This window comes from Paraburkholderia ribeironis, from assembly GCF_900019265.1.
Classification (GTDB): Bacteria; Pseudomonadota; Gammaproteobacteria; order Burkholderiales; family Burkholderiaceae; genus Paraburkholderia; species Paraburkholderia ribeironis.
The window spans coordinates 1-56,628 of record NZ_CYGX02000069.1 but is presented as its reverse complement, the minus strand read 5'-3'; the positions used below and the strand labels follow the sequence as shown (position 1 = coordinate 56,628).

Annotated in this window: 50 protein-coding genes, 1 tRNA gene and 2 pseudogenes (1 of these 53 only partly in view); 25 read left to right on the top strand and 28 right to left on the bottom strand. The window is 62.9% G+C overall.

Annotated elements, in window-relative coordinates; genetic code table 11:
• Positions 1-250, bottom strand: the beginning of a protein-coding gene (xylA, locus tag BN2475_RS26850; protein WP_094782503.1) for a xylose isomerase. Its footprint begins 1,073 nt before the window's first position; the window shows 250 of its 1,323 coding nt (coding positions 1-250); the start codon lies at positions 248-250; its stop codon lies off the left edge, out of view.
• A 269-nt stretch (positions 251-519) separates the two neighbouring features.
• Between xylA and BN2475_RS26845 the strand changes: the two genes are divergently transcribed.
• The 5 genes from BN2475_RS26845 (at position 520) to BN2475_RS26825 (ending at position 5,475) form a co-directional block, all read left to right on the top strand.
• Positions 520-1,737 (top strand): XylR family transcriptional regulator, encoded by a 1,218-nt coding sequence (locus BN2475_RS26845; RefSeq protein WP_094782488.1) that lies wholly within the window; start codon positions 520-522, stop codon positions 1,735-1,737.
• 33 nt (positions 1,738-1,770) lie between these two features.
• Positions 1,771-2,868: an aldose epimerase family protein gene (locus BN2475_RS26840; protein WP_094782487.1), complete on the top strand. Its 1,098-nt coding sequence runs from the start codon at positions 1,771-1,773 to the stop codon at positions 2,866-2,868.
• A gap of 171 nt (positions 2,869-3,039) precedes the next feature.
• Positions 3,040-3,342, top strand: a complete 303-nt coding sequence (locus BN2475_RS26835; protein ID WP_094782486.1) for a DUF4148 domain-containing protein — start codon at positions 3,040-3,042, stop codon at positions 3,340-3,342.
• 366 nt (positions 3,343-3,708) lie between these two features.
• Positions 3,709-4,533, top strand: coding sequence for an isocitrate lyase/PEP mutase family protein (locus tag BN2475_RS26830; protein WP_094782485.1), 825 nt, complete (start codon positions 3,709-3,711; stop codon positions 4,531-4,533).
• 309 nt (positions 4,534-4,842) lie between these two features.
• Positions 4,843-5,475 carry a helix-turn-helix domain-containing protein gene (locus BN2475_RS26825; RefSeq protein WP_094782484.1) on the top strand — a complete coding sequence of 211 codons (633 nt, stop codon included), beginning with the start codon at positions 4,843-4,845 and terminating at the stop codon, positions 5,473-5,475.
• 42 nt (positions 5,476-5,517) lie between these two features.
• Here BN2475_RS26825 and BN2475_RS26820 read toward each other — a convergent pair.
• The 3 genes and pseudogenes from BN2475_RS26820 to pcaQ all read right to left on the bottom strand — a co-directional run.
• A pseudogene (locus BN2475_RS26820) lies at positions 5,518-5,715 on the bottom strand (DUF1338 domain-containing protein); the annotation flags it as partial.
• Positions 5,716-5,764: 49 nt separating this feature from the next.
• A complete protein-coding gene (locus BN2475_RS26815) occupies positions 5,765-6,895 on the bottom strand; it encodes a 4-hydroxyphenylpyruvate dioxygenase family protein (RefSeq protein ID WP_094782483.1) in 1,131 nt (376 codons plus the stop codon).
• 262 nt (positions 6,896-7,157) lie between these two features.
• Entirely contained in the window at positions 7,158-8,168 is a 1,011-nt protein-coding gene (gene pcaQ / locus BN2475_RS26810; protein WP_094782482.1) for a pca operon transcription factor PcaQ, read from the bottom strand.
• 107 nt (positions 8,169-8,275) lie between these two features.
• Here pcaQ and pcaH point away from each other — a divergent pair, with 107 nt between their 5' ends.
• From pcaH to BN2475_RS26785, 5 genes are all read left to right on the top strand, one after another.
• Entirely contained in the window at positions 8,276-8,980 is a 705-nt protein-coding gene (gene pcaH / locus BN2475_RS26805; protein WP_094782481.1) for a protocatechuate 3,4-dioxygenase subunit beta, read from the top strand.
• Between the two features lie 3 nt (positions 8,981-8,983).
• Positions 8,984-9,571 carry a protocatechuate 3,4-dioxygenase subunit alpha gene (gene pcaG, locus BN2475_RS26800; RefSeq protein WP_094782480.1) on the top strand — a complete coding sequence of 196 codons (588 nt, stop codon included), beginning with the start codon at positions 8,984-8,986 and terminating at the stop codon, positions 9,569-9,571.
• A gap of 408 nt (positions 9,572-9,979) precedes the next feature.
• Positions 9,980-10,615 carry a LysE family translocator gene (locus BN2475_RS26795; protein WP_094782479.1) on the top strand — a complete coding sequence of 212 codons (636 nt, stop codon included), beginning with the start codon at positions 9,980-9,982 and terminating at the stop codon, positions 10,613-10,615.
• A 325-nt stretch (positions 10,616-10,940) separates the two neighbouring features.
• Positions 10,941-11,144 carry a cold-shock protein gene (locus BN2475_RS26790; protein WP_094782478.1) on the top strand — a complete coding sequence of 68 codons (204 nt, stop codon included), beginning with the start codon at positions 10,941-10,943 and terminating at the stop codon, positions 11,142-11,144.
• Between the two features lie 289 nt (positions 11,145-11,433).
• Positions 11,434-11,658 (top strand): hypothetical protein, encoded by a 225-nt coding sequence (locus BN2475_RS26785; protein WP_094782477.1) that lies wholly within the window; start codon positions 11,434-11,436, stop codon positions 11,656-11,658.
• Between the two features lie 27 nt (positions 11,659-11,685).
• Here the strand turns inward: BN2475_RS26785 and BN2475_RS26780 are convergent, their stop codons facing one another.
• Entirely contained in the window at positions 11,686-13,317 is a 1,632-nt protein-coding gene (locus BN2475_RS26780) for an acyl-CoA synthetase (protein ID WP_094782476.1), read from the bottom strand.
• Positions 13,318-13,474: 157 nt separating this feature from the next.
• Here BN2475_RS26780 and BN2475_RS26775 point away from each other — a divergent pair, with 157 nt between their 5' ends.
• Positions 13,475-14,221: a Crp/Fnr family transcriptional regulator gene (locus tag BN2475_RS26775; RefSeq protein ID WP_094782475.1), complete on the top strand. Its 747-nt coding sequence runs from the start codon at positions 13,475-13,477 to the stop codon at positions 14,219-14,221.
• Between the two features lie 113 nt (positions 14,222-14,334).
• Here BN2475_RS26775 and BN2475_RS26770 read toward each other — a convergent pair whose 3' ends face one another.
• A complete protein-coding gene (locus BN2475_RS26770; RefSeq protein ID WP_094782474.1) occupies positions 14,335-14,688 on the bottom strand; it encodes a transposase in 354 nt (117 codons plus the stop codon).
• Between the two features lie 415 nt (positions 14,689-15,103).
• Here BN2475_RS26770 and BN2475_RS26765 point away from each other — a divergent pair.
• Positions 15,104-15,391 (top strand): annotated as a pseudogene (locus BN2475_RS26765) (porin); the annotation flags it as partial.
• A 160-nt stretch (positions 15,392-15,551) separates the two neighbouring features.
• Here BN2475_RS26765 and BN2475_RS26760 read toward each other — a convergent pair.
• The 10 genes from BN2475_RS26760 to BN2475_RS26715 form a co-directional block, all read right to left on the bottom strand.
• Positions 15,552-16,694 carry a porin gene (locus BN2475_RS26760; RefSeq protein ID WP_094782473.1) on the bottom strand — a complete coding sequence of 381 codons (1,143 nt, stop codon included), beginning with the start codon at positions 16,692-16,694 and terminating at the stop codon, positions 15,552-15,554.
• 1,234 nt (positions 16,695-17,928) lie between these two features.
• Entirely contained in the window at positions 17,929-18,543 is a 615-nt protein-coding gene (locus BN2475_RS26755; protein WP_094782502.1) for an HD domain-containing protein, read from the bottom strand.
• 59 nt (positions 18,544-18,602) lie between these two features.
• A complete protein-coding gene (locus tag BN2475_RS26750; RefSeq protein WP_094782472.1) occupies positions 18,603-19,652 on the bottom strand; it encodes a patatin-like phospholipase family protein in 1,050 nt (349 codons plus the stop codon).
• Between the two features lie 87 nt (positions 19,653-19,739).
• Positions 19,740-23,195: an adenylate/guanylate cyclase domain-containing protein gene (locus tag BN2475_RS26745; RefSeq protein ID WP_094782471.1), complete on the bottom strand. Its 3,456-nt coding sequence runs from the start codon at positions 23,193-23,195 to the stop codon at positions 19,740-19,742.
• 313 nt (positions 23,196-23,508) lie between these two features.
• Positions 23,509-23,596, bottom strand: a tRNA-Ile gene (locus tag BN2475_RS26740).
• A 153-nt stretch (positions 23,597-23,749) separates the two neighbouring features.
• The gene (gene rpoD / locus BN2475_RS26735) at positions 23,750-26,140 is read right to left on the bottom strand and encodes an RNA polymerase sigma factor RpoD (protein ID WP_094782470.1); all 2,391 of its coding nucleotides are present in this window, start codon (positions 26,138-26,140) and stop codon (positions 23,750-23,752) included.
• Between the two features lie 91 nt (positions 26,141-26,231).
• Positions 26,232-28,100: a DNA primase gene (gene dnaG, locus BN2475_RS26730; RefSeq protein ID WP_094782469.1), complete on the bottom strand. Its 1,869-nt coding sequence runs from the start codon at positions 28,098-28,100 to the stop codon at positions 26,232-26,234.
• Positions 28,101-28,178: 78 nt separating this feature from the next.
• Positions 28,179-28,625 (bottom strand): GatB/YqeY domain-containing protein, encoded by a 447-nt coding sequence (locus BN2475_RS26725; protein ID WP_094782468.1) that lies wholly within the window; start codon positions 28,623-28,625, stop codon positions 28,179-28,181.
• 224 nt (positions 28,626-28,849) lie between these two features.
• Positions 28,850-29,062 (bottom strand): 30S ribosomal protein S21, encoded by a 213-nt coding sequence (gene rpsU / locus BN2475_RS26720; protein WP_028196180.1) that lies wholly within the window; start codon positions 29,060-29,062, stop codon positions 28,850-28,852.
• A gap of 69 nt (positions 29,063-29,131) precedes the next feature.
• Positions 29,132-30,349, bottom strand: a complete 1,218-nt coding sequence (locus BN2475_RS26715; RefSeq protein WP_094782467.1) for a BaiN/RdsA family NAD(P)/FAD-dependent oxidoreductase — start codon at positions 30,347-30,349, stop codon at positions 29,132-29,134.
• A 122-nt stretch (positions 30,350-30,471) separates the two neighbouring features.
• Between BN2475_RS26715 and tsaD the strand changes: the two genes are divergently transcribed.
• The gene (gene tsaD / locus BN2475_RS26710; protein WP_094782466.1) at positions 30,472-31,500 is read left to right on the top strand and encodes a tRNA (adenosine(37)-N6)-threonylcarbamoyltransferase complex transferase subunit TsaD; all 1,029 of its coding nucleotides are present in this window, start codon (positions 30,472-30,474) and stop codon (positions 31,498-31,500) included.
• A gap of 89 nt (positions 31,501-31,589) precedes the next feature.
• Here the strand turns inward: tsaD and folE2 are convergent, their stop codons facing one another.
• The 4 genes from folE2 to BN2475_RS26690 form a co-directional block, all read right to left on the bottom strand.
• On the bottom strand, positions 31,590-32,396 hold the full coding sequence (gene folE2 / locus BN2475_RS26705) for a GTP cyclohydrolase FolE2 (protein WP_094782465.1): 807 nt from the start codon (positions 32,394-32,396) through the stop codon (positions 31,590-31,592).
• A 323-nt stretch (positions 32,397-32,719) separates the two neighbouring features.
• On the bottom strand, positions 32,720-34,627 hold the full coding sequence (gene dxs / locus BN2475_RS26700; protein WP_094782464.1) for a 1-deoxy-D-xylulose-5-phosphate synthase: 1,908 nt from the start codon (positions 34,625-34,627) through the stop codon (positions 32,720-32,722).
• Positions 34,628-34,713: 86 nt separating this feature from the next.
• Complete coding sequence (locus tag BN2475_RS26695) at positions 34,714-35,595, bottom strand: polyprenyl synthetase family protein (RefSeq protein WP_094782463.1); 882 nt, start codon at positions 35,593-35,595, stop codon at positions 34,714-34,716.
• Complete coding sequence (locus tag BN2475_RS26690; RefSeq protein ID WP_094782462.1) at positions 35,592-35,888, bottom strand: exodeoxyribonuclease VII small subunit; 297 nt, start codon at positions 35,886-35,888, stop codon at positions 35,592-35,594. The genes BN2475_RS26695 and BN2475_RS26690 overlap by 4 nt, the downstream gene beginning before the upstream one ends.
• Before the next feature lie 287 nt (positions 35,889-36,175).
• Here BN2475_RS26690 and BN2475_RS26685 point away from each other — a divergent pair, with 287 nt between their 5' ends.
• Positions 36,176-37,282: an aromatic ring-hydroxylating oxygenase subunit alpha gene (locus tag BN2475_RS26685; protein ID WP_094782461.1), complete on the top strand. Its 1,107-nt coding sequence runs from the start codon at positions 36,176-36,178 to the stop codon at positions 37,280-37,282.
• A gap of 172 nt (positions 37,283-37,454) precedes the next feature.
• Positions 37,455-38,324 (top strand): sulfurtransferase, encoded by an 870-nt coding sequence (locus BN2475_RS26680; RefSeq protein WP_094782460.1) that lies wholly within the window; start codon positions 37,455-37,457, stop codon positions 38,322-38,324.
• Positions 38,325-38,448: 124 nt separating this feature from the next.
• Here the strand turns inward: BN2475_RS26680 and BN2475_RS26675 are convergent, their stop codons facing one another.
• The 3 genes from BN2475_RS26675 to polA all read right to left on the bottom strand — a co-directional run bounded on the left by BN2475_RS26675 (position 38,449) and on the right by polA (position 43,649).
• Positions 38,449-39,321, bottom strand: coding sequence for a dienelactone hydrolase family protein (locus tag BN2475_RS26675; RefSeq protein WP_094782459.1), 873 nt, complete (start codon positions 39,319-39,321; stop codon positions 38,449-38,451).
• Between the two features lie 82 nt (positions 39,322-39,403).
• Positions 39,404-40,753, bottom strand: a complete 1,350-nt coding sequence (locus tag BN2475_RS26670) for an NAD(P)/FAD-dependent oxidoreductase (protein WP_094782458.1) — start codon at positions 40,751-40,753, stop codon at positions 39,404-39,406.
• 154 nt (positions 40,754-40,907) lie between these two features.
• Positions 40,908-43,649 carry a DNA polymerase I gene (polA, locus tag BN2475_RS26665; RefSeq protein ID WP_094782457.1) on the bottom strand — a complete coding sequence of 914 codons (2,742 nt, stop codon included), beginning with the start codon at positions 43,647-43,649 and terminating at the stop codon, positions 40,908-40,910.
• A 1-nt stretch (position 43,650) separates the two neighbouring features.
• Here polA and BN2475_RS26660 point away from each other — a divergent pair, with 1 nt between their 5' ends.
• Entirely contained in the window at positions 43,651-44,394 is a 744-nt protein-coding gene (locus tag BN2475_RS26660; protein ID WP_094782456.1) for an LOG family protein, read from the top strand.
• 155 nt (positions 44,395-44,549) lie between these two features.
• On the opposite strand, the gene BN2475_RS26655 is transcribed toward BN2475_RS26660, so the two are convergent.
• Complete coding sequence (locus BN2475_RS26655; protein ID WP_094782501.1) at positions 44,550-46,076, bottom strand: AMP nucleosidase; 1,527 nt, start codon at positions 46,074-46,076, stop codon at positions 44,550-44,552.
• 199 nt (positions 46,077-46,275) lie between these two features.
• Here BN2475_RS26655 and BN2475_RS26650 point away from each other — a divergent pair, with 199 nt between their 5' ends.
• The 7 genes from BN2475_RS26650 (at position 46,276) to BN2475_RS35810 (ending at position 50,676) form a co-directional block, all read left to right on the top strand.
• A complete protein-coding gene (locus BN2475_RS26650) occupies positions 46,276-46,671 on the top strand; it encodes a hypothetical protein (protein ID WP_094782455.1) in 396 nt (131 codons plus the stop codon).
• A gap of 238 nt (positions 46,672-46,909) precedes the next feature.
• On the top strand, positions 46,910-47,905 hold the full coding sequence (locus tag BN2475_RS26645) for a homoserine kinase (protein ID WP_094782454.1): 996 nt from the start codon (positions 46,910-46,912) through the stop codon (positions 47,903-47,905).
• Complete coding sequence (locus BN2475_RS26640; protein WP_094782453.1) at positions 47,896-48,702, top strand: BPSS1780 family membrane protein; 807 nt, start codon at positions 47,896-47,898, stop codon at positions 48,700-48,702. The genes BN2475_RS26645 and BN2475_RS26640 overlap by 10 nt, the downstream gene beginning before the upstream one ends.
• Positions 48,703-48,877: 175 nt before the next feature.
• Positions 48,878-49,330 (top strand): MarR family winged helix-turn-helix transcriptional regulator, encoded by a 453-nt coding sequence (locus BN2475_RS26635; protein WP_094782452.1) that lies wholly within the window; start codon positions 48,878-48,880, stop codon positions 49,328-49,330.
• Between the two features lie 172 nt (positions 49,331-49,502).
• Entirely contained in the window at positions 49,503-49,922 is a 420-nt protein-coding gene (locus BN2475_RS26630) for an organic hydroperoxide resistance protein (protein ID WP_094782451.1), read from the top strand.
• A 210-nt stretch (positions 49,923-50,132) separates the two neighbouring features.
• Positions 50,133-50,471, top strand: coding sequence for a hypothetical protein (locus BN2475_RS35815; protein ID WP_245841612.1), 339 nt, complete (start codon positions 50,133-50,135; stop codon positions 50,469-50,471).
• Position 50,472: 1 nt separating this feature from the next.
• Positions 50,473-50,676 (top strand): tryptophan-rich sensory protein, encoded by a 204-nt coding sequence (locus BN2475_RS35810; protein ID WP_342744656.1) that lies wholly within the window; start codon positions 50,473-50,475, stop codon positions 50,674-50,676.
• A gap of 130 nt (positions 50,677-50,806) precedes the next feature.
• On the opposite strand, the gene BN2475_RS26620 is transcribed toward BN2475_RS35810, so the two are convergent.
• Both BN2475_RS26620 and BN2475_RS26615 read right to left on the bottom strand, forming a co-directional pair.
• Entirely contained in the window at positions 50,807-50,983 is a 177-nt protein-coding gene (locus BN2475_RS26620; protein ID WP_094782450.1) for a DUF3563 family protein, read from the bottom strand.
• Positions 50,984-51,092: 109 nt separating this feature from the next.
• Positions 51,093-52,277, bottom strand: a complete 1,185-nt coding sequence (locus BN2475_RS26615) for an extracellular catalytic domain type 1 short-chain-length polyhydroxyalkanoate depolymerase (protein ID WP_094782449.1) — start codon at positions 52,275-52,277, stop codon at positions 51,093-51,095.
• Positions 52,278-52,638: 361 nt separating this feature from the next.
• On the opposite strand from BN2475_RS26615, the gene BN2475_RS26610 reads away from it, so the two are divergent.
• Positions 52,639-53,340, top strand: coding sequence for a phosphatase PAP2 family protein (locus tag BN2475_RS26610; RefSeq protein WP_094782448.1), 702 nt, complete (start codon positions 52,639-52,641; stop codon positions 53,338-53,340).
• Positions 53,341-53,425: 85 nt separating this feature from the next.
• Here the strand turns inward: BN2475_RS26610 and BN2475_RS26605 are convergent, their stop codons facing one another.
• Positions 53,426-54,271, bottom strand: a complete 846-nt coding sequence (locus BN2475_RS26605) for a TOBE domain-containing protein (RefSeq protein WP_094782447.1) — start codon at positions 54,269-54,271, stop codon at positions 53,426-53,428.
• Between the two features lie 650 nt (positions 54,272-54,921).
• Here BN2475_RS26605 and BN2475_RS26600 point away from each other — a divergent pair.
• Entirely contained in the window at positions 54,922-55,785 is an 864-nt protein-coding gene (locus BN2475_RS26600) for an alpha/beta fold hydrolase (protein ID WP_162844500.1), read from the top strand.
• A gap of 55 nt (positions 55,786-55,840) precedes the next feature.
• Here the strand turns inward: BN2475_RS26600 and BN2475_RS26595 are convergent, their stop codons facing one another.
• A complete protein-coding gene (locus BN2475_RS26595; RefSeq protein ID WP_094782445.1) occupies positions 55,841-56,128 on the bottom strand; it encodes a hypothetical protein in 288 nt (95 codons plus the stop codon).
• Between the last annotated feature and the right edge of the window lie 500 nt (positions 56,129-56,628).

Below are 56,628 nucleotides of genomic sequence, written 5' to 3'. Positions count from 1 at the left end.
CGTCGGCTTTCTGATGCGCCCGCTCCATCGCATCGCCGGCTTGCTGCCAGGGACGCTTGAATGTGCCTTGCCCGAAAATATCGACGCCCGGCCACACGAACGTATGCCAGTAGCACACGGCGATGCGCAGATGTTCTTCGAGCGTCTTGCCGAGGACCCGTTTGCTTTTGTCGTAGTGACGGTACGCAAGCGGGTTGTCCGATTGTGGGCCTTCATAACGGATCTTGGGAATGTGTTCGAAGTAAGACATCGGCGTCTCCAGTGTATGTTGCACCGCAACCCGTGCGGCGTCGCCGCGCCGGTCCACAGGGTGACGCCATGCTGCCGCGTGCGCGGTACATCGGCAATTGCGAAATTGCGCAGCGTGCTTGATGTTTCTTACCGCCCGCGCGTTTGTTTGGCACCGGCGCACGATTCGCGGCCTAGAATAACGGACGCTTAAAAACCGGCGCCGCGTCAGGCGCCCACCGACCTGGAGACAAGGGCGCGTGGTTCCCGCAACGCGCGCCGCTCACCGCCATGACCCGTCCGCAAACACCACAGACGACCCATCGGATCGCGCTGCTGTTCAACGCGAACAAGGTTTATGACCGCGAGATCATCACCGGCATCGGCAACTATCTGCTGTCGACGCGCGTCGCATGGGATCTCTTTCTGGAAGAAGATTTTCGCTGCCGGCTAACGGGCATCGAGCGCTTCGACGGCGACGGCATCATCGCGGACTTCGACGACCCCGCCGTCGATGAAGCGCTGCGCGGTTGCCGGTTGCCGGTGGTGGCGGTCGGCTCGTCGTTCGAAGATCCGGCGCACTACCCTCCGGATTTACCCTATATCGCGACCGACAACAGCAAGCTCGTGTCGCTCGCCTATACGCATCTGATCGGCTCGGGCCTCGAACACTTCGCGTTGTACAGCCTGCCGCAAGCGCAGGAAAACCGCTGGGCGCAACAGCGCGAACTCGCGTTCACCCATCTGCGCAGCGCGGACGGACGCAGCGCCGCGCAGATCGACAGCGAGATCTATCGCGGCCTGTCGACGAGCGCGCCGTCGTGGAACCAGGCGATCGAACAGCTCACTACTTGGCTGCGGCAGTTGCCCAAGCCGGTCGGCATCATCGCGGTGACCGACGCGCGGGCACGGCATCTGCTGCAAGCATGTTTGATCGCGGGTATTCCGGTGCCCGAGGAGGTCGCGATCATCGGCATCGACAACGATCCGCTCACGCGTACGTTGACGCGCATTCCGCTGTCGTCGGTAATCCAAGGCACCGAGGAAATGGGCCGCACCGCCGCGCACGTTCTGCATCAGATGCTGCACGGCGCGCGTTTTCCAGGGCGACGCATTCTCGTGCCGCCGGTCGGCATCAACGTGCTCGAATCGACCCGGCATCAGCCGCTCGCCAGTCCGTACGTGATGCGAGCGCGGCACTTCATCCGGCAGTACGCATGCCAGGGGATTCGCACCGAACAGGTGGCCGATTACGTAGGCGTGTCGCGCTCGTCGCTCGAAGAGTATTTTCGGCGCGAGCGGCAGTGCACCGTGCACCAGGAAATCCTGCGGCACAAGCTCGACGTCGCGAAGGCGCTGCTGGCCAAGCGCGACGCGTCGAGCGCGGAAGTGGCGATCCGTTGCGGCTTCACGTCGCTGCAATACATGTACGCAGTGTTTCGCCGCGAACTGGGCTGCACGCCGCGCGAATACCAGGAGCGCGCCAATTCGACGACCGCGGCCGGCTGAGCATGCCTTCTCCCTTTTATTTCCACCGATCACATGAACAGCATCGCACAACTTTCTTCTGAGCCGTGGGGCACGTTGCACGGCGGCGATCGCGTCCGGCTCTACACGCTTCGCAATGCGCACGGTATGAAAGTCGCCATTAGCGACCTCGGCGCGACACTGGTGTCGTGGCACGCGCCGGATCGCGCCGGACGTCTCGGCGACATCCTGCTCGGCTACGACACACCCGCCGAGTATGTGGCGGCCACGACCTACATGGGCGGTTTGATTGGCCGCTGGGCGAATCGCATTGCCGAAGCGCGCTTCACGCTCGACGGCATCGAATACACGCTCGATCGCAACGAAGGCGCAAACCTGCTGCATGGCGGCACGGTGGGTTTTCATCGCGCGCTATGGGACGTCAGCGAAGACAATGGCGCGTTGCTGATGCGCCTGGAATCGCCCGAAGGCGACGCGGGTTTTCCGGGCAACGTGACCACCCAGGTGCGCTACTCGCTCGACGACGACGGCACGTTGACCATCGCCTACGAGGCGATCACCGATGCGGCGACGCCGCTCAATCTGACGAATCATGCGTACTTCAATCTGGCGGGCCGGCCGGGCACCGACATACACGGCCACGTGTTGTCGATCGATGCGGAGCAATTCTTCGAAGTCGACACCGCATTGATTCCGTGCAGGCTTGCCGACGTGGCGGGCAATGCGTTCGATTTCAGGCAGAGCGCGCCGATCGGCGCGCGGCTGGACTGGCCGCATACGCAACTGGCGAGGGCCGGCGGCTTCGATCATTGCTACGTGCTGCGCGATGCATCCGACGCCGGCACGACGACAGGTGCGACCAAAGGCACGCGGCCGATGCGCGAGGTGGCCTGTGCGTACGACCCCGGCAGCGGACGCGAATTGACCGTGTCGACCGATCAACGCGGCTTACAGTTCTATAGCGGCAACTTCCTGAAAGGCGACCTGGGACGCGCCGGCGCCAGATATCAGCGGCATGCCGGATTGTGTCTGGAAGCCGCAGCCTTTCCGAACCAGGTGAACATGGCCACGCAGGAAGAGGTGATCCTGCGGCCCGGCGCGACATACCGGCAGGTGACGGCTTATCGGGTCGATGTGCGCAACGGCGTGTAATGCGTTTGCTGGAGTCTTACGCCCGACATTACATCGTGCCGACTTACTGTTTGCTGCAATACTGAATTAACGTCTTGGTAGTTTCCCCTGGATCAGTCGCTTCATAGACTGCGTTCATGGGTGTCGCGGAGTGCCGCGGCGCTCTATAGAACAATTCCGGAGGGAACCACCATGAAATCGCTAGCCAAAGCAGTGGCGCTGGTCGTCGTTCTTGCTGCGCCGGTTGCGTCGTTCGCGCAATCCGAGCAACCGCTCACGCGTGCAGAGGTCAAGGATCAGTTGAAGCAGCTCGAGCAGGCCGGATACAACCCGGCCATGTCCGCCGATTCGAACTATCCCGCCGACATACAGGCGGCCGAAGCGCGCGTTGCCGCGCACAACGCAATGGCTCAGGGCAATACGACCGGCTATGGTCCGGCGCCGACCGGAGCGACGCAGACGGGTGGCAATGCTGGCGAGACCCCGGCGAAGTAACAGACCACTGTTGCGCAGGATGAGGCGAGCCATGCTTCTTGAAGCATGTGCTCGCCTTTGCGTATTGCGCGGTCTGAAATGTGTGATGCCTCTCATGCGAGTGGCCAATTCAATGCCGGAACGTGTTCTGATGTCGTGAAACCAATGGCCTGGTTGTCCGCGCTCTACTCACGCGCTAGTCCCTTCCTCTTTTCACCCTCCTTCAACAGGTTTCCCTATTCATGCTTCGCAAGTACTCTTGCCGATGCGGGGCGCCACGTGCGGTCGACATGCGTCCGAATCCGGGAATAGACTGCCCTGTGGTCAATCCTGAAGTTGCCTGATCAACACGGTAGTTTCGACTCCCTCATTTCAAGGAAACACGCCATGTCCCGCACCATCGCTGAGAAACGCGCCGCCTTTCGTGAATTGCATACGTCCGGTTGTTTCGTGCTGCCCAATCCCTGGGATGCGGGCAGCGCCCGTTATCTGCAAACGCTGGGCTTCAAGGCCGTCGCCACCACCAGCTCCGGGTTTGCGTGGTCCACCGGACACGCCGACAACACGGTGCCTCGTGAGGCGGTCCTCGCGCACCTGCGCGAGATCGTCGAAGCGACCGACCTGCCGGTCAACGCCGACTTCGAGAACGGCTTCGGCCGCGATCCGGCAGGCGTCGCCGAAAGTGTCAGGCTGGCCGTCGAAACCGGTGTTGCCGGCCTGTCGATCGAAGATTCCACCGGCGATCCCGCCTCCGCGCTGTTCCCAATCGACGTCGCCGTCCAAAGGCTCAGCGCGGCACGCCGTGCGATCGACGAAACGGGTGGCGAGACGTTGCTGATCGGCCGCGCGGAAAATTTCTTCGCGGGCAAACCTGATCTGGACGACGCGATCGCGCGTTTGAAAGCCTATGCCGCGGCGGGCGCCGATTGCCTCTACGCACCAGGCATTCAGACGCGCGAGCAGATCGAAGCCGTAGTCGCCGCCGTGGCGCCGAAGCCTGTCAACCTGTTGATCGGCTCGACGTCGAATCTCACGCTGCAAGACGTGGCCGCGCTCGGCGTGCGGCGCATCAGTGTCGGCGGCGCGCTGGCCCGCGTGGCATGGGGCGGCTTCATGCACGCGGCGCAAGCGTTGGTCGATGGGCGCTTCGACGGCTTTGAAGGCGCAGCATCCGGCGCGCAACTGAACGACATTTTCCAGCACCGTGCGTGACGCTCGACGATTGCCTTGATCGTCGCACCGCGCCGGGCATCGCGGGATCGTGCCGCCTTCAATCGGCACGGCTTACGTCCCGGCAAAGACCGTCAAGGTTTCCGATGAGAAAAGCGCGCGGACGTCCAAAGCGCTGCGCGCCTTTCTCCACACGTGCCCTTCCAGGCCCAGCGCAAGGCCTCGAAGGGCCGCGGACAACCCCGCCGCCTGAATCACCCGCCCTTGCCCATCTGGCAGCGACGTCAAATGTTATGATCGGAAACACAATCCGCCATCGTAAAACGCGTACGCGAAAAAGCAGCACAGCCCATGGACACCCATCTCACCAAACCCGCCGATACGTCGACCACCGACCTCGGCCGCCGCGTGCGCGCCGCCCGCCAGGCGCAGGACCTGACGCTGGAAACCGCGAGCCGTCTGTGCGGCGTTTCCCGTTCGACGCTATCCAAAGTCGAAAACGGGCTGATGTCCCCCACTTTCGATGTCCTGCAGAAAATCGTCCTTGGTCTGAAGATCGAAATCGGCGAACTGTTCGGCTCCACGCCGAAAGTGAGCGCCAGCGGCCGCCGCGCGTTGACCCGCAAGAATGAAGGCCAGCGGCACGCGTATCGCGGCTATCAAATGGAGTTGCTCGCCACCGACCTCGCGCACAAAGCGATGCTGCCGTTTCGCATCCGCATCTCCGCGCATACGCTCGACGCGTTCGACGACTGGGGCCGCCACGAAGGCGAAGAATTCCTGTATGTGATCAGCGGCAGCGTGTGCCTCTACTCGGAGTTGTATGCGCCGACGCATCTGAACGCGGGCGACAGTCTGTACTTCGATAGCCGCACCGGTCATGCCGCGGTTTCCACCAGCGAAGAGGATGCCGAAGTGTTGTGGATGGCGACCAGCGCGGACATCACGCAAGCGCCGGCCGCCATCGACGCGACGAAGAAATGATGCGCGCGTATGTGTATGAGTACGCTCACCGCAGCTTGGTACTCAGGCGGCCTCGCTCGCAGTCATGTTGAAGATGCCCTGTGCGTTGCCCGCGTCGAAACGCAGGTCCGTTTCCCGGCGACGCGCGTCCCGATCGAAACTCCGCTCGCGCGTGATAAACCCGTAGAACGAGCCTGACACCTCGCGCGTCACCATGCTGCCGTCGGACGCCCAGTATTCCCGCCGCACGATGTCCACGCGATGCCCGCCACCGATCAACCGCGCGCTTGAGCGCGCCGACGGCCGGCTATCAGGCGCCGGTCTCACGCGCCTGCGCGAGCGCGCTCAGATTACCTTCGCCGAAGCCGTGATGCCCCTGGCGCTGCACGATTTCGAAGAAGATCTCGCCGGCGCGGCGACGCAGGAAGGTCTGGAAAAACAGCTGCGGCACGCCATCGGCGCCAATTTCGCCATCCACCAGAACGTGCGTGCGCTTGAGCCGCTCGACGTCGAGCCCATGGCCCGGTAGCCGAGCGTCGATCTGCTCGTAGTAGCGCGACGGCGGTTCGACGAATTCGACGCCATTCGCGAGCAACTTTTCGACGCACGCGAAGATGTCGTCGGTGGCGAGCGCGATGTGCTGCACGCCTTCGCCCGGATGGTCCGGCAGATACTCGTGCATCAGGTTGGTCCGGCGCGTGCCCTCTTCATACAGCGGCACACGGATCGCGCCGCAGGGTGACACCATCACCCGCGATTCCGCGGACACATGCCAGTTCGCGTGCAATTCGTGAATCTCGCGAAAGTTCAGCAGGTCGCGATAGAAGTCGAGCCATTCCTGCATGCGGCCTTCGCCGACCGTTTGCGTCAGATGATCGACCGCAATGAGGCCGATGCCCGCATGGCTCAGGTCGGCGTGCGCCGTGTCGATCTCGATGGGGCGGAAGTCGATGTCGAAGATCGAGATGTCGCCGAGGCCGCCGCGCTGCCCGCCGCGCCCACGCCAACGATCGACGAAATAGATGTGCGAATCGCCGATGCCCTGGATCGCTGGAATCAGCAATTCACCCGCGCCGGTCCGCTCGCCTTCGAACGCCCACGCGCCGAGCTCGATCGCGCGGTCGAAGGCGCGCTGCGCGTCGGCCACACGAATGCCGATCGCGCAGATGCCCACGCCGTACTCCTCGGCGTAGCGCGCAGCGAACGAATCGGGCTCGGCATTGAGCAGGAACTGCATCTCGCCCTGCCGGTACAGCGTGACGTCCTTGCTGATATGGCGCGCGATCGCCTTGAAACCGAGTCTGGTGAAGGTCTCGCCGAGCACCTGCGGCTCACGCGCGGCGAACTCCACGAATTCGAGCCCGGCGGTGCCGAGCGGATTGTGCTCGGGCGCCGACACGGTGCGCAGCGCGGCGTCTGGAGTGGGCAGGTCGCTGGGCATGGCAATCTCCTGGTGCAGTCTTTCGACGCTGTATCCGGTGTTTCTGATGTTCAGTGCAGCCGCCGACCACCCGCAGTGTGACACCGGCGGCGCGGTGTGCCGCGGCAAATGTGGCTCGCGACGGCTTTTGCACCGTGTTTGTACACCGGGTCGCGGGGCGATCGCAACCTTCATTTTGTACTGGATGGTTCATTCGCGGCGGATCGGCGCGCTGCGTGTTTCATGCATGGCTTCGATCAGCCGGATGACAAGCCAGCTAGCGTCACTTCTCCAGCGCTTTGCTTCGGCTGCGTTTTTTTCGCACGCCTTTGCCGACGCCTTGATCGGCTTTATCCGCGCTCGCCGCCATGCGTCGTTGCGCGACTGCGCGCACCGCCTCGATAAACGCCCGTCCCGCCGGCGACGGCTGCGTGTCCGAGCGCCGGATCAAACCGACCGGCTCGCTGGTGCCGGCGAAAGGCAGCGGCAAACGTACCAGCATGCCGTGCGCCAGCTCATATTCCACGGCGCTCAGCGGTACGAACCACACCGCGCCGTTCTCGAGCGCCAACGCACGGCCGGTCGACACCGACAACACTTCGACAAACGCCGATAGCGGCGGCACGCCCCAGGCGCTCAACAGACTCTCCGCCGACTGCCGGATCAGCGTGCCGAAAGGCGGCAGCACGACCGGAAAATCTTCCAGCGACGCGGCCGGCAATCCCGGACCCAGCGTCAATGGATGTCCAGCCCGCACCACCGCGATCAACGACTCGGTGAACAGCTGCTCGAAACTGAGGCCGACCATCCGCTCCGGGTCCGCCAATCGCCCGATCGCGAATTCGATCGCGCCGGCTTTCAGACGCTCGAGCAATTCCGGGTTCGCGCCGGTCGCGAGCCGCACGATCACGCGCGGCCATAGCACCGCGAACTGTTTGAGCACCGGTGGGATCAACGCCGCCGCGACGGTCGGCAAAATGCCGATTTCCAGCGTCGCCGCGGCCGCGCCTTCCGCGCTCGCCAGCAAGTCGACGCCCTGGCGCAGCGCGTTGACACAGGCGCTCGCGTGCGGCATGAAAAGTTGCCCCTCGCGGGTCGGCACGGCGCCGTGACGGCCGCGCTCGAACAGCTTCACGCCGAGCAGCGCTTCGAGTTCGGCGACCGTCTTGGAGACCGCGGGCTGGGTGATCGACAGGTTGTCCGCGGCCCGCTGGACGCTGCCGAACTGCGCGACGGCCAGAAAGCACTGCAGATGACGGAATTTGACGCGGCTGTCCGCGAGGCTGCGTTGCATAACGAAATGTTATACGAAAAGGGCGAAAACATCATTTTGCATAACCGCTCCGGTTGGATAAAGTCGCTCCATAAGTCGTATCCCACAATTCCTTCAAGGAGACACTGATGGAAGATTCCTTCCTTATCCCGCGTGACTTCGCATCCCACCCCGACTACATCTACCCCGGCTACGGTTCATCGGTCAAACGCGGCCCGACGCGCCCGCTGATTCCGCTGAAGGAAAAACTGCGCGACCAGCGCGTGCCGGTCTACGGCACGGACGACCTCGGCGCGCTCGATCACGATCTGACGCGCAATGCGGTGCGTAACGGCGAGCCGCTCGGCGAACGCATCATCGTGACGGGCCGGATACTCGACGAAGGCGGCCGTCCGGCTCGCAATACGCTGGTCGAAATCTGGCAAGCGAATGCGGCCGGCCGCTACGTGCATAAGGCCGACCAGCACGACGCGCCACTCGACCCGAACTTCCTCGGCGCGGGCCGCTGCATCACCGACAACGAAGGCCGCTATCGCTTCCTGACGACCAAGCCGGGTGCGTATCCGTGGGGCAATCACCCGAATGCATGGCGCCCCAACCACATTCACTTCTCGCTGTTCGGCGACTACTTCGGCTCGCGTCTGGTTACGCAGATGTACTTCCCCGGCGACCCGCTGCTGGCGTTCGACCCGATTTTCCAGGGCACGCCCGAGCACGCCCGTGACCGCCTGATCGCGAACTTCTCGCTCGACACCACGCAAGAGGCCTATGCGCTCGGCTACGATTTCGACATCGTGCTGCGCGGCCCCAACGAAACTCCGATGGAGCGCTAAGCCATGACCACTCTGAAGCAAACGCCTTCGCAAACGGTTGGACCTTACTTCGCGTACGGCCTGGTCCCGCAGCAGTACGACTTCGACTACAAGAGCCTGTTCACGTCCGTTCTGGCGGACCGCGAAGCGGCTGGCGAGCACATCACGATCATCGGCCAGGTGTTCGACGGCGACGGCAAGGTGGTCGGCGATGCGATGATCGAAATGTCGCAAGTCGATTCGAACGGCCACTACCCGGAGTCGCGTGAAGAGATCGCGAAAACCGGCTTTCGCGGCTTTGCACGCGTCGGCACCGGGACGGACCTGCACAAGCGCTTCATCGTGGAAACGGTGAAGCCGGGCCGTGTCAGCCCGGATGAAGCGCCGCATGTGAATGTGATCGTGACGATGCGGGGCATGCTGCTGCACACGTTCACGCGCATCTACTTCGAGGACGAAGCGCAAGCGAACGAGAAGGATGCCGTGCTGGCAGCGGTTCCGGCGGATCGGCGCGGTACGCTGATCGCGCGGCGCGATGCGAATGCCGCCAATGTGTACCGCTTCGACATCCATATGCAGGGCGACAAGGAAACCGTGTTTTTCGACGTGTGAAGCGTTTTTTCTATACCTTCATATAGCTTCACGTACACTCGGCCCGTTCCGTCCAGCGTCTGGATCGCGAAAGTCCGAGCCGATGAGCCCGCCTTGTGCGGGCTTTTTTTCAGCCTTTTCGGCCCTTTCGGCTTTTGCGTCTGCTGAAAAGTTGTTCACTGCAGCGAGCGGCCCAACCGACGGCGAGTCCTCACCACGTCGGCATTGTGATCATGCGCGATCGACCGCCGCCCGGCAATACGATCGTGGTCATTAGTTTGGATACCGAAGCAACTTGCGTACCTCGATCGGCTTGCTTTTCGGTGAGCACGCTATGTGTTTGTTCGTGCCTTCTGTCCGGCGTGGTACGCCTCGCCCCGTTATGTTATGTTCCTCTGACCAACACCCCAACACCAAGGAGACGCCGCGATGCCTGCTTCGACTGCCATCCTCACCATCCTCGTTGCGCTGCTGCTAGGCGCGATGAGTCCGGGACCGAGCTTCGTCATCGTCGCGCGCAATGCGATCGGGCTGTCGCGCAGCGACGGTCTCGCCACGGCGCTCGGCATGGGCATCGGCGGGGTGTTCTTCAGCGCTATCGCGTTGCTCGGCCTCTACACGTTGCTGGCGACGGTCGAATGGCTTTATATCGGCCTGAAGGTGGCCGGTGGCATCTACCTGATCTACCTCGCGTCGAAAATCTGGCGCGGCGCCGCCAGGCCTCTCGCGTTCGACGCCACGCAAGCCGCCTCCACCAATCCGCGCAAATCTTTCTGGATCGGCTTGAGCACGCAACTCAGCAATCCAAAAACGGCCGTCTACTACGGCAGTATTTTCGCCGCGCTGCTTCCGCAGCATCCGCCGCTGTGGTGCTACTTCGCGCTGCCGCCTGCGATCTTCGCGATTGAAGCCGGCTGGTACACGATCGTCGCCATGTGCTTTTCGAGCAGGCGGCCTCGCGAAATCTATTTGCAGTGGAAAGCCTGGATCGATCGCGTCGCCGCGAGTGCCGTGGCCGCGCTCGGTTTGCGGCTGATCGTGACCGCACACAAAGTGGGCATCTGACACGCTCTGCGCCGCTTGCACGAATCGTACGAATCGCTCGGCCTGAATGGCTTGCCGCATTTTTTGCTGACACGGCAAGCCAGCAACCGGGACTCTCTCGCCGCGTAACCACCGTGGGCAATTTGCGGCGTCCTGCAAAACAGTTACAAGTTATGTGTTGACGCCGACCGCTCACGCGGTTACTGTGGCGCCCGAAGTTCAAGAAGTTCGATTGCTGTTCATCAATGTCTCGCTCCCTCAGCGGTATTCGTTGTCCTCTCCCTCCTTGATGCTTCACGCGCTCTCAAGCAGAGCAAACTTTTCTATTTTTTCTCAAGGATTCTTCATGGATACCGGTACCGTAAAGTGGTTCAACGACAGCAAAGGCTTTGGTTTCATCACCCCGGACAACGGCGGCAGCGACCTGTTCGCGCACTTCTCCGAAATCAGCGGCAACGGCTTCAAGACGCTGGCTGAAAATCAGAAGGTGAGCTTCGAAACGAAGCAAGGCCCGAAGGGTCTGCAAGCGGCGAACATCAAGCCGCTGTAAGTTTGAAGGGCTCGATGTCCGGCAACGGACATCGGGCTGCAGCGACATCCTCGCGGAGCTTCGTCTCCCACAGTTGGCGCGATCGCTTTTGAGCTGCAATTCAGGCAGCTTATCCAGGCGCCAACACCTCGTCTCGTTGCACCTCATTCTCCCCTCCGGCTTTAACGCCCGTTTTTTCTTTCCGATTGCGTCTGGATTCGGCTCGCAATGGCTTTGAATCAGCTCGTCCGCGTCACTCGTATCACGGGTACGTACGGCCGGCACGCGGTCGAACATCACTAAAATTAAAATGCACGACAAACATCTTCACTATTACAACGGCTATGCCGTCAAACCTTCCGCGCATCGTTTGCCGGACGGTAGCTTTTCATCCAACCTGCTGCTCGAACGCGCCGGCTGCACACGCACGGAAGGACGCTACCAGTTCTATTCGCTCGACTATTTCTCGAACGAAGAACAAGCTCTGCGGCATTCGACACGCTGGGCCCATCACTGGGTCGACACACGCGGTTGAGCGCACGACCCGATGCAATGACGCGCGCTATTTATTGCCTTCCGCCTTGACCCGTGCGCGCAGTTCGAACTTCTGAATTTTTCCCGTCGACGTCTTGGGCAATTCGCCAAAGCGCACCGCTTTCGGCAACTTGTAGCCGGCCAGAAAGAGCCGGCAGTGCGCGATGATCTCGGCCTCGGTCACCTGAGCCCCCTCCTTGAGCTCGACGAAAGCGCACGGCACTTCGCCCCACTTCGGATCGGCCATCGCCACCACGGCGGCAACCGCTACTGCGGGATGACGGTACAGCGTATCCTCGACTTCGATGCTCGAGATGTTCTCGCCGCCTGAAATGATGATGTCCTTGCTGCGATCACGGATGCGAATATAGCCGTCGGGCATGCGCACGCCCAGATCGCCGGTATGGAACCAGCCGCCGCGGAAGGTTGCTTCGGTCGCGCGCTCGTTCTTCAGATAACCCTTCATACAGATGTTGCCGCGAAACATGATCTCGCCGAGCGTTTCGCCGTCGTCGGGCACCGGTGCGAGCGTATCCGGATCGAGCACGGCCACTGCGGCCTGCAGGTGATAGCGCACGCCCTGCCGCGCGTTCAGTTCAGCACACGCGCTGTCGTCGAGCGCTTCCCATGCCTGCTGTTTTGCACAGACCGCGGCGGGCCCGTAGGTTTCGGTCAGCCCGTACACGTGCGTCAGTTCGAACCCGATCTCTTTCATCTTCGCGATCACCGCGGGCGCAGGCGCTGCGCCGGCCACCATCGTCGATACGCGCTGTGTGATGCCCGCACGCCATTCCGCCGGCGCGTTGGCGAGCGCACTCTGCACGATCGGCGCGCCGCAATAATGCGTGACGCCCTCGCGGCGAATCAGTTCGAACACTGTCTTTGCGTCGAATTTGCGCAGGCACACGTTGACGCCCGCACGCGCGGCGACCGTCCACGGAAAGCACCAACCGTTGCAGTGAAAGAGCGGCAGGGTCCAGAGGTAGACCGCGTGTTTGGGCATGTCCCATTCGAGGATATTGCTGAGCGCATTCAGATATGCGCCCCGGTGATGGTAGACCACTCCCTTCGGATCGCCAGTCGTGCCCGACGTGTAATTCAGCGCAATCGCATCCCACTCGTCGGCCGGCGCGAGCCACGCGAATGCGGGGTCGCCGGATTGCAGGAACGCTTCGTAGTCCGTTGTACGGATGAACTGCGCGGCGTCGGCGGGCATCACGTCAGCCACGCTGATCACTCGCAAGTTGGGAAATTCCAGCGCGGCGCGATGCGCGAATTCGCCATACTCGGTATCGACGATCAGCGCCTTCGCCGCGCCGTGGCGCAGCATGAACAACAGCGACGGCACATCGAGCCGCGTATTGAGCGTATTGAGCACGGCGCCGGCCATCGGCACACCGAAGTGCGCTTCTATCATCGGGGGAATGTTGGGCAGCAACGCGGCGACGGTATCGCCGCGTTCGATCCCTGCCCGTTGCAGCGCGCTGGCCAGACGCCGCGCCCGCTCGTAGGTCTCGCGCCAGCTGCGGCGAATCTCCCCATGGACGACCGCGAGCCGCTCGCCGTAGACTTCCGCTGCGCGCACGATGAAATCGATTGGCGTCAGCGGGACATAGTTGGCCTCGCGCCGCTCGAGGCCCTCTTCGAACATGTGCTTCATTGCATCGTCTCCTGAGGCGCGGGCCGCGCCGTCAACTATTCTGATTGATGAAATAGACTAGCAATTGGCATCATGAACTGTCTGTCATCCAAATGACAGAGTGCTACGCTCGCGGCGCTGCCGAACCGACCTCAGCCTGAGACTCCCCAAGCCGCCTATGAACGACACTCCGCTCACCACCCTGGCAGATGCCCGCCCATACCGCCCAGAGCGGGTGGCGCGCGCCGATCTGGCGCGGCTGTTCGCCCGCTGCGCGTGGTTTCGGGCGCTGGCCGCCGAGCATCAGGCGATGGTCCTCGTCACCGCGCATGCGGAGCATCTGGACGGCGGAGCGTGGGTCGCGCGCCGCCAGGAGCCGTCGGACTACTGGATCGGCGTGCATTCCGGGCTCATCAAACTCGCGATCTACAACGCGTCTGGGCGCAGCTGCACGTTGTCCGGCGTGCCGCCCGGGGGCTGGTTCGGTGAAGGCAGTGTGATCAAACGGGAATTGCGCAAATACGACGTCGCCACGATTCAACCTTCGCTCGTGATGTTCGTGCCATCCGCGACGTTCCATGCGCTACTGGAGTCTAGCCTGCCGTTCACCGGCTTCGTGATCCGGCAACTGAACAACCGCATGGGTGAATTCATCGCGTCGATCCAGAATAGCCGTCTGCTGGATGTCGATGCGCGAGTTGCGCAGTCGCTCGCACAATTGTTCAATCCTGATCTCTATCCCGACACTGGCCGCACGCTCGCCATTTCGCAGGAAGAAGTCGGCCTGCTAGCGGGCGTTTCGCGCCAGCGGATCAACCAGGCGCTGCAAAACCTCGAAAGGCTGCGCATTTTGCGCCTCTCCTACAACCAGATCGACGTGCTCGATCTCGAACGTCTGTGCGCGTTCGGCCAGGAACAGATCTAACTGCGCAGCAACGCAATGCTGCAACTACCCTCCAAGAAAAAGGCCGTCACCGGAATTGCCCAGTGACGGCCTTTGTGTGATCGTCGCAAAGAGAAGATACGGTCCTGAACGGCCTACTCGGCACGCGCTTCGCTTTTGCGTGTGGCGCGCCGCTCCAGGATCGTCTCGGTCTTGAACAGCGCGAGCGCGATCGCGCTGAGCACGCCTGATTTCTTCCAGCGCAGATAGTAGCGATGCGCGGTCTGATAAGGCACGTAGCGCTCGGGCATCGCGCTCCACGGTGCGCGCGTATGAAGCACCCACATCACGCTGTTGAGGACCCAGCGGGTGTCGATGTTGGGACGGCCGCGACGTGGGCCGTGATCCAGCATCTCAGGTAACAGTGGCGCGATGCACTGCCATTGTTCATCGGTCAGATCGTGGATCGTCGGCCCTTGAGCCCTCAGGTTTGCACGAGAAGTATTCATGTAGTAAGAACGCGCACGTGCAACACACGTGCTGGCGTCGCCGCGAAAGGGGGTCCATGAATCAATCAGTTTTGAGGTTAGCCCATGCGCGCGACCACGAAAGTTAACTCTTGTCAGACGCCAGGTGGAATCGTCAAAAATCGCAACACCTTATTGCACCAAAGGACTAATGGCGCGGTGCAGGTGGTGGTCTATCATCGGCGCGCCCGGCGCGTGACCCTCGGGCGCGCGCCGGGCGTTTGAACGAAAAATCCATAACCGTATCCGCAGGAATTCCAGTGAGACAAATAAGACTCCTCAAGACCGCCGCACTCGTGGGCGGGGCTGCCCTCGCCGTGACAACGAAGCCCGTGTCGTCCCGATAACGCACTCGCGCAGCAGACGCTCGTGCCAGGCGTCGATATCGTGAAGGGCTCGGGTCGACAACGGTCCATTCGCCGGTGTCTCGTGGCAGGCCACGCCCGCGCTCGCGCTGACCGGCGCGGCGTACTACGACCATATGTCGAATGCGGCGATCGGCAACGGCCAGCTGGGTAGCGGCTATCGCTACACGTTCGTGGCGCTTGCCGAGTATGCGTTGTCGAAGCGCACCGAGGTATACGGCACGGTCGATTTCAACAAGGTATCGGGTGCCGCCTCGGTCGAATTGCCGGGCCGCAACAATCAGACCGGCGTTGCACTCGGTCTGCGTACGATTTTCTAAAGCGGGTGGCGGGGTCCGCGAAGGCCCCGCAACCCAGATGGCGTGCGTGATCCGGTGCGCCATTTCCAGGAGTATCGGGAGTCGCAGATCGACTGCCGCGCCCATAAAAAAAGGTGCCGCGAACGGCACCTTTTGTACTACGACCAGCTTCTGCCGAAGCTTAGAAGCGGTGACGCAGACCGACCGTAGCAGCCGTCTGGTTCTTCGACGACGACGGCAGTTGCGTGTTGTCGCCGCTGTAGATCGAAGCGACACCGCCGTCGCCCATTGCGTGCTGGTACACGGCTTGAGCGTAGACGTCCGTACGACGCGACAGCGAGTAGTCAGCCTGCAGGCCGATCTGGTGGTAACGGGTCTTCATGTCGTTGCCGTCGGCGTTCACACCATACCCATGCGCGTCGGTGAACGTGTAAGCAACGCCCAGGCCCAGAGCCGGCGTCACGTTGTACTTGCCGTTGACTTCGTAGTTGTTGGAATGACCTTGACGTTGGCCCGCAGCAGCACCGACGAGGTTGTCGACACGCGACTGCGTCCATGCCACACCGACGGTAGCCGGGCCGAATGCGTACGAAGCAGCTGCGCCGAACTGACGTTGACGGAAGTCGCCGGTCATCGTGCCTGCCGTGTTCGCCAGCACGCCGTCCGAAGCGCCGCTGGTGTTTGCAGCCGGGTTGTTCTGCTGTGCGTAAGCGGCGCCCAGGTGCAGACCTTGCCACTGGTATGCAGCACCCACGCTGTACTGGCGGTTGTTCGCGAATGCGCCAGCCTGGTTCGAGAAGCCGTACGTGCCGCCGAACGTGAAGCCTGCATAGTTGGCGCTCGAGTACTTGATCGAGTTGTTGACCGACAGGCCGCCGTTCGTGTTCAGGTTGTCGTTGTTGAACGGGTGCGCGAAGTACGTACCGCCCCAGCTGCCCGTTGCGGTCAGCGGTGCGAGGTAGTCTTGAGCTGCGTCGTATTGACGACCCAGCGTGACCGTACCGAATTGCGCGCTCGACAGACCGACGAACGCTTGACGGTTGAACATGCCGTTGTTGTTAGCGAACTTGCCGTTGTTGATGTTGAAGCCGCTTTCCAACGTGAAGATTGCCTTCAGGCCGTTGCCCAGATCTTCCGAACCGCGCAGACCGAACATGCTCTGGCTGATGCCGCCGCTGCCTGCTGCCCACTTCGAGCTGTGGTCAACGTTGCTGGTGTACGTCAGGCCCGCGTCCAACAGACCATACAGGGTCACGCTGCTTTGTGCGTGAGCGACGGAAGCGAACGATGCGGCAACCGCAACGACGATGAGACTCTTTTTCATGTGGTACTCCAGTTCGATAAATTTTCGCGGGGAGCGGGACCTGCCTCAGCAGCGCACACATTGCATGCACCGCCGCCCTGTTAGCCGAACCGTTTCCGGATCGGCCGGGCACCCTTTAAACGAGCCGTGAGTGTAGGGGGACACCCTGGTAGCGACGCCGGCAAATTGCGCAACAGGATTTTTCGAAATTCGCAACAATGCACGCGCGGGTGGCGTTAAGCTTTTGATTTACCGTCACTTATTGCAATATCCACCGCTTGGCGCGACTGCGCCTTTCACAGGTAATTTGCAACATCTCAATATTGAGAGTTGCTGATACGCAACAGTGCTTTAATACGCGTGACGTAATCGGGTCGGAACGATTAAACGTCGACCGCTATTTATTGCTCGAAAATGAGGCAATGGCGGTCGACTATGTGGTCGCGTTATAAATTTATTTTCGAAAGCCGGGAACTTAATGGAATTGATACAGTCTACGTTTGGCGCCGAGTGCCTATAAGCCCGTCGCAATTGGGCCGATTAAATCGTTTCATGGTGCATTGAACTATTTCGCGCGTATTTGCGCCATTAAGCCTTGCGCATTGATGGCACCTTATCTGGCGTGGCTTGCCAGCTCGACGCCCCACACTTCCCAGACGTCGTAATCGCGACCGCCAATAAAAAAGAACCGCCCTCGGGCGGTCTCGTGAATTTCTCCTGTGGCTTCAATTTCAATTAGCGCCTTTGTCTTTGCACTGCGTGTGACAAATAAGGAAGCCTTCAGCGCAGACGTTGCCCGGAGGTGAACTGCGGCGCCGTCCGCCGCGTGACAAAACCCGAGCTGAAAGCGGAGGCAAACATCGAACAGCCTTCCTTAGTTAATTAACGGTGCAGCCGTCCCTCGTTTTACACGGAGTTTCCCTAGTTCCAGGCGGGCCGCCCTTTATGGCCTAACTTGAAAGCGTTTGAACGCTTCTTCGTCCTTCGGCGCAACGTCGAGCGCAAGCGAATCGGGCGGTGTGCGGGGCATCGGGCACGGCTACTCGCCCGGCGACGGCACGTGTTGTCTGACGGCACACCAGCGGACATCTAAATCCGGCCTCGACATGGGGCGAGCTCGATCGGTTTTGAGGCAGGATGCAGACCCGCCTCAAATGTTCGAGGGTGTGCAGCCCGTACGCGTGATCTGGTCAGTGTCTGTTCATGAGCTGGCGGACAACCGCCCCGTTGAAGTGGAATATCCACCGCTCCATGATCATTCCGGCATCGGCAGGCCAAGCCGCCATGTGAGATTACGGCGCGCACGCGTCTCGCATCGCGCGTGGAAAAAATCGGTGTGATAGATGCGTGGACGCGCGAGCAGGCCGCCCAGAATCGTCCGTTCGTGCAGGTCGTACGCGCGGTCATCGAGGTCGGGGCGCTCCGCTCTGAGGCGCACCCCGTCCTCGCGAAACCGGCTGCGCGCAGCGCCGAGCACCGCGAGGTCGATGTCGCACGCGAAACGGCCGTCCAGTCCGGCCGGCACACGCGTGTGCCGCGTCGCGAGAATCATGGCGCAGATGCACTCGGACGCGGTGACACGGCCGTCGGTCCGATGCCGGAACCAGTCCGCGCTGCGCTGCTCGTTGTCCCCCGCGCCAGGAACGTAGATCACGTCGTGGCACCACAGCGCAAGCTCGACGGCATCGGGATCGGGAACCGCTGCGCGCGCCAGATCGAGATCGCGCAGGCAGCGGCGCACATGACGCAGCGTATGGTAGTGACGCGCCGGTTCCGCATAGCATCGCGCCAGATCGGCATAGACGGCCTCGGCATGTCCGCCGCCGCTGCGCGACCACAACGAGATGAAGCGCGCTTGCGTCTGGTTCATCCCCTCTCCTTTGCGCGGCGCTAGCATACGGCTGCCCTGCGCCGCCGTCATCACGATGCTCAGAGAAACTCCTTGCGGATATCGATACTCGACCGTTGGCCGATGTTCCTGTGGTGACGCGCGAGCCACGCATCGGCTTCGCGCCGCCCGTTGTCGCGCAGATCGCACAGGAAACTCCAATCGGCGTTGTACTTGCTGGACACGCTGAGCGCGCACATCGCGTCGTCGGCACGAATCGAATGGATCAGCATTTCCTTCAACTCGCCGCGCTCGATCTTGCCTTGCTGGATCAGATCGGTGACAAACGCGATCGCGCGCATCTCGCGCATCAGCGACGAGTTGAAGCTGATCTCGTTGATGCGGTTGAGGATCTCGGCCGCCGTGATCGGCACGCCGCGGCGCACAAGCGGATTGACGTGGACGATCACGACATCGCGCGTCTTGCAGTTGTAGATCAGCGGATAGATAGCCGGGTTGCCCATGTAGCCGCCGTCCCAGTAGTGCTCGCCGTCGATCGTGACCGCCTGGAACAGCGTCGGCACGCATGCCGATGCAAGCACCGCGTCCGCGCAGACATCCTCGTCCGTGAAGATGCGTATCTTCCCCGTCTCCACGTTGGTCGCGCACAGGTATAGCCGGATCGGACACTGCTTGCGCAGCGAGGCAAAGTCGACCTGGCTCTCGAGCACCTCGCGCAACGGATTCAGGTTGTGCGGATTGAACTGGTATGGCGAGAAGATGCGCAACGCCATGTCGGCGAAAGCATAGAGCGGCGAATGATCGAGCCCGAAGCTGTGCGTCCCTTTCAGCCACGGCATCCAGCGCAACGGGTTGTAGCGCTCGGCGGACTGCGCGACCGCCTGCCAGAAGTCGTGCAGCGCCTGCCGCGCACCGCTTTCGCCGCCGTTCATTATCCCGTATGCGAGCACCGCGGCGTTCATCGCGCCGGCGCTGGTCGCGCTGACACCTTCGATTGCGAGCCTGCCGTCCTCGAGCAGCCGGTCGAGCACACCCCACGTGAACGCGCCGTGCATCCCGCCGCCCTGCAAAGCCAGCGCGATCTGCCTGGGCGCTTCATCGTCGCGACGTCTTGTGTGCGCGGTCGTCATACCCCGTCTCCTCGGTCGCTGCAGATCGGCGTCAAGCACCGGGCCGCACGCCGGCGCGCCGTTCGCCGCCCGTGCATCATAGGCCGTTCATCCATCGCTCAAGGCCAGCGCATCCAGCAACGCTTTCGCGTCCTGCAGGTCGGCCGTGTCGAAGCCTTCCGTGAAGCGCCCGTACACCTCGGACAGCGCCTGCCGTGCGTCGGCCGTCTTCCCTTGCCGTTGCCACAGCCGCGCGAGGCCCGACACCGCGCGCAATTCCAGCGATCTGGCGCCCTGCCGCCGAGCCAGCGCGATCGCCTTGTGAAAACAGTCAGCGGCTTCGTCGCCGCGAGCAGGTACGCCATCCACGTCATTCGACCCGCCGGCCAACATGCTTCCCTCGAGCCGGTACAGCTCGGCCTCGTAACAATGCTCGCCGGATTTATCCACGATCGCCATGGCCTCTTCGAGCGTTTCGAGACCGGCCTCCCTGTCGCCCGCGCGCCAACAGCTCCCGGCAAGCAGAGCCAGAAAATACGGGCGCTGGTCTTCGCCACCGGCGGCCCGGTGGGCGGCCAGGCCTCGGCGCATCTGGTCGATCCCCTCCTCGGTACTGCCCTGCTCGCTCATCGCCCAGCCTCGCAGAAGGGTTCCCCACGCGAGCCAGTACGGCAAGCCGTGCTCGGTCGAGAGGGTGATGACCGCTTCGGCATGCTCGCGTGCCAGCGACGACTCGCGCCGAAGCTGATGTAACTGCGCCGCGTAAGCCAGGCTGAACGCCATACTCGGACCATAGGCAAGCTTTTGCGCGAGAGCCAGCGCCTCCAGGCTTCGCTTGCGCGCCTGATCGGGGTATCCCTGGAACCACAAGGTCAGAACCAGGTAGTTCAGCGCCCGGATGCCGGGGTCCACGCCGTGCGCGAAGACGTGGGCCTGATGCTGCTCCGGGTCGTAGATCGCAAGCGCCTGTTCCTGGTGGCTGCGAGCGGCGCCGAAGTCCCCCTGCAGGAAAAAGCACGAGCCCAGCGCGCCATGCGCCTCCATAAGCAAGCCCGGATCCTTTGCGCGCCGCGCCGTGCCGAGCATCTGCTTGCACAGTTCGTACGCGGTGGCGTGCTCCGCGCGCACCACATGGTAGATCCGCAGTCCCAGTTGTGCGGCAAAGCGCTGCGATGTATCGCCGGTCTGCTCGCACAACGCCAGCGCTCGCGTATAGGTCGCGGCGACCTCGGGCGCGCCATAGCCGCGCACGGCCATCAACGCCGGGCCCAGGGAAAGCAGCAGCGTCAGTTCCCGTTGCGCGCGTGCGGGCGTGTCGGGCAAACGCTTGAGCAGCGCCAACGCCGCGCCGAGGTGATGCATCGCATCCGGATGGGCGGCATGGCGCAGCGCTTGCTGGGCGGCACGATGCAGATACTCGACAGCCTTCGGAATGTTGCCGCTCAGGCTGTAGTGATGCGCGAGCTCGCTGCAGTAGTCCGCGATGCGCGTCGGGAACAGCGCCTCGATCGCCTGCGCGGTGCGCTCGTGCAGCGCGCTGCGACGCTCCGTGAGCAGCGAGTATCCGGCCACTTCCTGGGTCAGCGCGTGCTTGAACGAATAGTCCACTTCCGGAAAAGCGGGCCGCTCGTAGATGAACCCGGCGGCTTCCAGGTGCGCCAGCAGGCGGCGCAGATCGTCGTCCTGCGCCGCCTGATCGCCGCAAATACGCTGGATCAGGCTGAACGGAAACTCCTGACCGATCACCGCGAGGGTCTGCAGCAGTTCCTTCTCCACGATCGGGAGCCGGTCGATACGGGCGGCAAGCACGCCTTGCACGGTGGTCGGGATATGCAGCGTCGCCGGGGTCTGCTCGATCCGGTAACGGCCGGCATCACCTAGCAGCGATTTCTCCTCGGCCAGAGTCTGGACCACTTCCTCCATGAAGAACGGGTTGCCCTCCGTCTTCTCCAGGATGAGCTGCTTGAGCGGCACCAGGGTGGGATCGTCGCCGAGCAGCGCGGTCAGCAGTCCCTGCGCTTCGGCCGGGCCAAGCGGTTCGAGCCGGAGTTGGCTACAGTGGTCCGAGCGCTCCCAGGCAGGCTGGTACTCCGGCCGATAGTTCAGCAGCAGTAGAATCCGGGTTCCCGGCACATGGCCGATCAGGTACACGAGGAAGGCTTCCGTCTCGCGGTCGAGCCATTGCAGGTCCTCGAACAACAGATCGATCGGCTGATTGCGGCTCTCGCGCGCCAGAAGCTGCATGATCGCATCGAAGGTCCGGTCCCGCCGGATCTGCGGGTCCATCTGCGCCAGCGCCGAACCGGACTCGCAGATGCCAAGCAGATAGAGCACGTAAGGCACGAGATCCTCGAAACTGCGCTCGAGGGTCAGCGCCTTGCCGATGACCTTTTCCCGGCAGCGCCGCTCGTCGTCCTGCGCGGCGATCTGGAAATAGTTCTTCAGGAGCTCGATCAGCGGCAAATTGGCAAAAGCCTTGCCGTGCGATACCGAGAAAGTCTCCAGCACCAGACAGCCGCGTCGCGAACGCTCCTTGAACTCGTGGAAGAGCCGCGACTTCCCGACGCCGGCTTCACCGACCACGTCGACTACCTGTCCATGCCCTGCCCTGATCGCTTCAAGTGCCTGATTCAGGTGCTCCAATTCGCTCTCGCGGCCGACGAACCGGGCGAGACCGCGATGCGCCGCCAATTGCAGGCGCGTGCGCAGCGCGCCGGAACCCAGCACCTCGTACACCGACAGCGGCTCGGGAATGCCTTTGAGTTGGGTAGCCCCAAGAGCCTTGAACTCGAAATAGCCTTCGGCCAGCTTGTGGGTGGACTCGCTGGCGAGAATCGACGTGGGCGTGGCGATTCCCTCGATCCGCGACGCGATGTGGATCGTGTGTCCGACCGGATCGTAATCGGTGTGCAGGTCGTCCGTGCGGATCGAACGCACGACGACTTCGCCGGTGTGAACGCCCACGCGGATCTGCAGAGGAATGCCTTCCTCCAGACGGACCCGGTCGCCGTGCCGGCGCATCGCCTGCTGCATCCGCAACGCCGCGAAGAGCGCGCGCTGCGGATGGTCCTCATGGGCGATCGGCGCGCCAAACAGCGCGAGAATACCGTCGCCGAGCGACTTCGCCACGTAGCCTTCGTAGTAGTGGACGGCCTCCATCATCAGCGCGACGACGGGTTTGATCAGGCGATGCGCCACTTCCGGGTCGAGATCGTGGATCAAAGCCGTGGAACCGGCCATGTCCGCGAATAGCGCCGTGACGGTCTTGCGCTCGCCAGCGGTCTCGCCGCGCGCTTCCATCGCCGCATGTTCGGCGCGGATGCGCTCGGCAAGGTGGTGCGGCGTGTAATGGACAGGCGCGGGCGCCTCTGAAACGGATTGGGGATGAGCGGGGAATGGGGTTGCCGGCGCCTCGGTCAGCGGGGTTCCGCACTCGCTGCAGAATCGGGCGGCTGGGCCGACCTCATGTCCACAACGCGGACACATGCGTGCCAGCGTGGCCCAGCATGCTTCGCAGAATCTGGCCCCGGTGAGATTCTCAAACCCGCAGTTTGTGCAGCGCATACACCCTCTTCTGTGCCAAGGGCTAGCACTCCGACATTATGCGCCGCGTATGCGCGGATATTCATGTTCTAACGGAACTGGCGACGCCGTAGATGAACGTTGCGCGGCGGCTTCACTCCAACCGCGCGATACGGGTCCGTGGATGTCGTCGATGTCGAGGCAGGCGATGGAGGTGACCGGCGAGTTGAAGTCGGTTACCGACCGGATCAAGGCACGCAACGCGGCCACACAGTCGGACCTGCTCGATAACAGAATTGCGGAACAACAGTGTTTTTGCGGAGCGAATTTCCACACGAGAAATCGCTAAGACTGTTGGTGGGCCGGGTCGGATTCGAACCGACGGTGTCCTTTCGGAGGCGGATTATGAGTCCGCTGCCTGCAACCAGCACGGCGTCCGGCCCAAGAAAAAAAGACCCGGTCTACAAAGCCGGGCCTATTCGTTGATTGGCCGACATACTACACGAAAAAGAGGCCTCCGCAACCGCTTCGCTTGAGCGAAACAACCGGGAGGCCTCTTCAACCGCAACATCGTCGGCAATCAACACCCGCGCCGATCAATTCCCTTCGAGGAACGACTTCAGCTTGTCCGACCGGCTCGGATGACGCAGCTTGCGCAGCGCCTTGGCTTCGATCTGACGGATCCGCTCACGCGTCACGTCGAACTGCTTGCCGACTTCTTCGAGCGTGTGATCCGTGCTCATCTCGATACCGAAGCGCATGCGCAGCACCTTCGCTTCGCGCGGCGTCAGCGAGTCGAGCACGTCCTTCACGACGTCGCGCATGCTGGCGTGCAACGCGGCATCAGCCGGCGCCACCGTGTTGGTATCTTCGATGAAGTCGCCCAGATGCGAATCGTCGTCGTCACCGATCGGCGTTTCCATCGAGATCGGCTCCTTCGCGATCTTCATGATCTTGCGGATCTTGTCTTCCGGCATTTCCATCTTCTCGGCCAGCGTTGCCGGATCCGGCTCGAGGCCGGTTTCCTGCAGAATCTGACGCGAGATGCGGTTCATCTTGTTGATCGTTTCGATCATGTGAACCGGGATCCGGATGGTACGCGCCTGGTCGGCGATCGAACGCGTAATGGCCTGGCGAATCCACCACGTGGCATACGTGGAGAACTTGTAGCCGCGACGATATTCGAACTTGTCCACCGCCTTCATCAGACCGATGTTGCCTTCCTGAATCAGGTCGAGAAACTGCAGACCGCGGTTCGTGTACTTCTTCGCAATCGAGATCACGAGACGCAGGTTCGCCTCGGTCATTTCGCGCTTCGCCTGACGCGCCTTCAATTCGCCGGCCGCCATCTGGCGGTTGGTTTCCTTCAGGTCCTTCAGCGGCAGCACGACACGCGCCTGCAGATCCAGCAGACGTTGCTGCTGCTCGCGGATCGCCGGAATGTTACGCGTGAGGATCGCGCTATACGCGTGACCTTCACCGACGATCTTGTCGGCCCACTCGAGGTCCGTTTCGCTGCCCGGGAAACGCGCGATGAATTCCGCACGCGGCATACCGCACTTGTCGACCACCGTATGCAGGATCTGCCGCTCGACCTGACGCACTTCGTCCACTTGCGCGCGCAGCGTGTCGCACAGACGCTCGACCGTGCGTGCGGTGAAGCGGATCGTCATCAGTTCGTTCTGGATCGTTTCCTGTGCCTTCAGATACGACCTGGACTTGTAGCCTTCCTTCTCGAACGCGCGACGCATCTTGTCGAACCATTCGCTGATCAGCGCGAATTTTTCGAGCGACGCACGCCTGAGCGCTTCCATCTGCGCCGCGTTGGCCGTGGCTTGCGCCGCGCCGTCGTCGTCTTCTTCGTCTTCTTCGTCCTCTTCCTCGGCTTCCTCGTCTTCGCTCTCGATCGCTTCCGCTTCCTGCGCGGAGAAGCCGTCCGCGTCATCCGCGTTGGCATCGATCAGGCCGTCGACCAGTTCGTCGATCCGGATTTCCTCGTTCGCGACGCGCTCGGCCATCGCCAGGATGTCGGCGATCGTGGTCGGACACGCGGAGATGGCCATCACCATGTGCTTCAGGCCGTCTTCGATCCGCTTGGCGATTTCGATTTCGCCTTCGCGCGTGAGCAGCTCGACCGTGCCCATTTCCCGCATGTACATGCGGACCGGGTCGGTGGTGCGGCCGAATTCGGAGTCGACGGTGGAAAGCGCGACTTCCGCTTCCTCTTCCACTTCGTCGTCGGACGAAGCCGCGGGCGCGTTGTCGTTCAGCAGCAGCGTTTCGGCGTCCGGGGCCTGCTCGTACACCGCGACGCCCATGTCGTTAAACGTGCTGATGATGCCTTCGATCGCCTCGGTCTCGGTGAAGTTGTCCGGCAGGTGATCGTTGATTTCAGCGTACGTCAGGAAGCCGCGCTCCTTGCCGAGCTTGATCAGCGCGCGCAATTTGGAGCGGCGCTCTTCGAGTTCCTCGACCGTGCCCGGCTGCGACGACGCGAATGCATCTTTCAGCAGCGCTTTTTCCTTTGCACGACGATCGCGAGCCCTGACCTTTTCCACCTTGCCCGGTGCAGCGGCAGCGGTTTCTTCGGTCTGGGTTGCATCGTCATCGACGGGTACTTCATTCAGCTTTTTCGTCATGGAGTTCGCCGTACCGGCTGTAGTCTCGACTCGCGGCTGGTGGACAACAGCCGGTAGAACCGTGGATTCTGGAGCCTCGCGCACTACCGCATCGTCCTGCGCGGCAGCCGCTTCCCTTGCGCTTCTGACAACCGGCCGTTTCGCAGCCGGTGGCGTCACGGCTTTCGCCGCCCTGACCGGATCCGCTCGCGCAGCCGAACTGGTCGAGGATTTCTTCCCGGCAGCCGATGCAACACTGGCAGCAGACGTTTTTCTGGCGGAAGAAACTAGCTGGGCCTCGGTGACTTTTCTGGTCTGCTCCTTGGAGCGTGCACCTGCCGCCTGCTTTCCGCCTGTAGTCTTTGCCATCGCATCGCCTTTTCGCCTTTGCTAGGAAAACCCTTAAAAAACAAACCGCTAGAAACCTTTTATTATACCACCCAGGCTTCTGGCCTCTCCCTTACAACCCGAGCTGACGCTTCATGTCAGCACGCTTGCGATTCAGCTCCGATAGCTCCGCAAACTCTTCCGGCGTGTGCCGGGATTGCCGCGAAAGCTGCTCGAGACGATCACAATAAGCGTCGTACCGCATCTTCAAAATGGCCGCCTTCAGCTCTTCGCCGACGATCCGTTCCTGCTCGCGCCGCTCCTCGATAACGGTCGCATCCTCCGGGTCTTTCAGCAGCAAATCCCGGACGTTTTCATCATAGTCTAGAATTTTGCGAAAGATTTCCTCGAAAGTTGGGGCGTTTGCGCCATTTCGCAATAGGTCGGACAACAACTGAAACTCCGCCGAATCGCCCAGTGCACGCGCGTGCGTCGTCACTTCTTCGAACAGCTCGCCATGCCGGGTCACCGTCAGAAGCGCCTGTTCGGCGTCCTCGTCGAGCACCGCCACCGTGCGCGGATACATCACCAGATTGCGCAGCGTCTTTTCTTCAATCCCGGTCACGCTGCGCCGGTCGTTGCGAGCCGGCGCGAGACGGGCCGCGGCCGCGATGCGCGAATCCACCTCGCAAAGCGCGGCAACTTCGTCGAACGGCACGTCCAGCCGGTCCGCGAACATATGCATGATCTGTGCGCGCAGCGCGTTGGCCGGCAACGCCTGCAGCAGCGGCTTGGCGTCGAATAGCGCGCGGGCCTTGCCTTCGGGCTGATCCAGCTCCTTGCCGGTCAGCACCTCGTTGAGCATGAATTGCGACAGCGGCATGGCGCGCTCCACCTGCTCGGCGAACGCCTCGGTGCCGAATTCGCGCACATAGCTGTCCGGATCGTGCTCGGACGGCAAAAACAGGAACCGGATAGTCCGGTTGTCCGCCGCGTGCGGCAGGCAGGCATCCAGCGCACGACGCGCGGCGCGCCGGCCGGCCGCATCGCCGTCGAAACTGAAGATCACCGTGTCGGTCTGGCGCATCAGTTTCTGTACATGAATCGGCGTGCAGGCCGTACCGAGCGTGGCGACCGCGTTCTGAAACCCCAACTGGGCCAGCGCGACCACGTCCATGTAGCCCTCCACCACCAGCACGTAGTGCTGTTCGCGAATTGCCAGACGCGCTTCGAAGAGCCCGTACAGCTCGCTGCCTTTGTTAAATAGTGGCGTCTCGGGCGAATTCAAATATTTCGGCTCGCCGCCGTCCAGCACCCGACCGCCGAAGCCGATCACCTGCCCCTTCACGTTGCGGATCGGGAACATGATCCGCTCGCGAAAGCGGTCGTACCGGCGGTTCTGCCCTTGCGCGTCCGCTTTTTCGCTGACGATCACAAGCCCCGACTCGACCAAGGCATCGTCGCGATAATTGGGAAATGCCGCCTCGAGGTTCTGCCACCCATCCGGCGCGTAACCCAGACCGAAACGGGCCGCTATCTCGCCGGTCAAGCCGCGCTTCTTCAGATACTGGATCGCGACCTGCGCGCCGCGCAACTGTTTGCGATAGAAGTCGCAGGCCGTCTGCATGACATCGGAGAGTGCCGTGGTGACGGCCTTGGACGCCGCCGGCGCATAGCCGCCTGCACCACCTCCGCCGTAACCCGGCGAAGGTTCGTTCGGCACGGTCAAGCCCACCGATTGCGCGAGTTCGTTGACCGCCTCGGGAAACGAGGAGCCCACGTGCTCCATCAGAAAGCCAATGGCCGTACCGTGCGCGCCGCAGCCGAAGCAGTGATAGAACTGTTTAGTCGGACTAACGGTAAATGAAGGGCTCTTCTCGTTGTGAAACGGGCACAGCCCCATGAAGTTCGCGCCGCCCTTTTTCAGCTGCACATACCGGCCGACCACGTCGACGATATCGACGCGGTTGAGCAGGTCTTGCAGGAATGACGGTGGAATCACAGTAAATGACGCTACCTGAAAGGCTCAACGCTGCACACACCGGCGCATGACGGCGCGTGCAGACCGGACCAACGGAAATTACTTCGCGAGCGCGGCTTTGACCTGCGCCGACACCGCGGTCATGTCAGCGCGGCCAGCCAGCTTCGGCTTGAGCACGCCCATCACCTTGCCCATGTCCTGCGGGCCGGCCGCGCCGGTCTGCGCGACCGCGGCCTGAACTTCGGCAACGATTTCCGCCTCCGACATCTGTTCCGGCATATACGCGGCCAGGATTGCCAGTTCGGCCTTTTCCTTGTCGGCCAGATCCGTGCGGCCGGCGGTTTCGAACTGGCTGATCGAATCCTTGCGCTGCTTGATCATCTTGTCGATCACAGCGGTGACCGCTGCGTCGTCTAGCGTGACGCGCTCGTCGACTTCGCGTTGCTTGATCGCCGCGAGCAGCAGACGGATCGTGCCGAGACGCTCGGTCTCACGCGCCCGCATGGCGGCTTTCATATCGTCGTTGATCCGGTCCTTGAGGCTCATCACTCACCTGAATGCGTTGAAAGTTGAAAAACCAGCCGGGTCGACTGCATCAACACGAATACCCGCTTGGGGACTGCTTCCTCAAGCGGGTTGGCGCAATATGCGGAGTGGATGCGACCCTGCCGACTGGCCCGAAGGGCCGTGTTTTCCGTGATGGCACCTGTCGTGCCGCCACCGGTTGGATGTCGCCGCTCCGTTCGAGGGGAACCGCGGCAACGCCAGAATCAGTAGAACTTCTTTGGCAGCATCTGGCCACGCAGACGCTTGAAATGACGCTTCACCGCCGCCGCCTTCTTGCGCTTGCGCTCGGCCGTAGGCTTTTCGTAAAACTCACGAGCGCGAAGTTCCGTCAGCAAGCCGTTTTTCTCCATGGTGCGCTTGAAACGGCGCATGGCAACTTCAAACGGCTCGTTGTCTTTTACGCGGATGGTCGTCATTTTTTCAATAACGGAACTTTGTAAAGGTTCAGGAGTATAGCAGAGCTTTCTCACAAAGCTACTGCGCCGTCAAGCCCCCCGGGCATACTCCGCGGCCGCCTGGCCAGCCGCCACCCCCGAGGCCCACGCCCATTGGAAGTTGTAGCCGCCGAGCCAGCCGGTCACGTCGACCGCTTCGCCGATGAAGTACAGGCCGGGCGCACGCGCGCTCATCATGGTCGACGACGACAGGTCGCGCGTGTCGATGCCGCCGCTCGTCACTTCGGCTTTGCGATAGCCTTCGGTGCCGTTCGGCGTGAGCGTCCAGCGCGACAATGCCTCACCGATGCGCCGCAGCGTCTTGTCCGGCAAGTCGGCCACGCGGGCTTCGGCGGAAATCTGATGAGTCTCCAGCCAGACATGGGCGAGCCGTTGCGGCACCCATTCCGACAGCAGATTGGCAATCTGCCGTTTGGTGCCGGTCTTCGCCTCCAGCAATGCGGCGCTCGCATCACGCTCCGGCAGCAGGTTGATGTGAATCGGCTCGCCGGGATGCCAGTAGCTCGAGATTTGCAGGACGCCCGGCCCCGACAGGCCGCGGTGCGTGAGTAGCAGGTCTTCGTTGAATTCGGCGCCAGTCTTTCTGTTGCCGGTCGCCAGTTGGACTTCGAGCGACACGCCGGAGAGCGCTGCAAACGGCGCCCAGTCGGCCGGCGCGAAGGTCAGCGGGACCAGCGCGGGACGCGTGTCGATCAGCTTGTGACCGAATTGCCTGGCAAGCCGGTAGGCGAAATCGGTGGCGCCGATCTTGGGGATCGACAGCCCGCCCGTCGCGATCACGAGCGCGCGTGTGGTGATCGGACCCGACCGCGTGTCCAGCGCGAACCGGCCTTGCGCGTCCTGCCGCACCGCTTCGACCGACAGCGGCGTGCGCCACGCCACCCGGCCCGCGTCGCACTCGTCCTTCAGCACGTTGATGACCGCGTCGCTCGACTGGTCGCAGAATAGCTGTCCCTTGTGCTTCTCATGCCACGTCACGCGATGGCGCTTGAGCAGCGCCATGAAATCACGCGGCGTGTAGCGCGCGAGCGCCGAGCGGCAAAAATGCGGGTTGGCCGACAGGTAATTGGCGGGCCCCGCGTACAGGTTCGTGAAGTTGCACCGGCCGCCGCCGGAGATGCGGATCTTTTCCGCGAGGCGCTGCGAGTGGTCGATCAGCACCGCGCGACGGCCGAGTTGCCCGGCCACCGCCGCGCACATCATGCCGGCCGCGCCTGCGCCGATCACTGCGATATCGAAGGATTCCATGGGGCCGCATTGTACCCGCGCGTCTGCGTGCCCTTGGCCGCGCTGCTATACTTTCAGGCTTGCCTTTTCACTTTCGGGTGCAGGAGTGCCATCACTCGCGCGTCCGCCCAAAGCCATCCATCATGCTTGTTCTCGGCATCGAAAGCTCCTGCGACGAAACCGGTCTCGCGCTCTACGACACGCAGCGTGGCCTGCTCGCGCACGCACTGCACTCGCAGATTGCGATGCATCGGGAGTACGGCGGCGTCGTGCCGGAGCTGGCCTCGCGCGACCATATCCGGCGCGCGCTGCCCTTGCTGGAAGAGGTGCTGGAGCGCGCCGGCGCGGCGCGCGGCGACATCGATGCGATCGCCTATACACAGGGGCCGGGGCTCGCGGGCGCGCTGCTGGTCGGCGCGAGCGTCGCCAATGCGCTGGCGATGGCATGGGACAAACCCACCATCGGCATCCATCACCTCGAAGGGCACCTGCTGTCGCCGCTGCTGGTCGATGAGCCGCCGCCGTTTCCCTTCGTCGCGCTGCTGGTGTCCGGCGGCCATACGCAGCTGATGCGCGTGACGGAAGTGGGCGTCTACGAAACGCTCGGCGAAACGCTTGACGACGCCGCCGGCGAAGCGTTCGACAAGACCGCCAAACTGCTCGGCCTCGGCTATCCGGGCGGCCCGGAAGTCTCGCGCATGGCCGAATTCGGCACGCCGGGCGCGGTCGTGCTACCGCGCCCGATGCTGCATTCCGGCGACCTCGACTTCAGCTTCAGCGGCCTGAAGACCGCGGTGCTCACGCACGCGAAAAAACTCGGCGGCTCGAATATTTGCGAGCAGGCGAAAGCCGACCTGGCGCGCGGCTTCGTCGACGCCGCAGTGGAAGTTCTGGCGGCGAAATCGCTGGCGGCGCTCAAGCGGACCAAACTGAACCGGCTGGTCGTGGCTGGCGGCGTGGGTGCGAACCAACAACTGCGCGAAGCGCTTTCCGCCGCTGCGAAGAAGCGTAATTTTTATGTGCACTACCCGGACCTGTCGCTGTGCACGGACAATGGCGCGATGATCGCGCTGGCCGGCGCGTTGCGATTGCAGCGCTGGCCCGATCAATCGGCGAGAGACTACGCTTTCACGGTGAAGCCGCGCTGGGATCTGGCGTCGCTCGCGCGCTGAACCAACTATCGCGACGCCGTAAATCGACGCCGTAAAAAAAGGCCGCTTCAAACGCGGCCTTTTCCATGCAGTCATGCACGACGCGCGTATCAACCCACCCGCTTGTCCCGCTCGATCACCGCATACGCGCTGTGATTGTGAATCGACTCGAAGTTCTCCGCTTCGAGCACATACGCGACGATCCGCTCGTCCGCATTCAGGCGCTGCGCGACGTCACGCACGAGATCCTCGACGAACTTCGGGTTTTCATACGCACGTTCGGTGACGAACTTCTCGTCGGGTCGCTTGAGCAAACCCCACAGTTCACATGACGCCTGTTCTTCAGCAATGCGAACCAGTTCTTCCACCGCCACATCGCCAGCCAGTTCGGCGTTGATCGTAACGTGCGAACGCTGATTGTGCGCGCCGTACTGCGAGATCTCCTTCGAGCACGGGCACAGGCTCGTGACCGGCACCAGTACTTTCAGGAACAGGCGCGTAGCGCCGTGGCGGGCGTCGCCGGTCAATGTCACTTCGTAGTCGAGCAGACTTTGCACGCCCGACACCGGCGCGATCTTGCTCACGAAGTAAGGAAACGACACCTCGATGCGGCCAGCCTCGGCCTCGAGCTTCTCGAGCATCGCGGCGAGCAAGGTGCGGAACGTGACCGGTTCGAGCGGTGCCTTGTTCTCTTCGAGCAGCGCGACGAACCGCGACATGTGCGTGCCCTTCTGGTCAGCCGGCAGATGGACGTCGAGATTCCACGTGCCGACCGTCGGCTGCACGTCGCCGCCCTGAGTGCGCACCGTCAACGGATGACGCACACCCCTGACGCCGACGCGCTGAATCGGGATCTGACGCGAGTCGGGCGTACTTTGCACGTCGGGCATCATGAAGGCGGGATTCATTTGATTCATTCTTTGTCCTTTCAAGAAAACGCCGGGCCGCCCCAGGTTTTCCGCTCCGAAGGAAGTCCCCTTGGGGATTGCCCCGTCTGGGGGCTATCGCGAAGCGACAGGTCTGGGGATTCTCAGCAGCCGTGCGGATCAGCGCACGCAACGGCTAAACCGGCCCCTGCCAGTGTTGGATAACGGACCCGAAGGCCCGTTGATTCAAATTGGAGATTGCCACATGGCCGACATTGCATTGCGGCGACATGGCGAGCGGCGGCGCAGTTAAGCGACGCAACCAGGCAACGTAACCAGACGACGCAACTACGCGACGCAGCCAGGCACCGCAGTCAAGCGACGCGCTTCACCGACGCTTGACCGCCCACCGCGCCGCTCGACATAAAGCGCTCGCGGATCGACCGGGCGATGCCCGCGGCGTCGAGACCGCATGCAGCGAGCAGCTTGGCCGGGTCCCCATGATCGATGAACCGGTCGGGGAGGCCCAATTGTAGTACGGGTCGCATAACCCCACTTTCGAGCAGGGCTTCGACGCACGCCGAGCCCGCACCGCCCATCACACAGCCTTCTTCGACGGTGACGATGGCGTCGTGCGTTTCGGCCAGATGACGGACCAGATCGGCGTCCAGCGGCTTCACGAAGCGCATGTTCGCGACCGTGGCGTCCAGTTGCTCGGCCGCTGCCAGCGACGGCACGACCATCGTGCCGAACGCCAGGATCGCAATGCGCTTGCCCACCGGCTGCGACGTCTCGCGACGCATCTCGCCCTTGCCGATCGGCAACGCAGCCATCTGCTTGACGGTCGCGACACCCGTGCCGGCGCCGCGCGGATAGCGCACTGCCGTCGGGTTAGGCTGCTGCAACGCGGTGTACAGCATCTGACGACATTCGTTCTCGTCCGCCGGAGCCATCACGGTCATGTTCGGGATGCAGCGCATGAACGCGAGGTCGTAAGCGCCCGCGTGCGTGGCGCCGTCCGCGCCGACCAGCCCGGCGCGATCGATGGCGAACACCACCGGCAGGTTTTGCAGCGCGACGTCGTGAATCAGTTGATCGTAGGCGCGCTGCAGGAAGGTCGAGTAGATCGCCACCACCGGCTTCATGCCGTCCGCGGCGAGGCCGCCGGCGAACGTCACGGCGTGCTGTTCGGCGATGCCGACATCGAAGTAACGGTCCGGGAAGCGCTTCTCGAACTCGACCATGCCCGAGCCTTCACGCATGGCCGGCGTAATGCCGATCACCCGCGAGTCCAGTTCGGCCGCGTCGCACAGCCATTCGCCGAACACCTGCGTGTAGGTCTTCTTCGACGGCGTGGCGGCTGGCTTGATGCCTTCGGCCGGATTGAACTTGCCCGGGCCGTGGTACAGCACCGGATCGGCTTCGGCCAGCTTGTACCCCTGGCCCTTCTTCGTCACGACGTGCAGGAATTGCGGACCACGCAGTTCCTTGATGTTCTGCAACGTCGGGATCAACGAATCGAGGTCGTGGCCGTCGATCGGCCCGATGTAGTTGAAGCCGAACTCCTCGAACAGCGTGGCCGGCACGATCATGCCCTTCGCGTGCTCTTCGAGCTTGCGAGCCAGATCGAGCACCGGCGGCGCAACGCGCAGCACGCGTTCGACGCCCGCGCGGGCGGCCGCGTAGAAGCGACCCGACATCAGGCGCGCCAGATGGCGATTCAACGCGCCGACCGGCGGCGAGATCGACATGTCGTTGTCGTTCAGGATCACCAGCAGCGGCAAGTCGTCTTCGACGCCGGCGTTGTTCATCGCCTCGAAGGCCATGCCGGCCGTCATCGCGCCGTCGCCAATCACGGCGATGCCCATGCGGTTGTCGCCCTGCAGCTTGCTCGCGACCGCCATGCCGAGCGCGGCCGAGATCGACGTGCTGGAGTGCGCGGTGCCGAAGGTGTCGTATTCCGACTCGTCGCGCTTCGGAAAACCCGAGATGCCGCCGAGCTGACGCAGCGTGTGCATCTGATCGCGGCGGCCCGTCAGGATCTTGTGCGGATAGGTTTGATGGCCGACGTCCCAGACGATCCGATCATGCGGCGTGTCGAACACATAGTGCAGAGCAATGGTCAACTCGACCGTGCCGAGGTTGGACGAAAGATGGCCGCCCGTCTGCGATACGCTGTCGAGCACGAAAGCCCGCAACTCGTCTGCAAGCGGTTGCAATTGGCGGCGATCGAGGCGGCGCAGGGCTGCCGGATCGTCGATGGTTTTCAGCAAGTCGTACATCGTCGTTCCATTGTAGGAAAACTTACGCGCCCGCACTTCATTCATGCACCTGGGGATAACAGGTGCGCGGCGGCGGGCTTTCGCGTTTAGCTAACCCGGTTCACCACCAGGTCGGCCAATTCGGCAAGACGCTGCGCGCGCGCGCCGAACGGTACAAGCGCAGCGTGGGCGTCGCTGCGCAACTGCGCTGCGAGCACGCGCGACGCGTCGAGCCCGATAATCGATACATAGGTCGGCTTGCCGTCCTTCGCGTCTTTACCCGCGGTCTTGCCGAGCGTCGCGGAGTCGGTCGTGACGTCGAGAATGTCGTCGACCACCTGAAACGCGAGACCGACAGCGGCCGCATACGCATCGAGCGAACGCAGCGCGTCGGCGTCCGGCGCAACGCCCGCCAGTGCGCCCATGCGCACCGCGGCGCGCAGCAGCGCGCCGGTTTTCATCCGATGCATGGTTTCGAGCTGCGGGCGCGTCAGCGTGTGGCCGACGCTCGCCAGATCGATGGCCTGCCCGCCGCACATGCCGATCGAGCCGCTCGCGAGCGCCAGCTCGCGCACCAGCGAAGCCTGTTGCGGCGCGGCCAGCACGTCCGCCGTCAGCGTAACGAAGGCCTGCGATTGCAGCGCGTCGCCAACCAGCAGCGCCGTGGCTTCATCATATTTGACGTGCACCGTGGGCTTGCCACGACGCAGCGCGTCGTCGTCCATGCATGGCATATCGTCGTGCACGAGCGAATACACATGGATCATTTCCAGCGCCGCCGCTGCCGCATCGAGGCATTCGGCACGCGCGCCGGTCAGCTCGCCAGCCGCGTGGCACAGCAGCGGGCGAACCCGCTTGCCGCCGCCCAACACCGCGTAGCGCATGGCCTCATGCAGTTTCGCGGGCTCGGTGGCCTCGGTCGGCAGGTAATGCTCCAGAGCCGTTTCGACACGTTCGAGTACCGAGCGCGTCCATTGTTCGAAGGTCATAGGTCGTCCCCGCTCTCAGTAGCGGCTGTGCCTGCGGTATTCATGGGCAGCGGCTTGAGCGTCTCGCCGTCGAGCACGCGCACCTGCTGCTCGACCTTTTCGAGCTGTTGCTGGCAAAACGCCACGAGCGCCGCGCCACGCCGATACGCGGTCAACGACTCCTCGAGACTCAGGTTGCCGCCTTCCATGCGGGCCACCAGCGCTTCCAGTTCAGCCTGCGCGGCCTCGTAGTTCTCGGGCAGCGGCGTGGTATCGGACGCAGCAGTGGTATCTTTCGACACGGTCTTCGCCATGAATAGTCGCAAAATTAAAACAAGTCGGACATTCTACGGCAAAAGCGACATTTCCGATCCGCTCGCCACCCTGGCCCTTGGCTGTGCATCCCGCGCCGCCCCTGAAGTCTCTCAGAAAAAAAACGATCGGTCTGCGGCGAAAACGCCGAACTTTCCTAACAATTTTGACCCAAATCAGGTACTTAAGCGCCCCAGAGAGGGGGAAACGGGTATAATCGCGGGCTCCCTAAATCGAATCTTCGATGGTTGGGTTGTTCACTGCTTTCACGTCTTCATCGGGAGTGGGAATGTCCAATCTGAGCAATGCATTGCAGTTGCGGTCTGTTCACAGCCAGCTGCCAGTCACGGCTTACTTTGACGAAGCGCTTCTTACGCGCGAAATCGACACCCTTTTCAAGAAAGGTCCTCGCTACATCGGCCACGAACTCATGGTGCCCGAAGCGGGGAATTATTTTGCCTTGCCCAGCGAAAGCGAGGGGCGCGTGCTCGTCCGCAACCAGCAGTCGCAAGTCGAACTGCTGTCGAACGTGTGCCGCCATCGGCAAGCCATCATGCTCAACGGCCGCGGCCAGACCGGGAACATCGTCTGCCCGCTGCACCGCTGGACCTACGACCTGAACGGCCAGCTGCTCGGCGCACCGCATTTCGCGGACAACCCATGCCTGAATCTCGGCGCGACGCCGTTGCAGAACTGGCAAGGGCTGCTGTTCGAAGCGCAGGGACGTGACGTGGCGCGCGATCTGGCGCGCCTCGGTACCCGCCAGCACTTCGATTTTTCGGGCTTCATGTTCGACCACGTCGAAGTGCACGAGTGCAACTACAACTGGAAGTCCTTTATCGAGGTCTATCTGGAGGACTACCACGTCGCGCCGTTCCATCCGGGGCTCGGCAGCTTCGTCAATTGCGACGACCTGACGTGGGAATTCGGCGACTGGTACAGCGTCCAGACGGTCGGCGTGCACAAGGCTCTGGAGCAGCCGGGCAGCCCGACCTATCGCAAGTGGCACGACGAAGTGCTGCGCTTTCGCGGTGGCAATCCGCCCGAGTTCGGCGCGATCTGGATGGTGTATTACCCAGGCATCATGATCGAATGGTATCCGCACGTGCTGGTGGTGTCGTGGCTGATCCCGCGCGGTCCGCAGAAGACCACCAACGTAGTGGAGTTCTATTACCCTGAGGAAATCGCGCTGTTCGAGCGCGAGTTCGTCGAAGCCGAGCGCGCTGCCTATATGGAAACAGCCCGCGAGGACGACGAGATCGCCGAACGCATGGACGCCGGCCGCCGCGCGCTGATGGAGCGCGGCGAATCGCAGGTCGGCCCGTATCAGAGCCCGATGGAAGACGGCATGCAGCACTTCCACGAGTTCTTGCGGCGCGAAGTCGGCACGATCTGATCGCGTGCGAGCCGCGTTTGATTCGAATTCTCGCGCAAGTGGCATCGGCGCATGGAAAGACGGGCTTCGGCCCGTCTTTTTTGTTTAGACTAACAACATAGGTCGGCCATCCGCTCGCGACGCCACGACGCCCGACCGGAGCCATCATCGCCCGCATCGAGGAGACGCAGCCATGCCCCACACTCACTACACCACTCTGATCTCCGCGACCAACCTCGCGGAACGGCTCACCGCCGCGCCGGGCAGTGTGTTCGTCATCGACTGCCGGTTCGATCTGACCGACACGGAAGCCGGCGAGAAAGCGTATCTGGCGGGCCATCTGCCGGGCGCGCATTACCTGCATCTCGATCGCGATCTGTCAGGGCCGAAGAACGGCGCGAACGGGCGGCATCCGCTGCCGGATCGCGTGCGGCTGATGGAAACGCTGGAGTCGCGCGGCCTGAAGCAGGGCCAGCAAGTGGTCGCTTATGACGCGCAGGCCGGCATGTACGCGGCGCGCGTCTGGTGGCTGCTGCGCTGGCTTGGACATGATGCGGTGGCGCTGCTCGACGGCGGTCTGCAGGCGTGGCAGGCCGCTGGCCAGCCATTGACGCAAGACGTGCCGGCCCAGAACACCGGCGACTTCAAGGTCGGCGCACCGCTGTCCGTCACGGTCGATGCGCAAACGGTCGAGCGAAATCTCGGTTCGAAGGAGCGCGTGGTGGTCGACGCGCGCGCGGCCGATCGCTATCGCGGCGAAAACGAGACGCTGGATCGCGTCGGCGGCCACATCCCCGGCGCCCTCAATCGCTTCTACAAGGACAACCTCACCGCCGACGACCGCTTCAAGCCCGCTCATACGCTGCGCGAGGAATTCCACGCGCTGCTCGGCGACACGCCGCCGGAACATGTGATCCTGCAATGCGGCTCCGGCGTGACGGCGTGCATGAACGCGCTGGCGATGGAGGTCGCCGGTCTGCATGGCGCGGCATTGTACGCCGGGTCGTGGAGCGAATGGAGTTCCGATCCGCAGCGGCCGGTCGCCACGGGCCCGAATCCTTGAGCGCGAACCGGGCTAAGCGGTAAGCAAAAGGCCGTTGCCACGCATGCGTGGCAACGGCCTTTTCAATTTTGCGAGCGCGGCGGACCGCAGCAAACCACGCAGCCTCGGGCTTGCGCGTCGCGCGTCAACTCACCCCATGCTGTTTGAACCATGCCAGCGCCCGGCGCCAGCCATCCTCGGCATCGGCCTTCCGGTAGCTCGGCCGGTAATCCGCGAAGAATGCGTGGCCCGCGTCGTCGTACACGACGAATTGCGACCCGCGCCCCGCCTGCGGACCTTGCGCGATGGCCTGTTTCATCTGCCCGAGCGTGTCTTGCGGAATGCTTTGATCCTGTAGCCCGTAGAGCCCCAGCACCGGCGCATGCAGATCGCCGACCAGGTCGAGCGGATTTTCCGGCGTGGTCGCGCTCTTGGCGCCCGTCACACGCCCATACCAAGCCACGCCCGCCTTCAACCGCGGGTTGTGTTCGGCGTATAGCCATGCAATCCGCCCACCCCAGCAAAAGCCGTCCACCCCGAGCCGGTTCAGATCGCCGCCATGCTCGCCGGCCCATGCGGCGGTCGCGTCGAGATCGCTCATGACCTGCGCGTCCGGCACCTTGCTGACCAGTTGCTCGTTCAACTGCTGCATGCTCTTGAAGACGGTCGGATCGCCCTCGCGTTGGTACAGGTCGGGGGCGATCGCCAGATAGCCGTGCTTGGCGAAGCGCCGGCACACATCGGCGATATGCTCGTGCACGCCGAAGATCTCATGCACGACGATGATCACCGGCAAGTCCGTCTTGCCCTTGGGCTGCGCGCGATACGCCGGCACTAGCGTGCCGCCTGAGTGCACCGCCACTTCGCCGGCTTCGAGGCCGTCGCTATCGGTATGGATGGTTTGCGCCGAGACCGGCAGCACGGCCGCCGCGAAACCGGTGCCGAGCGCGGCCTTGATGAAAGTGCGTCGATTGAAGGGAACGTGGGGGACCAGGCTATCGATGTCGGGATTCAGCATGCGGCGCTCCTCGGTTGATTGTTAGAGGCAACAGGATACGCCTCGCGCGCATCCTGTTGCAGAAACAACCAACCACCGCGCGTCAGTGCAGCTTGACCCGTGGCAGCGTCGTGCGGCGCAGCCAGTGCGCGAAGGTATCGAGCACCATCCGCGCGTAGCCGTGCAATGCGGCGATGTGCAGCCGGTACAACGACATGTACATGAAGCGCGCGAACAGCCCCTCGATCAGCATGCTGCCGCCGATCACCCCGCCCATCAGATTGCCGACCGCGCTGAAGTGTCCAAGCGACACCAGCGAGCCGAAGTCGCGATACGTGAACTCCGGCAGCGGCTTGTTATCGAGCCGCGCCGCCAGCGCCTTCATCAAAAAGCTCGCTTGCTGATGCGCGGCCTGCGCACGCGGCGGCACGTTGCGCTCGTTGCCCGGCCACGGACAGGCGGCGCAATCGCCGAGCGCGAAGATGTTGTCGTCGAGCTCGGTTTGTAGCGTGCGGCGCACGTTGAGCTGGCCCAGCCGGTTGACCGGCAGGCCATCGAGCTGGCTGAGAATGGCCGGCGCCTTGATGCCCGCCGCCCACACCGTCAGGTCGGCGCGCACGGTCTTGCCGCTCGCGGTGCGGATGATGCCGGGCGCCACCTCGGCCACCGTCTCCCCGGTCATCAGCTTCACGCCGAGCTTGGTGAGCAGCTCGGCGGTGGCCGTCGAGACGCGCTCCTGCAAGGCCGGCAAAATGCGCGGCCCGGCCTCGATCAGCACGATGCCGACGTCATGCCGCGGATCGAGCTTGTGCAAACCATACACGGACAACACCTGGGCGGTATTGCGCAACTCGGCCGACAGTTCGACTCCCGTCGCGCCGCCGCCGACGATCGCCACCTGAATGCGCGGCTCGCCCGATGCCGAGGTGCCCGGGTTCGATTCGACAGGCTCATGCACCTGATGCTCGGCACGCATGCAGGCCGCGATCAGGCGTTTGCGAAAGCGTTCGGCCTGTTCGACCGTGTCGAGCGCGAGCGAGAATTCCGCTGCGCCTTTCACGCCGAAGAACGCCGTGGTACTGCCGATCGCGATGATCAGCGTGTCGTACTCGAGCTCACGTTCGGGCAGCAGTTCGGCGCCGTCGTCGTCGAGCACGGTGCCAAGCGTAATACGCCGGTTCGCGCGATCCAGACCGCACAGCTCGCCCTGCTGGAATTCGAAATCATGCCAGCGCGCCTGCGCCGCATATTCGAGCTCCTGCGTGAACGGGTCCATGCTGCCTGCCGCCACTTCATGCAACAGCGGCTTCCAGATATGCGTCGGATTGCGGTCGACGAGCGTGACCTGCGCTCGCTGGCCGCCTTTGTTCTTCTGGTTTCCATAGCGATCACCAAGGCGTGTCGCCAGTTCCAGCCCTCCCGCACCCCCGCCAACGACGATGAACCGATGCATTGAACTCTCCGTGTTTGCCGATGAATTATGCGTCGCGCCGGCGCGTCGTCGCGCCGGCTTTCAGCGATTGTCCGCGAGCAACACGGTTTGTCACAAGCCATCAATACGGATGTGTGACATGCACACGACGCTATCGCGCGCTGTCATGCGCCCGTCAATGCGCTTCTTCCCAGTTCAGACCCGCGCCCACTTCGGCGACCAGCGGCACTTTGAGGCTGGTGACACCGCACATCAGCTCGGGCAGGCGCTTGCGCACCGCGGACAATTCCTCGTCCGGCACTTCGAGAATCAGTTCGTCGTGCACCTGCATGATCATGCGCGTGCCGATGTTCGATTCTTCGATCCACTGCTGCACGGCGATCATCGACAGCTTGATCAGATCGGCGGCCGTGCCTTGCATCGGCGCGTTGATCGCGGCGCGTTCGGCGGCCTGGCGACGCGGACCATTGCCGCCATTGATCTCCGGCAGCCACAGACGGCGGCCGAACACCGTCTCGACGTAACCCTTGGCCTTCGCACTCGAACGGGTCTCGTCCATATAGCGAGCGACGCCAGGATAACGCGCGAAATAGCGGTCGATATACAACTTGGCGGCGTCGCGCGTGATGCCGAGGTTGGACGCGAGGCCGAACGCGCTCATGCCATAAATCAGGCCGAAATTGATGACCTTGGCCACGCGCCGCTGATCGCTCGACACTTCGAGCGGCGTCACGCTGAAGATTTCCGCAGCGGTGGCGCGGTGAATGTCCTCACCTTGCGAGAACGCGCGCAGCAGCGATTCGTCGCCGGAGATGTGCGCCATGATGCGCAGCTCGATCTGCGAGTAGTCCGCCGAAACCAGCTTGTGGCCCGCCGGTGCAATGAACGCTTCGCGAATGCGGCGGCCTTCGCCGCTGCGCACCGGGATGTTCTGCAGATTCGGATCGTTCGACGCCAGCCGTCCCGTCACCGCGACGGCCTGCGCATAGTTCGTATGCACGCGGCCCGTTTGCGCGTTGACCATGCGCGGCAGCTTGTCGGTGTAGGTCGACTTCAGCTTCGACAGGCCGCGGTGTTCAAGCAGGATCTTCGGCAGCGGATAATCTTCGGCGAGTTTTTGCAGCACTTCTTCGTCGGTGGACGGCGCGCCGCTCGGGGTCTTCTTGACCACTGGCAGCTCCAGCTTCTCGAAGAAGATCTGGCCGATCTGCTTGGGCGAACCCAGGTTGAACTCGCCGCCGGCCAGCACGTACGCTTCGCTTTCCAGCTGGATCAGACGCGTGGCGATCTCGCTGCTTTGCTGGCGCAGTTTTTCCGCGTCGATCAGCACGCCCGTGCGCTCCATCTTGCGCAACACCCGCGAGGTCGGCACTTCGATCGCGCGGTAGACGTAGTCGAGCGCCTTGTCCGTGGCCACTTGCGGATACATCGCCTGATGCAGGCGCAAGGTGATGTCGGCGTCTTCCGCCGCGTACTCGGCGGCCTTCTCCAAGGCGACTTCGTCAAAGCCGATCTGCTGCGCGCCCTTGCCCGCCACATCTTCGTATTTGATCGTCTTGATGCCGAGATGACGCAGCGCGAGACTGTCCATGTCGTGTGAACGGTGCGACTCGAGCACGTACGATTGCAGCAGCGTGTCGTGTTCGATGCCGCGCATTTCGATGCCGTAGTTCGCCAGCACCTGCTCGTCGTACTTCAGATGCTGACCGACCTTCTTGTGGTCGGCACTTTCCAGCCACGGCTTGAGCTTCGCCAGCACCTCGTCGCGCGGCAGTTGCACCGGCGCGTCCGGGCCGCGATGGGCGAGCGGCACATAGGCGGCGCGCCCGGCTTCCACCGATAACGACAGGCCCACGATCTGCGCGGTCATCGGGTCGAGCGAGGTGGTTTCGGTATCGAACGAGGTCAGTGCGGCCGCGTTGATCTTGGCGAGCCACGCGTCGAACTGCTCCCACGTCTGCACGGCGTCGTAATGCCGTTCATGGTCCACCGAGAGTGCCGGCGGCACGTCGGTTTCCGGGCCTTCCACCGCGTCGGCGATTTCCACTTCGCGCAGCCAGGTCTTGAAGCCGTGGCGCGTGAACAGATCGCGCAGCTCCTCGCGCGATTCCGGCCGGCTTGCCAGGTTTTCCTCGAACGACGCAACATGGCCGGTCAAATCGCAATTGCGCTCGACGGTAACCAGCTTGCGCGCCATCGGCAGGAAATCGAGCGCACGTCGCAAATTGTCTCCTACCGCACCTTTGATCTCGTCCGCGTGTGCGACGATGCCATCTAGCGACTCGAATTGCGTGAGCCATTTGAGCGCGGTTTTCGGCCCGCATTTCTCGACGCCCGGCACGTTGTCGACGGTATCGCCGATCAGCGACAGGTAGTCGATGATGCGCTCCGGCGGCACGCCGAACTTGGCGATCACGCCGGCACGGTCGAGCTTTTCGTTGGTCATCGTATTGACGAGGGTGACTTGATCCGACACGAGCTGCGCCAGATCCTTGTCCCCAGTTGACACGATCACGTTCATGCCATGCCGTTCCGCTGCGGTGCTGAGCGTGCCGATCACGTCGTCGGCCTCGACGCCTTCGATCATCAGCAACGGCCAGCCGAGCGCGCGCACCGCGACGTGAATCGGCTCGATCTGGCGCGAGAGGTCATCCGGCATCGACGGGCGGTTGGCTTTATAGTCCGGGTACCAGTCGTCGCGAAATGTTTTGCCCTTGGCGTCGAACACGCACGCGCTATACTCTGCGGTGACTTCCTTGCGCATGCGCCGCAGCATGTTGATCATCCCGTAGAGCGCACCCGTCGGACCACCTTCGGGACCGCGCAGATCGGGCATCGCATGGTAGGCCCGGTACAGATAACTCGAACCGTCGACCAATAGCAGGGTCTTACCTTCCAGGTTTCGTTCTTCAGGCATTATGACTAAGAGAAAAGTGATTCCGAGTCTGCGGTCGCTCGCAGATCAAGAGCGCGCAACGGCCAAGAAGGCCCGCGCATCGTGGCAAATGTTCACGATTATGGCAGAGTTTATCGAGGCGACCGAGTACCTGTCGGAGATTCGCCCGGCTGTCAGCATGTATGGTTCAGCGCGCCTGAAACCGAACTCGCCGTACTACAAACTCGCCACGCAAATCGCACGCAAGCTTTCCGATGCGGGCTTCGCGGTGATCTCGGGCGGCGGCCCCGGCATCATGGAAGCGGCCAACAAGGGCGCGCATGCGGGCAAGGCGCCTTCGGTCGGCCTGAACATCGAACTGCCGCACGAGCAATCGGGCAATCAGTGGCAGGACATCTCGCTGCGCTTCCGCCATTTCTTCACGCGCAAGGTCACGTTCGTGAAGAACTCGGATGCGGTGATCGTGATGCCAGGCGGCTTCGGCACGCTCGACGAACTCGCCGAAGTACTCACGCTGATTCAAACCAAGAAATCGCGCCACGTGCCGATCATTCTGGTGGGCGCGCAGTTCTGGGAAGGCCTGCTTGAGTGGTTCAAGAACCAGCTCACGCCAATGGGGCTGATCAATCCGACCGACATCGATCTGATGCAGGTGATCGACGATCCGGACCAGGTGCTCGAAGCAGTGCTGAAGTTCTACGAAGACCGTGAAGAAGCCGAGCCGCATCCGGCCAGGTCGGATGAAGACCGGATGTTCTATCTGTGATGTGACGTTGCACGCTTCGCGCTGTGGTGCGAAGCGTCTGCGCAACTCATGACGGCACGCAAGTTGTGGCGGGCGGCCTGCGGGCCGCCCGCTTCGTTTCATCGATCGGTTTCCGGTTCGGCGCCAGGTCGTCCCACGCGCGCCATCCAGGCCGCTTACTGAAACGCCACTTCGGCGAAACTGCGCAACTTGCGGCTATGCAAACGGTGCAGCCCGTTCATCCGCAATAGCTCCATCGCCTTCACGCCGATCTGCAGATGCTGATCGACCTGCGCGCGATAGAACTGATCGGCCATGCCCGGCAGCTTCAGTTCGCCGTGCAGCGGTTTGTCCGACACGCACAGCAAGGTGCCGTAAGGCACCCGGAAACGGAAGCCGTTCGCGGCGATCGTCGCGCTTTCCATATCGAGTGCAATCGCGCGGCTTTGCGACAGCCGTTGCACCGGCTCGCGATGATCACGCAACTCCCAGTTGCGGTTGTCCACGCTCGCCACCGTGCCGGTACGCATCACGCGCTTCAACTCCGCGCCATCGAGCTGCGTGACCTGCGCGACCGCGCGTTCGAGCGCCACCTGCACTTCGGCGAGCGCCGGAATCGGCACCCACAACGGCAGATCGGCGTCGAGCACATGGTCCTCGCGCACATAGCCGTGCGCCAGCACGTAATCGCCGAGGCGCTGCGTGTTGCGCAGACCCGCGCAGTGACCGAGCATGATCCACGCATGCGGACGCAGCACCGCGATGTGATCGGTAATGGTCTTGGCGTTCGACGGCCCGACGCCGATGTTGATCATCGTGATGCCGCTGCCGTCCGCGCGCTTCAGGTGATACGCGGGCATCTGCGGCAGACGCGGCGGCGCCGTGCCCTCCTGCGCCTGTTCGCCGAGATTCTCGTTGTACGTGATCACATCGCCGGGCTCGACGAACGAGGTGTACTCGCTTCGATAGGCGCGCAGCTCTGCGTCGTCGGCATGAGCCATCATCGTGCGGCCGAGCTTGACGAACTCGTCGATATAGAACTGGTAGTTCGTGTACAGCACGTAGTTCTGGCAATGCGTGGGCGAAGTGGCCGTGTAGTGCTTGAGCCGATGCAGCGAGAAATCGACCCGCGCCGCCGTGAACAGCGCGAGCGGATGCGGCTCGCCCGACAACGGCTCGTACGTGCCGTTGACGATGCGGTCGTCGAGCAGCGCGAGGTCGGGCGTATCGAACACGTCGCGCATCAGGAACAGGCGCTCGCGATCCAGATCGCCTTCGAGGTGAATGCCTTCGGCGAACGCGAAATGAATCGGAATCGGCTGGTTCGACACGCCGACTTCGATCTGCACGTGATGGTTCTTCGCCAGCAGACGCAGTTGCTCGCGATAGTAGTTGCCGAACAGATCGGGCCGCGTGACGCTGGTCTCGAACACGCCCGGACCCGCGACGAAACCATACGAGCGGCGCGAGTCGATGTGCGTGTTGACTTCGGTGCACACGCGCACGAACGGATAGCACGCGCGCACGCGGCTCTCGAACTGTTCGTTGCGGCGATAGCGCGCGAACGCATCGCGCAGAAACGATGTGTTCGCCTCGTAAATCGCCGACAGACGGGTGACCGCCTCGGCCGCGTCGTCGAAGGACTCGGTTGGGAAGCTGTTGGCGGGAGTCTGCACCGCGCGTTGATTGGTATCTTTGTTCATCGTCATGAGCCCCTGATCATGAGACGACATTACCACGGAACCCGTGCTCGCCAAATCACCTCGTGACGCTTGCAACACGGCCGCCACATCGCTCGCGAGCTTGCCGGCGCGCCGGGCGAAAGCGGCGCAAAATAGGGCAATCACGCCCGAACGCCAGGCTGGATTTGCTAGAATCGGGGCACCCTATTGGAGAATCACCATGAAGCCGTTCCTTCCCGTCGCCGTTGCACTGGCCCTCGCCTTTAGCAACGCCGCGATGGCCGCCCAGCCTGTCGATGACACTCCGCCCCCCGGCGCGCCCCAGTCCGCCAATGAACGGGCCGGGCTGCCCGACCTGGCGAAGATCAATCGGCCGGCCGCCGAGGTCAGCTCGAAGGTCGAAATCAACGTGCCGCGCACGCCGAGCTTCTACGAACGCAGCGCCAACGGCACCGAAATTACCGAATACCGCGACAAGGGCAAGCCGGTTGAAATCAACGTGCATTCGAACCTCGGCACGCGCTATCAGATGAGCGCGCCGCTCGACACGTCGCCCGCCGTGCACGACAACGGCCATCCCAGCACCCGTTTGCCGTCGGTGAATCTGCACTACTGATGCAGGCCGGGGCGGCGGCCCGGCGTGAGTCGCCGTCCTGGTTGCACGCGCTGCGCGAGGCGGCATCCGGGCTTTCGACCTGGCAGCCGGGTTTCATCCTCGTGATACGGCGCTGCGATGCCGGCTACGCTCCGGCCCCGATTGTCCTTGCTCAATACCGTTTTTCTGCACCGCATTTAGCGCCCATCGCACTGGCCGCCTCGCGCCAGCCCGATCAACCTGATTCGACGTTTCCCGCATGGCTGTCTTCACCGCTGTCAACGAACCCCAACTAGCAGAATGGATGCGTCACTACGATCTCGGCGATGTCGTCGAGTTTCGCGGCATCTCGTCCGGTATTGAGAACAGCAACTTCTTTCTGACGACCACGCGCGGCGAATACGTCCTGACGATTTTCGAAAAGCTGACGGCCGAGCAACTGCCCTTCTACCTCGATCTGATGCGACATCTGGCCGCTCATCGCGTGCCGGTGCCGGACCCGATGCCGCGCCTCGACGGCGCGCTGTTCGGGCTGCTGCTCGGCAAGCCCGCGGCCATCGTGACCAAGCTCGAAGGCAAGCCGGAGTTGGCGCCGGGCGTCGAACACTGTATCGAAGTCGGGCAAATGCTGGCCCGCATGCACCTCGCGGGACGCGATTACACGGCGTATCAGCCGAATCTGCGCAGCCTGCCGTGGTGGCAAGAAACCGTGCCGACCATCCTGCCGTATCTGGAAGGCGAGCAACGCGACCTGCTGTCGTCTGAACTCGCCCATCAGGAAGCGTTCTTCGCATCGGCCGACTACGCCGCGCTGCCCGAAGGCCCCTGCCACGCCGATCTGTTCCGCGACAACGCGATGTTCGCGCATGCCGCGCCGGAGACCGGCCACGAAGTGCGCCTGGGCGGATTCTTCGACTTCTATTTCGCCGGTTGCGACAAGTGGCTGTTCGACGTCGCGGTGACGGTCAACGACTGGTGCGTCGACCTCGTCACCGGCAAGCTGGACGACGTGCGCACCGAGGCCATGCTGCGCGCGTATCAGACCGTGCGCCCGTTCACCGTCGAAGAAAACCGCCATTGGGGCGACATGTTGCGAGCGGGCGCGTACCGGTTCTGGGTCTCACGCCTGTATGATTTTCATATGCCGCGCGCGGCCGAGTTGCTCAAGCCGCACGACCCCGGCCATTTCGAACGCATTCTGCGCGAACGCCTGTCCGGCGTTGCGCATCCAGGCATCCATACTCCATGCAACTGATCGAAGTCCCCGCGAAAACCGGCTATGTGTGGTTCCGGCAGGGTATCTGGCTGTTCCGCAAGAACCCGCTCGCATTCCTGACGCTGTTCTTCACCTACCTACTGGTGATGACGCTCGTGTCGCAGATTCCGGTGATCGGCGGTGTGCTGCCGCTCGCGTTCATTCCGGGCGTCGCGGTCGGCTTCATGGCGGCGTGCCGCAACACGATCGCCGGCAAGCCGGTGTTCCCGACCATTCTGGTGGACGGCTTTCATTCCTACGGGCCAGTGGTCACGCGACGGCTGCTGGTGCTTGGCGTCCTCTATGTCGTCGCGATGGCGCTGGTGCTGGCCGGATCCGCGCTCGCCGACGGCGGCATGCTGCTGAAAGTGATGCTCGGCAGCAGCGCGCTGGACCAGGAAGCGATTGCCAACAGCAATATCCCGTTCGCGGTGATCACGGCTTTGGCGTTCTATATTCCGGTTGCGATGCTTTTCTGGTTCTCGCCGATTCTCGCGGCTTGGCATGACGTGCCGCCCGTCAAGGCGATGTTTTTCAGCGTCGTCAGCTGCTGGCGTAATCGCGGCGCGTTCATCGTGTTCGGCGCGCTCTGGTTCGCGGTCGCGATGACGGTGTCGCTCGGGCTGTCCGCGCTGATGCAGGCGCTCGGCGCGGCCGACTTCGCGTTCGCGGTCCTGATGCCCGCGACGATGATCGTCACGACCATGCTGTACTGCTCGTTCTACGCGACCTATCGCGGCTGCTTCGGTGTGCAAACGCCGGAGACGCCAGACCTCCCGACCACGCCGGCCGCCTAGACGCCGGCCTGAATACCGCTCACGCGCGGGCGCTATTCCGGCGCCCGCCCTGGCGCTGCCAGGGCGTCTCCCTTCTCCCGCTTCGCTCTCTATCGGCACTCGTCAACCTGCATCGATTTGCGGCACAATGGTTTGCGCGCAATCGATTTGCACGCTTCTTCACACGAGATGCATCATGACCCAGCGCCCCGCTTTGCCCTTTACGCTCGACGAGCAACTCTGCTTCGCCCTCTATTCGACGTCGCTCGCGATGACGAAGGCGTACAAGCCGCTACTCGACAAGCTCAGCCTCACCTATCCGCAATATCTGACCATGCTGGTGCTATGGGAGAGCGACGACGTCACGGTCAAGGACATGGCCGCCCGCCTGAATCTCGACCCGGCGACAGTCACGCCGCTGCTCAAGCGCCTCGAGGCGCAAGGGCTGCTGGAGCGCGTACGCGGCGTCGACGATGAACGGCTCGTGTATATCCGGCTCACCAAAGCGGGCGCGTCGCTCAAGCGCCAGGCGCGCGAGGTGCCCGCGCAAATCCTCTGTGCGACCCAGCAGACGCCGGAATTCCTGCTGGCCCTGCGCGACGATCTGACCCGTCTGCGCGCCACGCTCAACGATTACATGGATCTATAGCCAGCCTGCCGCAAAACGCACGCTATCGTGTCGATGCAAAAATTCATTTGTACACAAATGATTTGTGTACTATTCTAGCCGCATGCCGCTTCGATAGCGCTGCGCCAGAACGGCGAGCCAGCACGCAACGGCAACCATGCGGATCCTGATAACCCAGACAAGGAGCAGCACCATGAACATTCTCTACAAAGCAAGCGCAACGAGTACAGGTGGCCGCGATGGCCGTGCGGTATCGTCGGACAATGCGTTGGACGTCAAGCTGGCCGCGCCGCGTGAACTGGGCGGCAACGGTGCCGCCGGCACGAATCCGGAGCAACTCTTTGCCGCCGGCTACTCGGCGTGTTTCCTGAGCGCGATGAAGTTCGTCGCTGGTCAGCGCAAGCAGTCTTTGCCGGCTGATACGCAAGTAGCCGCCGATGTGGGCATTGGCCCGAACGACAAAGGCGGCTTCGCGCTCGATATCGATCTGCGCATTTCGCTACCGGGCCTGCCGGCCGATGCAGCGAAGGAACTGGTCGACGCGGCGCATCAGGTGTGCCCGTATTCGAACGCCACGCGCGACAACGTCGCAGTGCGTTTGCAAGTCGCGTAAGCCGCAACGTCGAACAGGAAGCGCCAGCGAGGCGCAAGCGGCATGGCGCCACCGCGCCGCTTCGACCAGTGCCTGCACCCTGGCAGGGCAGAGGCGGGCGCTGGTCCGTTTGGCGAGCATGGTATGGAACTGTGGCGTTCATCCGCGCGGCCCGCAGTGGTCCACTTCGGACTGCCAATAGCGTATCGCTCGCCTCGACGGAACGTACCGATGGCGCCGGTCCGAGAAGTGAACGACTCCTTCAATATCGGTCTGGTCTGGTTTCGCCGCGACCTGCGCAACACGGACAACGGCGTCTTCATTACGCGCTCAAGCCGCGTGGAATTGCGTAAGGATGATCCGGCGCCAATCGTCGGTCATGCGGAGGCGCGTATGCGCACCCGGACCCGATGCGGCAAGTGGGCGCCCGCTTACAGGTTTGATCGAGCGCGGTGTTCCAGCCGGCCCGGACCGTGGCCCGTGCTTTACGTGCTGTTGGTGGTGATGTCGATTTCCGCGTTGCGCGTGTGGAAGCGCGAACGCCTGAGCGCCGCGATCGTTTGCGGATGAGATGAGGTGGGTGGTGCGGTTACCGTTCGACGCAGCGTGGATGTGGCTCTTTTGCGGCCTGCATCGACCGGACGTAGCCCGAGGCGACATCGTGATCCCGCTGGCTCCGATCGTCGCGCCGACGTTTGCATTTTGGCGACGGGCCCGCTGGGGAGGCGGACTGCTTGACCATACATCGCCTGGACGGCGTTCGCCGCGGTGTTGAATCACGCGTTGCGGCAAGTGAATCCGGCTGTTCAGGCGTGTGGCAGCGCACCGGACGGCTGACAGCAGCCTAAGCGACTCGCCCCGTGCACCGGCGTCTCACTACGCGCCGATGCGTTGGCTCGCCCAGCTTAGTGCTGGGTCATCCACGACGGTTGACGAACATTCCCTTCGCGGTCCAGCTTGCGCATGCGGAACTCGAGATCGTACAGATCGGTGGCCTCGGCCAGGAATGCGTCGGCGCGCTCTTTCGCGAGTTGATCCGGAGATTTGGTCAAAAACAGGAACAGGCGGGTAAGCAGATACATGGTCGACCTCGGCAATGGAATTTAGGCATCAACGCCTAAGGGATAACCCGTATTATAGGGAAAACCCTAGGGTCGCGCTACTACTCATTGTCGAAGTGTTGTTCCAGCCTCACTGCCCGGCGGATGAGGCCACCGTGGCGGCGCTTTCGGCGATACGGCCCGCGCCCGTGCGGCGCTGGTGCCTGAAGAATTCCCATACCAGGGTGCTGGCGTCCGGGCCCTTGGCGGAATGAAACGGCACGGCGTCATCGCCGCCGCTCCACGCGTGCGCGAGTCCTTGCACACGGCACAGCCGCACCACGCGCCGGCCGCCGCGCACATAATCGCGCGTCACCATGCCGCCCTTGCGGTCTTCCCGCACTTCGCCGGATTTGCGGGCGCCGTTCACATCGATGATCCGGTTCAGGCGCAGGAACTGCTCCGCCAACTGCTCGGCATTGACCGGCGCGACCACGTGATCAGCGTCGCCATGGATGACAACGGCCGGCATGCCAGGGTAATTTGCCACGTCGGTGGTTTCGTCGACCAGCACGGCCGGCTCGCGCCGCGCGCCGCGTCGCATCACGTCCATCGCGGTGATGCCGGAACGGGCCTCGCCGAAAGCGGGGCCGGAATGCAGCGCGACCGCGGCGAAACGTTCCGGATATTTGACGGCCAGAAGCGCCGTCAGGCCCGCACCAGCGGATATGCCGGCCACATAGACACGCTCACGGTCGAATCCATCCTGCGCGACCAGCGCATCCACCAGCGACACCACCGCCCGCGCCTCGGCCCCGCCCGCGCTGTCGCCCGCGTCGTACCAGTGCCAGCAACGGTGCGAATGCGCATGCTTCGACTGTTCCGGGTACACCACGGCAAAACCGAAGCGGTCGGCCAGCACGTTCATCCGCGTGCCTTCGGCGAATTCGTCGATCGTCTGTGTGCAGCCATGCAGCATCACGACCAGCGGCATTGCCTCGAGCGCATGGCCTGAAGGGATATACAGCCCGTACTGCAGATGATTGACCAGCCGTCCGGGAGCGGCAGGCGCTGAATGGAAGGAGCGCGTCCATGAACCGCTCGCCCACGCCGACGCGCGTGGCCGCACCCGTGACTCGCGGACGGCCGTGAGCGGTGCTTCGCGTTTGGCCGGCGCGCGCATCGCCGCCGCCGCCGACGGCCGAGCCTTGGCCGACGGTTTGTTGACGGCGGGCCGCGTCGTAATACGGCGTGTCGTCTTTTTAGCGTGCTCGGTCTGGATGGCGAGCAGCCGCTTCAGACCGCGCAGCCAGATTTTCGATAGGCTTTTTGCCATCGGTGGGTAGCCTCGCAAAAAGGGGCAGAAACCGCTCGCTAAAGCTGCGAACGATGCATTGTTGTGCAATGCACAATAACACCATTCTCCATGCAATGCTGGAAGCCCGGGACGAAACGTCAGTCCGAAATTCGATCCAGTGACCCGGGCAGTGCCGTCGTCGAACTGCAACGATGCCTGTTCTGCCACGAGCATTTGGCGGACAAATGCGCGCGGCGCAACAAGACCGGCGTGCGACACCCGTCTATACTGGCGGCTTGATTCGTTGATATGTGTAGCCTGCCCGTGTCGGCGATTCGCACCGCTCGCGCGTTGATTTTTCACCAATCCGATTCCACGCGGCCCCGGCCGCATTCCTGCGATGCCCGATTTACCTGTTCATCTGTGGTATTCGATCACCAGCCTTGGCGGCGCCGGCATGACGCTCCCGCTCGCGGTCGCCATCGCGCTGTGGCTGGCGGTCGGCTACCCATGGCGCATGGCCGCGGGCTGGCTGCTGCTGCTCGGCGCGGCGATCGGCGTGGTGACGGTGACCAAGCTGGCATTCCTCGGCTGGGGCGTTGGCATACGGGAGCTGGATTTCACCGGCGTCAGCGGCCACGCGATGCTGTCCACCGCCGTCTATCCGGTCGTCATGTTTCTGATGCTGCTGCCTGCGCGCCCCGCCATCCGTCTGCTCGGCGTGCTGCTCGGGCTGGCCGCGGGCGTGGCGGTGGGTTTGTCGCGGGTCGCGCTGAGCGCGCACTCGCCGTCTGAAGCGGTCACCGGCTGTCTGGTCGGCGCATTGGCTGCGCTGGTGTTCGTGCGCATGGCGTGGAATGCCGCGCCGGGCCGTTTGTCCGCGTTGCCCGTCGCCGTCAGCATGGTGGTCCTCGCGCTGCTGATGCACGGCGTGCACGTGCCGACTCAGCGCTGGGTCACCCACATTGCGCTGAAAGTGTCGGGCCATGACAGGCCGTTCATTCGCGCCAAATGGAGGGCGGTGCGCGATGTCGGCCCGGGCGCCCCACCTTTGTCGCAAACGCTCAATACGCTCGTGCCACTGCACACGGCCGACGTCTGAGACGCCCGCCCGCAGCGTTTTTGCGGCGCTGGGGTGCACCGACGCCTGCACATATCCACTCGCGCCGCTGAGCCCCTGCCAGCGCTCAATCCTTCACGCCGAGTATCACGCTCGAGGCCTTGAACGCCGCCACAGCGCAGGCGCCTTCCACGAGGCCGAGCGCGTCGACGCTTTCATTGGTGACGACCGCGGTGATGACCGCACCACCCCCGAGCACCAATGACACTTCTGCATTCACCGCGCCGCGTTTCACGCTCTGCACGGTGCCGCGCAGCTGGTTGCGCGCCGACAGCCTGAGCGGCGCGCCGCTTTCGTCTTCGACCAGCAGCACGACCCACGACGCCTTGATCAACGCGAACGCTGACGTGCCTACGGCGAGGCCGAGCGCTTCGGTGCTCTCATGCGTGAGCACGGCGACGATCGTCTGACCGCCGGGCAGCGCCAGCACGACTTCGTCGTTGACGGTGCCGCGCGTGATCGCCGACACCGTGCCGTAGAACTGATTGCGCGCGCTCGTCTTCACGCCGATCCGGCCGATCAGGTCCCAATCCGTCGCGAAACCTTCGATCGCCGCGCCCGCGCGTTCGAGAAAGCGCCGATGCTCGCGCTCAACCGCGCGAAACGTCTCGATCAGCTTGACGGCGCGCGGCGTGAGCGTGGTGCCGCCACCGCCTTTGCCGCCCGTCAGGCGCACGACGAGCGGCTCGCCGGCGAGGTTGTTCATGGTGTCGACCGCATCCCACGCGCCTTTGTAGCTCATGCCGACGGCTTTCGCCGCGCGGGTGATCGACCCGGTCTCGCCGATCGCCGCGAGCAGCGCGATTCGTGACGCGCCGCCGAGCGTCTGCGCGCCGGCCTGAAACCAGACGGAGCCGCTGAGTTCGAGGGATTCGCGACGGGGATCGGTGGGCTCAGTGGGCTCGGATGTCATGGCGAAGAACGGTCGAAGGTCCGCGAAAGAACGGCGAATTATTATAGCGATGCGAATCAACGGCTCGAATGTTAGCGGCCGCTGTCATAAAGCGCGGCGGGAAAGCTGCCGATGGGCTGCCCGTCGGCGCTGACGGGCCAGCTTTCCCGCTGAGCGCCAGGTTCCCTCGCCATGAGGTTTGGCGTGAAATTCAGACCGCGTACTGCGCAACCCCATTGCCGAACGACAGACGATATAGCATCAGCGGGTAACGGCCCAAAGCCGATCCAGGCAACGAGTCGGGCGCTCCACAGCAGATCACTATCCGCTGCTCGTCAGGCCTTCGGCCGAGGTCGGGCCAATTGCGCTCACCTGTTCATCCCGCAGAGCGGTCATTCGGACGGGTGGCTCGTTCCGAAACCTGCCAGACAGGCTACAAATGCATTTCGGCCCAAACCGACGGTCGCCGAGCGGATAGCGTGCGGCGGCGGCAGGTCGCTTTGCTGATATTCGCAAACCAGGTGCCGGTGAATGCCAGCTATCGCTATTAATGAATGAGTCTTGCCGAGCCGTTCCGGTCTCTCGGTTTCCTTCAAAGCGGCCACTCAGTGCCGAAAACTCCAGGTCTGGCGCGGCGTGTACTATGTACATTCTCAGACATGGGACGGCTCATGAGGAAAAGCTTACTAACCACGTCAAGCCGCGCCACGCTGGCGACGGAAGTCGTCGGAAGCGGAGACCCGATTGTCTTTTTGCACGCGCGGGTCGCGGACCGCAGGATGTGGGGCCACCAGATGCGCGAAATTGGCGCTAGCCACCAAGCTATTGCCTATGATCGACGCGGATTTGGCGAAACTGTTGCCGAAGCAGAGGACCATTCTGCCGTTGAAGATTTGATCGCCGTTATGGATTCGGTGACAGGCGGATCCCCTGCAATACTCGTGGCCTGTTCTCAAGGCGGAGGCATAGCACTCGACGCAGCTCTTCGATATCCGTCGTACGTTCGCGCTCTCGTTCTTATCGCGCCGAATGTGACAGGTGCGCCGAAAATGACCCATGCAGCGCGGGTTGAGGATTTAGTTGCCCGTTTAGCGGAGGCGGAAGCGGAAGCGGAAGCGGAAGCGGAAGCGGAAGCGGAAGCGGAAGCGAATAATAATATTGAAGAGGCCATCGCGATTCGAACGAGTCTCTGGCTTGATGGTCCGTTTCAACCTGAGGGTCGCGTGACGGGTGAACCTCGCAAGCTGTTTGACAAGATGAACTTCGTTGCTCTCGGTTTGCCGCCGACGGGCACGAACACTGATGCACCGATCGCATACGGGCGGTTGGAAGAAGTAACGGTACCGACGTTGGTGATGTGTGGGGACCTCGACCTTCCCGGTATTCAGGAGCGAAGTCGTTACGTCGCGACTAACGTATCTCGCGCGACGTTTCACCAAATAGCAGGTACCGCCCATTTGCCGAGCCTTGAACGGCCGCAGGAAGTCACGAGCGTGATCGCGGATTTCATCGATCAATGTAAAGAGCAACAATAGCTGAGGTAGCGAAACGCTGACGAGGATATTCCTCCTGTGGATTGGTTGCGCAGCCTTACCCGTGCATTTGTTCATCGATGATAAAGTCTGCGACTCTCATCGCGTCCACCGAGTTGCCGTCCACGTCGGACCACGCACGAATCGCGCGATTGACTTTAGTTAGTGCGGTGACAGCAAGTAGTACGGCGTCGGTCTCGGTGATCTTGCCTTCAAGATCATCTGCCAGGTAATCCGCAACACGTAGAGCCGCGTCGATTAGATTGCTGTCGTCAATCAAGTCAGTCAATACCGCATGAACCATTGCGAGACAAGCATCTTTGCGTGCAAGTGCGATATCTGTCATGAGGCTCTCCAGAGTCGAGCTGACTGGTTAGCGAACTTTGGCGGCCGCGTAGAACAAAGCAAACGCGACTGCGGCCATCACTGCGACGACTACGGCAAAGGCGATATCAGATGAAAGCCGCCACAGCGTTGTGGCGCTATCGGGCACTTTATAGTTCAAAACGGAGCGACTTCCAACGCGCGTCGGCTTCCCCGCACGAAATACTCCATCGCTCGAAGTCGCGTCATGGCCTCCTGAAACTGTTGTCCGCGCCAAGCTGTCCCGCCAACGTGTCCCCCCATCGGAACAACGCGCGAATATCGGCCGAAGCAGACGTTCCAAAAAAAGGCACAGCGGCGGCATGAACACATACACCACGCGTCGGTAAGCGGAATACTGTTGCTGTCGAATCCTGATCGATGGACTAAACCGCTCGCGCGGTAGGGGCTACGGTCTGACACCGGAGGTCAGGGAGAGGCCGGTCACGCGGCTTTATGTTGGCGCATGAGGCAATCCGCCTC

Bases quoted from the DNA above. Each gene is read 5' to 3' on its own strand.
- BN2475_RS26845 (WP_094782488.1), top strand. From the start codon at position 520: ATGACCCGTCCGCAAACACCACAGACGACCCATCGGATCGCGCTGCTG.
- BN2475_RS26840 (WP_094782487.1), top strand. From the start codon at position 1,771: ATGAACAGCATCGCACAACTTTCTTCTGAGCCGTGGGGCACGTTGCAC.
- BN2475_RS26835 (WP_094782486.1), top strand. From the start codon at position 3,040: ATGAAATCGCTAGCCAAAGCAGTGGCGCTGGTCGTCGTTCTTGCTGCG.
- BN2475_RS26830 (WP_094782485.1), top strand. From the start codon at position 3,709: ATGTCCCGCACCATCGCTGAGAAACGCGCCGCCTTTCGTGAATTGCAT.
- BN2475_RS26825 (WP_094782484.1), top strand. From the start codon at position 4,843: ATGGACACCCATCTCACCAAACCCGCCGATACGTCGACCACCGACCTC.
- BN2475_RS26815 (WP_094782483.1), bottom strand. From the start codon at position 6,895: ATGCCCAGCGACCTGCCCACTCCAGACGCCGCGCTGCGCACCGTGTCG.
- pcaQ (WP_094782482.1), bottom strand. From the start codon at position 8,168: ATGCAACGCAGCCTCGCGGACAGCCGCGTCAAATTCCGTCATCTGCAG.
- pcaH (WP_094782481.1), top strand. From the start codon at position 8,276: ATGGAAGATTCCTTCCTTATCCCGCGTGACTTCGCATCCCACCCCGAC.
- pcaG (WP_094782480.1), top strand. From the start codon at position 8,984: ATGACCACTCTGAAGCAAACGCCTTCGCAAACGGTTGGACCTTACTTC.
- BN2475_RS26795 (WP_094782479.1), top strand. From the start codon at position 9,980: ATGCCTGCTTCGACTGCCATCCTCACCATCCTCGTTGCGCTGCTGCTA.
- BN2475_RS26790 (WP_094782478.1), top strand. From the start codon at position 10,941: ATGGATACCGGTACCGTAAAGTGGTTCAACGACAGCAAAGGCTTTGGT.
- BN2475_RS26785 (WP_094782477.1), top strand. From the start codon at position 11,434: ATGCACGACAAACATCTTCACTATTACAACGGCTATGCCGTCAAACCT.
- BN2475_RS26780 (WP_094782476.1), bottom strand. From the start codon at position 13,317: ATGAAGCACATGTTCGAAGAGGGCCTCGAGCGGCGCGAGGCCAACTAT.
- BN2475_RS26775 (WP_094782475.1), top strand. From the start codon at position 13,475: ATGAACGACACTCCGCTCACCACCCTGGCAGATGCCCGCCCATACCGC.
- BN2475_RS26770 (WP_094782474.1), bottom strand. From the start codon at position 14,688: ATGAATACTTCTCGTGCAAACCTGAGGGCTCAAGGGCCGACGATCCAC.
- BN2475_RS26760 (WP_094782473.1), bottom strand. From the start codon at position 16,694: ATGAAAAAGAGTCTCATCGTCGTTGCGGTTGCCGCATCGTTCGCTTCC.
- BN2475_RS26755 (WP_094782502.1), bottom strand. From the start codon at position 18,543: ATGAACCAGACGCAAGCGCGCTTCATCTCGTTGTGGTCGCGCAGCGGC.
- BN2475_RS26750 (WP_094782472.1), bottom strand. From the start codon at position 19,652: ATGACGACCGCGCACACAAGACGTCGCGACGATGAAGCGCCCAGGCAG.
- BN2475_RS26745 (WP_094782471.1), bottom strand. From the start codon at position 23,195: ATGCGCTGCACAAACTGCGGGTTTGAGAATCTCACCGGGGCCAGATTC.
- rpoD (WP_094782470.1), bottom strand. From the start codon at position 26,140: ATGGCAAAGACTACAGGCGGAAAGCAGGCGGCAGGTGCACGCTCCAAG.
- BN2475_RS26725 (WP_094782468.1), bottom strand. From the start codon at position 28,625: ATGAGCCTCAAGGACCGGATCAACGACGATATGAAAGCCGCCATGCGG.
- rpsU (WP_028196180.1), bottom strand. From the start codon at position 29,062: ATGACGACCATCCGCGTAAAAGACAACGAGCCGTTTGAAGTTGCCATG.
- BN2475_RS26715 (WP_094782467.1), bottom strand. From the start codon at position 30,349: ATGGAATCCTTCGATATCGCAGTGATCGGCGCAGGCGCGGCCGGCATG.
- tsaD (WP_094782466.1), top strand. From the start codon at position 30,472: ATGCTTGTTCTCGGCATCGAAAGCTCCTGCGACGAAACCGGTCTCGCG.
- folE2 (WP_094782465.1), bottom strand. From the start codon at position 32,396: ATGAATCAAATGAATCCCGCCTTCATGATGCCCGACGTGCAAAGTACG.
- dxs (WP_094782464.1), bottom strand. From the start codon at position 34,627: ATGTACGACTTGCTGAAAACCATCGACGATCCGGCAGCCCTGCGCCGC.
- BN2475_RS26695 (WP_094782463.1), bottom strand. From the start codon at position 35,595: ATGACCTTCGAACAATGGACGCGCTCGGTACTCGAACGTGTCGAAACG.
- BN2475_RS26690 (WP_094782462.1), bottom strand. From the start codon at position 35,888: ATGGCGAAGACCGTGTCGAAAGATACCACTGCTGCGTCCGATACCACG.
- BN2475_RS26685 (WP_094782461.1), top strand. From the start codon at position 36,176: ATGTCCAATCTGAGCAATGCATTGCAGTTGCGGTCTGTTCACAGCCAG.
- BN2475_RS26680 (WP_094782460.1), top strand. From the start codon at position 37,455: ATGCCCCACACTCACTACACCACTCTGATCTCCGCGACCAACCTCGCG.
- BN2475_RS26675 (WP_094782459.1), bottom strand. From the start codon at position 39,321: ATGCTGAATCCCGACATCGATAGCCTGGTCCCCCACGTTCCCTTCAAT.
- BN2475_RS26670 (WP_094782458.1), bottom strand. From the start codon at position 40,753: ATGCATCGGTTCATCGTCGTTGGCGGGGGTGCGGGAGGGCTGGAACTG.
- polA (WP_094782457.1), bottom strand. From the start codon at position 43,649: ATGCCTGAAGAACGAAACCTGGAAGGTAAGACCCTGCTATTGGTCGAC.
- BN2475_RS26660 (WP_094782456.1), top strand. From the start codon at position 43,651: ATGACTAAGAGAAAAGTGATTCCGAGTCTGCGGTCGCTCGCAGATCAA.
- BN2475_RS26655 (WP_094782501.1), bottom strand. From the start codon at position 46,076: ATGAACAAAGATACCAATCAACGCGCGGTGCAGACTCCCGCCAACAGC.
- BN2475_RS26650 (WP_094782455.1), top strand. From the start codon at position 46,276: ATGAAGCCGTTCCTTCCCGTCGCCGTTGCACTGGCCCTCGCCTTTAGC.
- BN2475_RS26645 (WP_094782454.1), top strand. From the start codon at position 46,910: ATGGCTGTCTTCACCGCTGTCAACGAACCCCAACTAGCAGAATGGATG.
- BN2475_RS26640 (WP_094782453.1), top strand. From the start codon at position 47,896: ATGCAACTGATCGAAGTCCCCGCGAAAACCGGCTATGTGTGGTTCCGG.
- BN2475_RS26635 (WP_094782452.1), top strand. From the start codon at position 48,878: ATGACCCAGCGCCCCGCTTTGCCCTTTACGCTCGACGAGCAACTCTGC.
- BN2475_RS26630 (WP_094782451.1), top strand. From the start codon at position 49,503: ATGAACATTCTCTACAAAGCAAGCGCAACGAGTACAGGTGGCCGCGAT.
- BN2475_RS35815 (WP_245841612.1), top strand. From the start codon at position 50,133: ATGGCGCCGGTCCGAGAAGTGAACGACTCCTTCAATATCGGTCTGGTC.
- BN2475_RS35810 (WP_342744656.1), top strand. From the start codon at position 50,473: ATGAGGTGGGTGGTGCGGTTACCGTTCGACGCAGCGTGGATGTGGCTC.
- BN2475_RS26620 (WP_094782450.1), bottom strand. From the start codon at position 50,983: ATGTATCTGCTTACCCGCCTGTTCCTGTTTTTGACCAAATCTCCGGAT.
- BN2475_RS26615 (WP_094782449.1), bottom strand. From the start codon at position 52,277: ATGGCAAAAAGCCTATCGAAAATCTGGCTGCGCGGTCTGAAGCGGCTG.
- BN2475_RS26610 (WP_094782448.1), top strand. From the start codon at position 52,639: ATGCCCGATTTACCTGTTCATCTGTGGTATTCGATCACCAGCCTTGGC.
- BN2475_RS26605 (WP_094782447.1), bottom strand. From the start codon at position 54,271: ATGACATCCGAGCCCACTGAGCCCACCGATCCCCGTCGCGAATCCCTC.
- BN2475_RS26600 (WP_162844500.1), top strand. From the start codon at position 54,922: ATGAGGAAAAGCTTACTAACCACGTCAAGCCGCGCCACGCTGGCGACG.
- BN2475_RS26595 (WP_094782445.1), bottom strand. From the start codon at position 56,128: ATGACAGATATCGCACTTGCACGCAAAGATGCTTGTCTCGCAATGGTT.